A 56,930-nucleotide genomic window follows, 5' to 3' on the forward strand; every position below is an offset into this window, starting at 1 on the left:
GCTTGGTCATGATCTCTCCTGATGCGCGGCGATCATCGCCGCTGTCAGGCACAAAAGCCACTTATCGTCCTGTCCAGATTCTCCGGGCCAGCTCTCAACAGAGATTGTCTCGACGGTGGCGTCTTTGCCGACAAACCTGCTCATGGTCTTGTGGGTCGCCCTGAAGAAGACATGCCCGAATTTTTCGGGGGGCAGGTCCTCAATCAGGTCCATCAATGAATCGATTTCTTCGTCCGTCAGAGGCATGGTTAGATCGCCACTCCCTTCTTGCGCGCGTCGGCCAGAATCAGATCCATCGGGATGGCCTGGTTGTACCCCGGGCTCTCGCCCAGTCCGGTCTCGCGACCAGCATGATGCAGGGCGACAAAGCGCAGCGCCGCATCGAAGACCGGCGCGCCCGACGAACCCGGCAGGGTGTTGACGCTGTGGCGGATGCGAGAAACCCCGAGATCGGTCACTGCGCCAATGTCGATCTTCATGGGCTTGCCGCCAGGATGCTGCAAGATGACGAGTCCGCTGTTGACCTTAGGCGCCTCGTCGGGCGGCGCGATGCCGATGAACCCGCGCGGATCGCCGTTGGGCGTGATGGGCTTGCCTCCCAACGTGCTTTCAAGCCGCAGCAGGGCATAGTCGAGACAATCCAGGGCGCTGGTCATCGGGCCTGCATGTTCGTCCTCGGGCGAATGCGGGCTGCTCGCCTCGACCTTGCTAACCTTGACCTCGCAGGACGGCGTGCTAATTCCGGCGCCGATTTTGTCGTCGAAAACACATGTGACGCTCTTGGCCAACCCATGTCCGTCCGCAGCGAGAGCTGTCGCTATGACGTGACGATTGGTCACTACCAGGTCGGCGGCGATCAGCGCCCCGGTTCCGAGGAAGTCGGGGGTGGATACGCGGCAGACCTGAGCTTCCAGGGACGCGAGTTGACCGCGGAACGCGACCACATCCTTGAATGGCGTCTGCTTTCGCGCGAGCAAGGCTTCTAGCGCCGAGCGTCCCTGGTGTTCCGGACCATCGATTTGCGCGAACCCGAGTTCGTCAAGCGCGAGTGCGAAATCTGGAATTCTCGGCCTCGCATCACGGAGCACGACCAGCAACTCCTCGATGGTATTGTGATAGTCATAGTATTGATAAAGCGCGTCAACCTGAGTGGGCCAGAGCGCTGATTGATTGACGAGGCTGTGGTACGGCTGGCCCAGCTTTCGAAATGTGAGGCTCGCCATGCTCTGCGGGTCGAAACTGTCCTCCATGGCTTGGAGGACACGTTCGGCGACAGCGTGTTTAAGCCTCATGCGACCCTCTCCGACACATTTGCTTTTCGATCCGATCAGGCGGGCTGGAACGACCGTTGACGATGTTGTGAGGGCGCACTCCCGTTCCCGTCAGGGACCAATCAAATCGCCCATGGCGAGGCGTCGTCATAATGCGGCTTGTCCGCTCTTACGGAGATGTGAATGTGCTTGTCGTGCGGACTGGCTCCATTGTAAGGGCGCCAGGTCCAGGGCGAGGTCGTGGAGCTGAAAATGCGGCGGTTCCAGATCACGTATTTGACCCGAACGTCCCGCGCGGTCCGCAACGCTTCCGCGAGCTTGTCGGCGCTGAAGCCTCCAGAAGGGTCATTCGTCAGGTCGATGGCGCTGACCACACCGATCCCCCCGTCGACGATCCAGGGATTATGATCGGAATTGCGCGTCGCGTGAGCGGCGTCGCCGATCGCGCCGTCGCTTTTCTTCGAGCGCTGCTGCGCAAGAGCGTTCACCTGATCGCGCAGCTTCAACAACGCCTTGGCGATGCGCCACGGCATCAGCGCTTCAAGGACGTCCGGCGGAATCGCCGGCGACGGCTCGTCCGGATCGACATGGGCGTCTTCGTCGAGGTGGACCCTGGGTTCTTCGTCCACGCCGTAGAGGTCGAGGCCGCGCAAGCTGCCAAACGACGGCGACTCAAGGCCGTCTTGCTGCGCGAGCGCCAGTTTGCGCGCGGCCTTTGCGATCAGTCTTGCGCCATCTGTCTCGATCAGATCGCTGCTGGCGAGGCAAAGGTGGCGGAAGTTGGCGGCGGCCGTCTTCGCCTCGTCCAGTTTTCCCGCGCCGAGCGCTGTGGTGAGAGCATCCCATGCGGTCTTCAGCGCCGGAATCTCCATCCAGTCGTCCCGCTCCGTGAGCTTCTGGATCTCGAAGACGATATAGGGATGGCCGTCGAAGGTTTGGCCCGCGCCGTCGAGCAGCCGACCGTCCTGCGGATCGAGCCGGAAGCCGTCGGTCGGGCCGACTTCATCCGCCGTCGCGCCGATGCTGACCCAGACGCCGGGCTTGAGCGGTTCGAACCCCCGCACCACGCCGCATTCCAGGCTCGCGGCGTCGGAGGCCCCGAACAGCAGGTCCGACGCTTGTTTGAGAGGTCCGATGAACGGTTGCGCCGCCGTGACGAAACCCGATGTGACCGTTTGCGAGAGCTGGCTGATCAGCGACAGGTAGGGAGCGGCCAGATCGCTCGACTTCACCGAGAACAAGGCCACGGAAAGCCGCAAGTCGCCGCGGTAAGGCATGGGCCCGAACAGGGGCCTGTCCACCTGCAGCAGCTTGCCCTGTCCCTTCGGATCGATGTCGCGGAATCCGTCCGGCGCCAGCACGGACTGCCGCTCGATCCGGCTCTGCCCCACGCCTTCGTAAAGCATGCTGGACGTCGCATGGACCGCGCCGTGATAAAGACTCGTCCACCGCCTTCCATTGGCTATGCGGGCGGAGAGCACCCGCACGGCGACGTAGTTTTCGTCCTTGACGATGGGCCCCTCGTCCGGCTGGGGGCGAGGAAGCTGGAACATCAGGTGATTGCGCGTCGGCTCCTCGACAATGGGCTTCAGCCATCCGACCACCCAGGATGCAAGACCTTCCAGCGCCACGGGCGCAGCCGGCGCCATGGAGAAGGACTCCAGCGGCGCGGCGGCCACACGCCCCGCGCCCGACTTGAGTCCCCGCTCGAACAACTCGGCTTCCGCTTCACGTCGAAGCACCAGGCCGCGCAAGTTTGGCAGGCCCGCCCAAATACGCTTCATCGCGCGCAGTTCGCCGGGAATGAGATCGAAGCGCCGGTCGGCCATGTGGTCGCGAATGGCGCGCATTTCGCGATACCTGTCGCCCGGCTTGTTGAACGAAGCCCCGCGATTGTAGGTGAGGGACACCAGCGCGCCGAGGCTGTCCGGATGGAGTTGCGCCGTGTTCGCCAGGGCGCGCTCGGTATGCGCCACGAACTGCGGCAGGGAGACCTTGAAGAACACGCGGTCGGCGACCGCATAGGGCACGGTGATGTCGCGGAACTTTGCGAGGAAACCCGCGGCGGACGGTCCGAGGACCCCGCAACTTGTCGACAGGCGCTTCACCACATCCGCCGCAAGCTCGCCCGCCCAATCCGAAGCCAGAAGGATCGCGCTGACCGTGCCGACGTCATAACCGATGCCGATGGTCACGCCTGAATTTCCGCCCGGCCAGATCGGGTGGGTGTATTTGGCGTTGTAGGCGGCCTCGCTCGAAATCTCCGACGCGATGATGAATGCGGCGGCTTCCTTGGCGATCGGCGTGTTCGATCTCTGCGGCGCGCTCGGAAGTTCGAGCATGTCCGCGTCGTCGCTGTCCCGCTCGGAGGGCGTCGGGCCGGAGCGCAGGGTTTCACCCGCTATTTCATTGATAATTTCGGAGAAATCGCCGGTTGTTTCCGAAGAAGGGTCGCACGCTGCGGAAGACATTAAAGACCTCCAATTATTTGTTCATGGATGCCGATATCGAAAACGAGACTTGCTATCATGAATTGGATTTTGATTGAACATACAATGTATATTGTCAAAAATATTACAACCGTGCGTACGTATCACGATAATTTGAACGCTACGTGAGTTTTCAATTTTGAAAACGACGTCGATGAATCTCAAATTATGCGCTATTGTTGATGTATTGATCGAACTCATGCATCGGCATTCGTGAGCTAGTTACTTATAGTAAGCGCCCAGAGCGCGGATTTGGCGCGCTTTTTTCAATAGAAATTGGATATCTTTGGTGAGTCGATGAGCCCAGGGGTCGAGCCAACATTGCTTTCCGCACCCGAGCAACAGAAGCTCGTGAAGATGCTCTCGCAAGCGGTCGATCTCCATCAACTGGAAAGTTACGTGTTCCTCGCCACGGGCGACCGGCTGTTCGTCGCCTTCGTCGGTGAAGGACAGCCGCTGAAAGTCACGCTGGAAAAGCTGATCGAAGCCCTTGAGCTCGTTCCCATCACCAAGGAATTCCTGCGCGTTGTCTATCAGAACAAACCTTATCAGACCGCGTTGCGCGCCTATATCGTCTCGCTTTTCCCCGAGATCGCCGGCGGATCGATGCAGGTCGCGCCCACGCTCGAATTCCAGCAAGAGGGCGGACTTATTCGCGACAAGAGCGGCCAGCCCAGCCTGGAGCGCTTCGTCAAGCCGCGACTGAAGGCGATCGACGCCCAGGTCTGGCTGGCGAAATTCGAGACGATCAAGCGGCAGGTCTGCCGCGTGGAGGCGCTGGAGCAGCCGCTGGGAACCGGCTTCCTGATCGGTCCGCAAACGGTTCTGACGAACTGGCATGTCGCCGAGGCGGCCCGAAAGGCCGGCGTGGCCGGCAAATTGGCCTGCCGATTCGATTATGCGCGAATGAGCGACAACAGCATCGACGCCGGAATCGTGGTCCCCGTCGCCGAGATCGCCCTGGAGCGGCCTTGCAGCGACGCGGAGACCACGAGCCAGCCCGACGCGCCGCCGCCCCAGCCGCAACAGCTCGATTTCGCGGCGCTCAACCTTTCCACCTCGCAACGGGACCGCGGCTACCAAAAACTCGCGCCGCCGCCCCCGGTCGCGAAGGGCGATCCGCTGATCATCGTGCAGCATCCCGATGGCGAACCGCTGCGTTTCGCCATCGACACGGACGCGGTCATCGGACTGATGCACGACGGACTGCGTCTGCGCTACAGCACCAACACGGCGCCGGGGTCGTCGGGGTCCCCGTGTTTCAACATGGATTGGAATTTGCTCGCGCTGCATCACCTGGGCGATCCCCTGCACGGGCCGGCGAGCTACAACCAGGGCGTTCCCATCGGCTTGATCCGCGACGCGATCGTCGCGGGCGGTCTCGGCGCCTTGCTTGGAGGATAGCCTATGACTCCGTTCAACCTGGAAGCCGCGCAGATGGAGCAGTTGCGCAAACAGGTGTCGAGCTGCTGCGACGAGAGCGACGTCAAGGCGGTCATCGACCTGTATCCGGGCGCCCTGACGCAATCCGATGTCTGGGTTTCCGGCAAGCCGCTGGACGAACAGTTGAACGGGTGTCTGGAAAAAATCGGATTGGAGAACAAGGATTTCGCGGCTTCATTCCTGCTCCGCCTCATCGAGAGAAAATGGAGCGAGGAGAAATTGCGCCGCAGCGTCATGGACAAGGCGCCAAGCGTCTTCCATCCGCCTCGGGGCTTCGACGACGACATTGAGGCGCTGATGACGGCGCTGAGCGCAATGCTCGACCGTCTTGCTCCGCAGCCGCGTTTCGGCGATCTCGGCGACGACAACGTTTTCCGACAGTTCTGCAAGGCCCGGGACGCGCTCGAAGGCATCAGCAAAGCCTTGAACCAGCTCGCGGCGCTCAAGAATGTCCACGACGCCCTGCACATGATGCAGGTGGCGGGCGCGCCGGTGCTGGACCTCCTCAAGGTCGGCGCGGACGCGCCTGCCGATATCATGCCTCCTCTTTGCGGGCGGGTGCGGCGCGCCGCCAACGCCGCGTTGAGTGCGGAACTGTCCCCGGCGCAGGCCGAGCAATTGAATAGCCTGAAAGCCGCGCTGGACGATGCGGAGGATTGGCTCTCGCGGGCCGACGCCAATGAGCGCGCCTTTGGTCTGGCCAAGGCGCGCGCTCTGCTGTTGCGCGAGCTAAGATCCGCCGACGAGGCGATGTTTGCGGTCTCCCGCGATTTCAACGTGCGGCTGTTCAGTTCGACCTTCAACATGACTCCCGCGACCCCCGAAATCCAGGCGGCTTTGATCGCGGCGGTCGATCTCGCGGATACGCTGAGGCGGCGGCTGATGGAACATTCCTACTGGCAGCAAATCGATCTGCGCCTGACCGCCCTCGAACAGACGTTGGCGCAACCGCTCGGCGCGCCGCTCGACGAGTTGAAGGCGCTCGGCTTCCTGAAGGCCGAATTGCGGGGCCTCTCGAACGATCGGCTGATCGACGACGCCGCGTCGCAGATGAACATGGCGGTGCTGCGTCACCTTGGCGCCACCGCGCCGGACGTGCGCGCGGATGTCCAACGGCAGCAGGAAACCTATGCGGGGATGCGCGCGGCCTTTTGCACGCTGCGCAACGCCGCGCGCTCGGCCTTTCTGAAGGTCGATCAGTCCCTGAAATACGACTTCGCCCAACTGCTCGCGTTGAGAGCGCCGCTGGAAGACGTTCTCCAACGCGTGCCTCCGGAGTGCAATCTGATGGTGTCGCCATGAACCCGACTGCGGACGAGGACGCGGGGCTGGCCGAACTGGCCCGCCGCAACCAGGAGCTTCTCAGCCGGGCCGGGACCGACGACGTCCCGGATTCTGACCTTGAGCGTTTCATCGCGGACATCACCGGGGCCGGCGCGCGATGCGCCCCTGGTCCCGCACGGGATTCGCTCCGAAACATGCTCTATTTCTGGACGAGCGAGCTGACGGCGCGCAGCGGCGCCAGCGAGTCGTCGCTTCCCAAACTGGCGGCCTATCGCGAATCGTCGCCGCCGCATGCCCGTCCGAGCGGCGGCGAGGATGAGAACGCCACCCGCACCCGGCAAATTCTGCAGATCGCGGCCTTGGCGCGCCAGTGGAAGACGGCGCCCGACGACAAGCGCCGCGGTTATCTCCTGGCGGATGAAGCGCTCGAAACCGCGCGCGGATTCGTCGACGACGACCCGGATATTCGCGACCTCGTGCGGGCAAGCGACGATTCCGAGAAAAACAAAAGTTCACGTCGCAGGCTATACGTAAGTATCGTGGCCAGTGTCTTTATCGCATTGGCTATGTTTGCAATCTTTATCCACCGCGAAGCGCTGCACTCTAAACGAGAAGCGGAATATGCTTTTCAAGAGGCGCAAAATGCCATGTCTTATTACCTGAGATTAGAGAATGTAAAAAGGGAATTTAAAGCAGAAGTTGAGAGGGTGGTCGACGGCTTGTCGGAAGATAATATTGATCCACTCCGGAAATTTCTTGAGAAAAATGGTAGTGCAAACATCGAACTCATGAATCGCCTGACACTCGGGCCAGCGCCTGCTGCGTCGCCGAACTCGTCCACCGTTTCGCTCAAATTCGACACCAGCCTGGAGAAAGAGTTACGCGGCTTCGGCCAGTGCAACGGGTATATTTGGCTTGGCAGCGATAGCGACCCCCGCTTTGTCGGCGGGCAAAAGCCCAGCGAAGTCAAGCCCGGCCAATCCATCACCGTCGATGCCCGCGATTGGCTGGCTCTCCGCTCCGCTTTTCCGGACAACAAGACCTACGCGCTTAACTCGCAGATCGGAACCGTGCCCGCGGGAGCGACCGTGACGATCAATGGCGACCCAAAGGGATATATCCGAACGACAAAGGGTGGCGCGATGGTCAATCAGATCTGGGCGCCGGTGTCGGTTCCATCCATGTTCTGCGCGACAGTGTTTGTCCAATATTTCGGCGACGACCCCGCCAAGGCCGATGCGCTTGCCGCCGCGATCGGCGCGACCGGAGCGCAGGCGCCTCCCCGCGAGAAACTGGCGAGCGCGAAAGGCCTCTCGGAAATCCGTTATTTCTTCGACGCGGACCGGAAGCTGGCCGAGTTCATCGCCAAGCGGCTGAACCCGCCTGTCCAGGCGAGAACGATTTCCGTCAAGGACCTCACCGATTTTCCGAACAAGCCGAAGCCGGGAACGCTCGAACTCTGGATTGACCTGACCGGAAGCTGATCTGGTTCATCGAAAGCGGGGCAGGGGGGAGACGCCATGGACAAGGTCGAAAAAGCCAAACGTCTGAAGAACATGCTCTCGCAGGTTTCGCCGGGGGGCGCCCTCGAAAACCTGCGGCCGTCCGGCGGCGGGCTTGAGGGATTTGCCCGGCCCGACGATGCCCGCGCGAAGATCGACAGGGGTCTCGAAAAACTCGCGGAGGACCGTCACGAGGACCTGTCGAACGAGGAAATGTTCGGCCTCGAAGCCATAGTGATGAAGGAGAACCGGCCGGCCGTCTTCGTCCGGAACGGCACATATGATCCCTTGCCGGACGCCGCGTGGCTCGCGCTGAACGACCAGGCGGTGCGGGAGCGGATCGACCCGCTGCTGCCGCTGATCGGGCGGATCGAACTGCCGCCTCCGGCCGTCACCCCTTATGTCGGCACCGGCTTTGTTGTCGGACCCGGACTGATGATGACAAACCGGCACGTCGCGCGGGTGTTCGCCGACGGCGTCGGCCTCGATATCCGCTTCACGCCGGGCGACGCCTCCATCAATTTCGGACGCGAGGTCGATGAGACGCCCCAAACGCGGAAAATCGATCTCAAGGTCGCCGGCGTCGAAATGATCCATCCCTATTGGGACATGGCCCTTCTGAAAGTCGATGGGCTGCCAAGCGGGAATGGGTTGCCTCTCTCGATTGAAAAACCGGAGAACCTCTTCGACGAGGACGTCGTCGTCATCGGCTATCCCGCGCGGGACGACCGCAATGATCTCGCCGTGCAGGACAAGATCTTCGACGGCCAGTATTTCGTGAAGCGCCTCGCGCCGGGCAAGGTCCGGGAGCGCGCCTCGGTGCAGAGCTTCGCCAACAAGGTGAATGCGCTGATTCACAACGCTTCGACGCTCGGCGGCAATTCGGGCTCGGCGGTGGTTTGCGTCAAGACGGGCAAGGTGATCGCGCTGCATTTCGCCGGCGTCTATCTCGTCGCCAATTACGCCGTGCCCATGTACGAACTTGCGCGCGACCGGCGGCTGGAAAAACTCAATTTCGACGGCGTTGCGCCGAAGACGACCGACTGGGACTTCGCCTGGGGCTCGACCGAAAAGGTCGCAGCGCCCGTCGCGCATTCCACCCCTTCGCCAAACCTGCAAAGCGTCGCGCCCTCGTCGCAGGCGCGGGTTCCGGCGCCTGTCGCGCAAGGCGGGCCGGGGGAGGCGCGCTGGATCATTCCAATCCAAATCAGCATTTCGGTGGGCCAGCCCTCCCAAGCCTCCCCGGAAGCAGGACGTTTTTCACCCGCGCCCCTCGAATTGGAGACGGAGGAGGGCGTCGTCGTCGATCAGGATTACAGCAACCGTCCCGGCTACGACCCGGAGTTCCTCCAGAGCGTTTCGGTTCCTCTTCCCCGGCTCACGCCGGACATGGCGACCAACACCGCTCTGGTCTCCGAGCGCTACCGCGTCCACGACGATCCCCACGAACTCGCCTATTACCATTACAGCGTCTACATGAACAAACGCCGGCGGACGGCATGGTTTTCCGCGGCCAATGTCGACGGCGACCGCCGTCCGGCGATCGGCAAGCGCGAGGGCGACCGGTGGTATTCGGACACGCGCATCCACAAGACCGAGCAATTGAGCCAGGTCGCTTTCGAACACGGAATCGACCGCGGCCATCTCACGCGGCGCGAAGACACGGCCTGGGGCGACGACGTCGACAGCGCGCTCAGGGCCAATAACGACACGTTTCATTTCACGAATTGCTCGCTCCAGGCTTCGCCCTTCAACCGCGGCAAGGACCGCTGGCAAGGCCTGGAGCAGTTTCTGCTCGAAAAACACGCGAAGAAGGACTCGCGGCGCATGATCGTCATGACCGGGCCGATCTTCGCCGCCAACGACCCCGTCTACCAGAATGAAGACATGGACTATGCAGTGCTTTGTCCCCTCGAATTCTGGAAGGTCTGCGTGCTGGTGCGGGAAGACGGCTCGCCCTCGGCGACGGCCTTCGTGCTCGGACAAAGCGACATTCGCGACTTGCCCGGGTTCGAGGCGGTCTTCGACATCGCCGCCACCCAGATGACGATCGAGGCGCTCGAAGGCAAGACGGGCCTGGATTTCGGCGACCTCAAGCACCACGACCACTTCGCCGGGGGCGGAGCGCCCGGCACGCTCGAACTTCCTGCCGGCGCCGGAGGAAAGCCGCGCAAAGGCAAGATCATCCGCAGCGGCGCGGACATCGTCGTCTAGCCGCAGGAGACCGTTGCAAAACATATGTGTTCCTCTGGAGGTGCTTGCCATGACTGCGCCAGCCGAATGTCTGCAAACCAAGGAATTCAACCTGACCACCGCTGTCTTTCTGGCGGAGGCCTGCGCGGCGGCGTACGATCCAGCCAAGGCGAAAAGTTTCGCCGGCGGAACCGGCCTGGCGAATTTCACAGCCATCGATTCGTTCAACGTCCAGGGATTCTGGTGCGCCGACGAAAAGTCGGCGCTGCTCGCCTTTCGCGGAACAAGCAACATCGGCCAATGGATCAGGGATGTGCGCGTCCTTCCGGCGCCATACGACTGGGGCTGGGTGCATCTTGGTTTCGTGCGAGGGATCGAAGCCATCGAAGCACAACTGGAAGCATTCGACGCGCTGGCGAAGACGCGGGAATTCGTATGGATTACCGGCCACAGCCTCGGCGGCGCCCTCGCGGTGATCGCCGCCGCTCGCGCCAAAATCCGCAAGCTCTACGATGCCCGGCTCTACACTTACGGCCAACCGGCGGTCAGTTTCGCGGATTTCGCCAAGAGGTTCGACCAGGAATTGCCGGGCCGGCTGTGGCGCCTGATCAACCAGGTCGACATCGTGCCCCGCGTGCCGCCATTCTACCAGCATTGCGGGACGCCAAAACACATCACGAGCCCCGGAGTCCTCGAAGCCATTGCGGGGCTTGAGGCGTCACGGGCGGAATCCTTTCCGGCGCCGCGCCGCTACACCCGCGAGGAAACGCTCGACCACATTATCCGTTCGCCCGCGCAAACCGGGCTTGAAAGCGTCCAAGCGAACACGATTGTCCAGGAGAACGACCCGCCGCAGTTGAACGCCATCGAGTTTGGACGCCTGCAAGTCGCACTCGGCGCCGCGGAGCCGCCGGGGCTTGAGGGCGCGCCGCTCGAAGGCGCAATTCCCTTTTTCGCAGATCACCAGATCTCTGAATATATCCGCCTTTTGCAAGAGCTCCGTGACCGGCCATCAAGCTGACCTCCGATCATCTATTGAGATCAATTGGTGGCGACGGGACATTTACCCAAGTGTGGTGTCGGTGGTTGCGGGTCCCCGCAACCAAACACACAGCCCCGGACGCGAAAGCCTCCGGGGTTGTTTCATTTGGCGCAATGCTCAGACGCGAATGAAATCCTTGATCGCCGGATCGGCTGATAGCGCCTCAAGGTCTTCCGAGCTTGGCAATTGCGGTCGGTCTCGTTCGCGCGCGACCACGCAGAAGAAGCCGAGTGGCTCTGTCCCCGTCGCGCGGAACTGATGCCAGGTCTGCGGGGGAATGATGACGGCATCCAGTGGCGTGACGGCGGAAACTTCGCCGCCGACGAGGCAATGGCCGCCGCCGCGGCCGATCAAGACGAGGTGCGCGTGCTCGTGTCGCTCCAGCGTCGAATGGCCGCCAGGCGCGACCTCGAAATAACGCAGTTCCGCGAACAGACCGGGAAAAGCTTTGGACAGCACTTGCCGAGTGACCTGCTTGAAATGGGTTCCCTCTTCCTTGTAGGCGAGCCGATGAACGCCATCCCATTCGAAATGGCCGTTATGGCGGACAATTCCTGTCATGATGCAAGCTCCCTGGACACGCTGGCGACCTCAGCGACGAAGTCCTTGGCGCGCTGGACGACGTCGCCGGTTTCCAACAGGCTGCCGCCAACAAGAAGCATCGTATCGCTCCCGTAAAACGACAGGATCTCGCGCACCCGGTTTGTCCGGATCCCGCCCGCCGGTACGGGCAGTGCAGGCTTGAGGCCGTGCGCGGAGGACGTGAGCCGCCGCGCGAGCGAGGCGCAGGTTTCCCGGCTATAGCTGAAACGCCCGCCCAGATGCGGATAGATCGACGCATCCGCCCCGAACCATTTGAAAATGGCGCCGAAAAGGACGTCTGGGGCGATCCAGTCCCACCCGCCAAAGGCGGGATGGGCGATGATCGGCAGCGCCGCATCGCTGGCGAGTTCGTGGAGGAGGGCAGGGCCCACCAGCATGGGCGCCAGCAGGACGGCGCCGGCGCCTGCCTCGCGCGCGAAAGCGAATTGCCGCACGACGCTGGAGGGCGAACCGATCAGGTTCGGCGCGTAAATGCTCCGGCCGCCCGTCTCGGCATTGGCTCTTTCGACCGCGCGCTGGCAAAGCTCGACACGTTGTTCGAACCGGCAGAAATCGTGGTCTGCGAGGCCGTGATCGTCCTTGATGATGTCTATGCCCGCGACGGCGAAATCATGGGCCAGGGCCGCGAGTCCGTCCGGCGGCAGGCCCATGGGTTTCAGCGCGGTCGCCGTGAGGGCCCGGTTCTGGGCGCCGAGTTTTTGGCGCAAGGCGTCCGCGCCGAAACGCGGGCCCTTGAACGTCTCGAACAAGGCGGCGGGCGGCTCGATCTCGACGAGTTTGACGTCGGGTTGCAACGAGGAATTGCCGAAGGCGACGTTGAGAAATTGCGCGGGGGCCAGCGCCGTCGTCCGCAGAGGCTGGGCGATGGCCACGAGGAATCCGCCGTCGTCGTGCGGCTCAATCGACAGGACCTCGCCGATGATGTTTTGCCGAACCCAGGCGTTTGTCGCCGCGGCGCGCGGAAGCTCGACCGTCTGCTCCAGCAGCAGCGTCTCCGCGCGCGCGTCGATGTCCCCGGCGTCGGCGGCGACGTGGTAGTGGAAAACGACAGCGCTCATCACGGTCTCATTGGCTGATGCGTGGCGCGGATCGTGAGCAAAAGGGCACACCACGTCGCTATCGCAAAGACTATAATATTTGTCGACAAAAACGCATCAAGTCCTTTGACGTGTTGGAGCCGAGGCATCATTCCGATCTAAGTTCGTCGTTGTTTCCCGCCGCGTGGCGCATTGCATAGTGACCGGGCCTTGCCGAAACAGGGCGGAGCGGTCTGAGTTCGCGGGATCGTCGGGCTTCGGTTTGCCCGTCGCGGCCCGGATGGGCTCGACGATCGGGCCCGTGCGAATGCTGGGGAACGAAAGGCTTTTTGTTAAGCAGGAGAATTAGCGGCCTATTGAGATTTCCTGAGCATGATTTGGATCAATTCTTTCAAACATCGACGGACAATCGAAGAATGCCGGAAGTCTCGGACAAGGGGGCAAGCACGTCTCCGGACCTCGGAAAGGCGGCTGCGTCGGGGGTCGCGTGGACACTTGTGCTGAATATCGGCAGCCGCGTGGTGACGCTGCTGAGCCAGCTCGTCCTGGCGAAACTGCTCGCGCCCGCCGAGTTCGGCATTCTGGGGTTGGCCTATACGATCACCTTTTTCTTCAGCGGTCTGACCAGCTTCGGCATCGAAGACGTTTTTCAACAACGTCACACAAGAATGCGCTATTGGGCCACGCAGGCCTTTGCGCTCAGTCTCGGCGCGGCCACGCTGGGGGCGCTGGCGATGGCGGTCTACGCCCCGATCGGGGCGAAATTCTATCATGACGACAAAGTCGCGCTTCTCGTTTGGATCGTCGCGATCAGCCTTCCGATCACGGCGTTGTCCACCGTGCCGCAGGCCAATTTGAAGACGATGCTCAGGTTCAAGTTCCTGGCTGTCTATGGCTCGGCGGAAATGGTGGCGACGCAGCTCCTGATGATTGTCTTCGCCTTGTGCGGCCTGGGGGCCGTCAGCTTCGTGCTGCCCTTGCCGATCCTGGCGATCGTGCGCGCCGTGGTGATGTGGCGCACCGCGCCGATGGCCTTGCGTCCCTTTCGCGTGTCGAAAGGCGCACGCCGCATGCTCAGGCGTGGCGCGAGCGTGTTCGGCCTCACCATGGTCTATGTCTGCATCAGCCAGGGCGATTTCATTACGCTGGGATTGCTGGCGACGCCAGCCGTCGTCGGAACCTATTACTTCGCCTACCGAATCGTGTCGCAGCCCGTGCTGATGCTGGCCTCGAACTTCACCGGCGTCCTGCGCCCCGCCCTGGTCACATTGAACTTCGAACCGGCGAGGCAGCGGGACATCGCGTTCAAAATGGCGCAATTCCTGGGGCTGGTCACGGTCCCCGTGTGTGTCATGCAGGCTGCTGTGGCCGAGCCGGGGCTGCAACTCGTTCTGGGCGCGCGCTGGATGGAATCGGTTCCGCTCATCCAGATTCTCAGCATCGGTCTTCCTCTGGACGCCGCCTCATGGGCGGCGGGTTGTCTTCTCGAGGCGCGCGGAGGTTTTTCACGGCTTCTTGGATACCGTTGCGTCAGTGCGCCCTTCTTCTTCATCTTTGTCGGGCTTGGCGCGATCATGGGATCCGCCGTCGGCGTCGCCATCGGGGTCACTTTATACCATATCCTGAATTCGATTTATCTGACTTTGATCGTTTTCCTTAGAGAGGGGATCGGCGTCCGGCGCATTCTCGCCTGCTTCTATGTCCCGGTTGTTCTGGCCGGAACCACCATTGGCGCGGCCTATGCTTTGTCGCAGGCGCCGATCTTCAGCGGCAGGCTGATCCTGCAGATCGCTGTCGTCGTCGTGTTCGGCGGGAGCGGCTATCTTTTGGCGGTCCGACATTGGGCGCCGCAGATTTATGGCGATGTCCGCGACCGGCTCCTTCGCATGTTGCCGATCGAGCGCCTTGTTTCGCGCGGGTTGAGCTTCGGCCGCGCCAGAACCTGACGGGGGCGCTCAACGCAGAGGATCGATCGCGTCGAAGCAGTCTTGGAACGGGTGGAATCGTCGCATGATGTTTTTCTATGGGCTATCCCGTCTCAAGCTCTTCATCGCCTGCTTCGGCGCGCAACCGAACATCGTCGGGCGCGTCTGGTTTCGCGGCCTTGGCAGGTTGTCGATTGGGGAAAACTCTATGCTCGACGCGCGCCAATGCCCGATTGAGCTCTACGTGAAAGCCGAAGGGCGATTGCAGATCGGTGAGGACGTGACGATCGCCTCCGGTTCTTCGATCGAGGCCACCCATTCGGTGACTCTGGGGCGCGGCTGTCAGATTGGCATGTACTGCAAGATTCTCGACACGAACTGGCATTCGTTGCGCCAGCGCGATCAAGTTCCGCGCCCGGTTCCGATCGAGGTCGGCGAGAATGTCGTGCTGGAGGACCATGTCATCCTGCTGCCGGGCGCGCGCATTGGCGACAATGTCACGGTCCGCGCCCATTCCGTGGTGTCGCGCGCCATCCCCTGCGATGTCGTGGTTTCCGGATATCCGGCGCGCATTGTCGAGCGGAGGCGGGCGCCATGATGGTTTTCAAGCTCGTTCGCAGAATTTTCCATCGGTTGATCGACGCGCTTTATTATGAACCGCGCGCAATCCTGGTGCTGCGCGGCTGCGAGTTGGCGCGCGGCGTGCGGGTGGAGGGGGATGTGGTCGTGACTGCGAACGGCCGCATCAGCATCGGACGGCGCGCACATTTTCGTCGTGGCATCGCGCCGCAAGACCTTTCATGCGACGCGGGGGCCGAGATCGTCATCGGCCCGCGCACGATGTTCAATTATGGCGGAATCGTCAAAGCCCGACACGCCGTTCGGATCGGAGCCAATTGCAGGATCGGGTCTTTCGCGCGCCTCGATGATTCCGCGCCGGAGTTCGAGACGAGAGGGCCCATTGTGGTCGAGGACGACGTGTGGATCGCGCATGGGGCGGTTATCGCGCCCGGCGTCACCATCGGCCATGGCGCCGTGGTCGCCGCCGGCAGCGTGGTCGCGCGCGATGTGCCCGCCAACACTTTGGCCATGGGCAACCCCGCGCGCTGCTTTCCACTCGAACTCGTGGCGAGCGGCGAGGGTCAATCGGCGGGCGACGCTTCGAGCCGCCGTGGTCAAGAGCTGGCGGGTGGGCGAGAGCAAGCGCCCGGCCCAAACCAGGCAGGCGCCGCGCTCTAACCGCTACGCGTCGACCGTGAGCGGAGGGGCGCCGAGATAGGCGGCGACTTTTCGTTTGGCCGCAATATCCTTCCACACCGCCTCCACATCGGCGAGGCTGAGCCCGCAGGCCGCGGCCGCATCCGGCGCGGGAACTCCGTTCTCCAGCGCGTAGAGGCAGAGGTCCATCGTGCGGTGGTCGACCGAGAAATAATATTCCTCCTGGCTCTGCGGCATCGACCAGGTGTCGGTCGTCGGCGGCCGCTGGCGGATTTCCGCGGGGACGCCGAGATGTTCCGCGAGCTGGTAGACCTGCGTCTTGTAGAGATGCGCGATCGGCTTGACGTCAGCGGCGCCGTCGCCGTTCTTGACGAAGAAACCCTGGTCATATTCGAGTCGGTTCGGCGTGCCGGCGACCGCATAGTTCAGCCGGTCGGCGTGGTAATATTCCATCTGCTTGCGGGTGCGCTGCTTCATATTGGCCGCCGCGATGATCGCGAGATAGGCGTCGTGCGGCAGGCGCTTGCGTTGCTGCGTTCCGTCGGGCGCGCCCACCACCAGGGTGGAGAGATTGTAGCCCCTGGCGCGCATGTCTTCGTCGAGCACGACTTTGCAGGTCCAGCCCGGCCCGTATTCCGGGACCACCGAGCGGATCGCGGCGTCGCGGCGGGCGTAGCAGCCGCTGGCTGCGAGAACGCCATGAATGTCCTCGGTGACCGTCGAAATTCCCAGTTTTTCCGCGACCAGTTTTCCAAGCCGCAGGCTTTCCGGATCGGAGTCCTTCTCCGGCATGAAAATTCCGAGCACCCGCTTGGCGCCAAAAGCTTCGACGCAGAGGGCCGCGGTCGCCGAGCTGTCAATGCCGCCGGAGAGCCCGACGACGGCGCCGCGCTTGCGGAAGCGCTGCAGGACCTGTTCGCGCAGCGCGGCGGCGATGCGGCGCGTTTCGGCCTCCGCGTCGAGACGCAGGGCGGCCAGGGAAAAGGGGAGCGGCGCGACGACATTCATGACTGGGCCTCCAGAAGCGCGGTTTCGCGGCGGTTGATCTTGCCGCTGTCGGTTTTTGGCAATTCGGTGCGGAATTCGACGAATTTCGGAACCATGAAATCTTCAAGCGCGCGGGCGCAGTGGCGGATCACGTCGCGCTCGCTCAAGCTGACGCCGGGGGCGAGCACGATGACCGCCTTCACCGCCGCGCCGAGCACGGGATCGGGCACGCCGAACACCACGGCCTCCCTCACGCCTTCGAGCTGGAACAGCGCGCTCTCGACCTCCTTGGGGCTGACCTTTTCGCCGCGCGATTTGATGATGTCGTCCTTGCGGGCGACGAAATAGAGAAAGCCGTCGGCGTCCATGCGAAACAGATCGCCGGTATACAAAACCTTTTCCCATGGGTAGGGACCGGGACGCAGGGTCTTCTCGGTGGCCTCGGGATTGCGCCAATAGCCCTGCATCACATGCGGGCCGCGGATCACCAATTCGCCGACCTCATCCGGCCCGACCCTCTCGCCGTTCTCGTCGACCAGCCAGACTTCCGCGCCGGGGATGGCGATCCCCACCGAGGACGGCCGCGCCCTGATCTGGTCCGGCGGTAGATAGGCGCCGCGCTGGCATTCGGTCAGGCCGTACATCGAATAGATTTGCGTCGTCGGAAACAGGTCCTGCAATCGCTCGACATGGGACGGCGGCAGCGCCGCGGCGGCGTTGGTGATGTAGCGCAGCCCGGGATAGTCGCCCGGCCGCAGGTCGCGCATTTGCAGGATCAGCGCGGCCATGGTCGGGACGAGGGGAAAGCCGGTGACGCCCTCGTCGCGGATCAGGTCGAGGGCGCGCTGCGGAAAGGCGAAGGACTTCTCCAGCACCACGGTCGCGCCGACCTTGGCCGCCGTCAGGATCTGGTAAAGACCATAGCCGAACGAGATCGGCAGGACGTTGAGGAGGACGTCCTCGGCTGTATTGCCGAGATAGGCGACAATGGACTCGGCGATCGCCGTCATATTCTGATGCGTCATCATCACGCCCTTCGGGAAGCCCGTCGAGCCCGAGGTGAACAGCAGCATGGCCAGGTCGCAGGCGATGCCCGGGACCGGCAGGGGCCGGTCGAGAGGGCGGTCCCTTGGCGTCAGGGCGTCGGCGAAGGCGGTTTCCCCCGGCCGAAGCTCGGCCTTGGCGCCGACGACCAGCAGGGTCTTGACAAAGGTCTGCTCGCCGAGCGCCTCGCGCGTCATCGCCAGCAGGCGGCCCAGGGTGATCACCGCGGTTGGCCTGCAATCGTCAAGGATGAAGCGCAGTTTTTCCGCCTTGGTCGAGGGATGGACCATGCAGAACACCGCGCCGGCTTTCAGCGCGCCGAACAGGCCGACCACCGCCTCCCAGCAATTGTCGGCGAAGATGACGACGCGGTCGCCGCGCGCCACTCCGTTTCCGACCAGGGTGGCGGCGAGATTGCCGGCGGCCTCGTCGAGCGCGCGAAACGTCAGTCTTTTGTCGCCCTCGACCAGGGCGACTTTTTCGGGCCAGGCCCGCGCGCTGCATTCCAGAAAATGTTCGACGCGCATGGGTTCGCTCCTTCAGGCGGCCGCGGCCAGCCCCTTCTTCCGCGTGACGAAGGCGGCGAGGGCGTCGATCGTGTCGAGATTTTCTGGGACGACGTCGGCGTCGGCGACGGTGATGTCGAAATGGCTTTCGAGGAAGGCGACGAGTTCGAGCACGCCGGTCGAATCGATCATGCCGGCCTGAAGCATGGACTGATCGCCGGCCATATCGCTGATGTCGTCGACGAACAGCAGATCCTGGGCGATGAAGTTGCGAATGTCTTTTTCAATCATGTCTTTCTCCCATCAGGCCGCCGGGGCGCGCCGTTGCGCGGCCCCGCCGAAGAATTGCTCATTCCAAAGCTGTCCCGAGAGCACGCCAACCAGCGCGGTATTGTCGCGAAAACGCGGGGCGCCGCCGCCGGCGCATTTGCGCGCCAGTTTTGTCACCGCGCCCACGTCGAACAGGCCGGCCGACGCGATCGCGTCGGGCGACAGAAGCTCGGCGACATAAGCCGGCGCATCCGCTCCGAAGAAGGAGGCGCTGTCCGGGGCGCGATAGGGTTGTTTCGGCCGGCTGCCGATGGCGGCGGGCAGGCGATGCGCAAAACTCTCGCGCAAAATGTGTTTTTCGCGCAGCCCCTTGAGTTTCAGGCGCGAGGGGAGGCGGGCTCCGAATTCGACCACGCGGTGATCGAGGAAGGGGAAACGGCCCTCGACGCCATGGGCCATGGCGACCCGGTCGCCCTGCGCGGAGAGGATATAGCCCGGCAGCAGATAGGTCGTTTCGAGATATTGGGCGCGCGCCAGCGGCGTCCAGTTCATGAATTCGGCGGGCAGATCGGCGCGCAATTCGGCGAGCGCGTCATAGTTTTTCAGCGCCGCCTTGAGGTCGCCCGAAAAAAAGACTTTGGCCTTGGCCGTGTTGTCGAACCGCGGCAGATGCGAGAACAGCGGATCGTTGACGCGATCGAGCGCCATGCCGAAAAAGGCTTTTAGGTACGCCGGGCTCTGCGCCTGGAGGCCGGGCAGCCAGGGGTAGAGTTTTCCGAACAGCAGGGGTCGCCAAGCCGAATCCGGCTGGCGCGCACAAAAACCGCGCACCTTGGCTTCGCGGAAAATGTCGTAGCCGGCGAACACCTCGTCGGCGCCTTCGCCGGTGAGCACGACCTTGAAACCGCTCTGGTGGACGAAATCGGCGAGCTGGTGGAGCGGCGCCGGCGCGGTGCGCAACACGGGCTGCTCGATGGCGCCGATCACGTGGGGGAACATGGTCGCGATTGCGTTTTTTTCGCAGGCGATGGAGGCGTGCGCCGTTCCCAGCGCCTCCGCCATTTGCGCCTGGAACGCGCTCTCGTCGAACTCGCCGCTTTCAAAGGTCACGGAAAAGGTTTTGAGCCGCTGCGCGACGATGTCGGAGGCGAGCGTGGCGGTGATGGCGGAATCGAGGCCGCCGCTCAGATAGGCGCCGACGGGAACGTCGGAGCGCAGCCGGATGCGCGTGGCGTCGGCGAGGAGGGCGCGCAATTCCTCGGCGCGCGCCGCCTCGTCGACGCGCACTGTGGCGTCCTCGGCGGCGGTCGGAAAGGACAGGCGCCAGTAACGGCGGATTTCGACCGTGTCCGGCGTGGCGATCATCAGATGGCCGGGCGGAAGCTGCTGGATGTCCTTGAACAGGGTGCGCGGCGCAATCGCGCCCCACAGCGTGAACAATTGATCCAGGCCGATGGGGTCGGGGCGCGCCTCGACCGCGCCGGTGGCCAGCAGCGCCTTCACTTCGGAGGCGAAATAGAGGCGGTTTTTCGCGCGCGTCCAGTAGAGCGGCCGCACGCCCATGCGGTCGCGCGCCAGCATCAGTTTTTGCCGGCGCCGGTCCCAGAGCGCGAAGGCGAAATCGCCATTCAAATCTTCGACGCAGGCCTCGCCCTTGGCGCGATAAAGTTCGAGAATGACTTCCGTGTCGGACTTGGTGCGAAACCGCGCGCCCGCCGCGACGAGCGCGTCGCGGATTTCGACGTAGTTGAAAATTTCGCCGTTGAAGCTGATGGCGAGATCGCCGGTTTCGTCGCGCAGGGGCTGCTGGCCTCCGGCGAGATCGATGATACTGAGCCTGGTGTGGCCGAGCGCGACTCGGCCGTCGACATGCACGCCGCAGCCGTCCGGGCCGCGATGCGCGAGGGCGGACGCCATGCGCTGCGCCACTTCCATTGCGTCAGGATCAGAACTTTGCCCCAGCAGTCCGGCGATGCCACACATGCGCAATCCTAAATTATGGCAAGGGAACAAAGGTAATATGCTGCGATGATATGCCGCTTGGTTATGCCGGCAAGCAAATCCAAATATCGTAGTAAATTACCGATTCAATCGAATGAAATAGTCTTGCGGCGGCTTCTTATTTTTTTAGAACTGGCGGCATAAAACGATTGTTTCGTATCGCTAAATTTTTAAGATCGACGAATATTTTAAAGATTCGTCCCGCGGCGCCTGGCGCGCGCGCATGACCTTAGGGCTTGGGGAGCCGCGGGCGCCCCCGGGCCCTTGAGATCACGCCACCCATTTTTTTGATGCGGCGCGACGGGATTCTGGCTACGACTCGGGTCCAGTTCATTTCAGCACACATGAAGAGATGCATGAAGAAGAACTTCCTTCTCATCAGCGCGCATGACTATCGTTCACGACGCAAAGCCAATGTGCATTTCATTGCCGATGAATTGGCGAAACGTGGGACGATCCGATTCTTTTCTTTGAGATTTTCGGAAATAACGCGGTTCCGTCCTGATCCGCGACACGATCTCTACGACCGCGCCAACAAGGTCGAGACCATCAACGGCGTCGATTGTTATCTTTGGAAAACGCCGGTTCACGCGTTCAACACGCGCGTAAAGGCCTTGCGGCCGGTCGAAAATTTGCTTTTCCGCATCTACCAGAGCGCGGCGCCCGATATCTTCAAGACATGGATCCAGGAAGCGACGACGATCATCTTCGAAAGCGGATACGCCATTATCTTCTTCGATCTCGTCGAGCAGCTCAACCCGGAGGCCGAGACGATCTATCTCGCTTCCGATGCGATGAAGACGATCAATTCCGCGAGCTACCCCGACGCGATTCTGCAAAGGGTCGCGCCGGACCTCACCAGCGTCAGCGTGCCGTCGCGGCTGCTGCGCGATGAGTTTCCCATGAGCGCGCGCGTGTTCTACACGCCGCATGGGATCGACCCCGCGATCAAGGATCAGGCCGACCCAACTCCCTACACCGCCGAGCTGAATGCGGTTTCCGTGGGCTCGATGCTGTTCGATCGGGAGCTGATCCGGTCCGCCGCGGAGCTGAGGCCGGACATCACGTTCCATGTCATCGGGTCCGGCGACACATGGCTCTCCGAAAGGCCTGGCAATGTTCTCGTCTATGATGAGATGCCCCATCGCGAAACCTTGCGTTACATCAAACACGCGACCTTCGGCATCGCGCCCTATCGCGGCGAGGCGCCCTATTATCTCGCCGACACGTCGATGAAGCTGATGCAATATGAGCTGTTCGGTCTTCCCACGATTTGTCCGCAGAACGTTGTCGGAGGCAATGCTATGCGCATCGGCTACGATGCGGCGGATCGCGACTCCGTCAACAAAGCCATGCTGGCCGCGATCGCCATGCCGCACATCGCCAAGCGGCGGTTTCTCACCTGGGGCGACGTGACCGATCGCCTGCTCACGCCGGAGCATTATGAGGACACAGCCGTCGTCTGACCGCGCTGCGTTCCCAGGACGCCGCGCGGCCAGTCTTCAGATCAGCTCACGCGACGGTTGCGCGCGAAACTTGAGGACGGACCAGGCGAAGACCAAGATGTCGATGGTATAGCGGCGCAGCAGGCGTCTCGGCTCGTGCGCAAGTCTGAACGCCCATTCGAGCCGCGCGCGCCGCAGCCACACCGGAGCGCGAGGGGTCGCCTGCGAGACGTAATCGAACAGCGCGCCGACGCCGAAAACCAGGCGGCAGTTCAGGTCCTTTGCGTGCCGGTCCATGAACAGCTCCTGCCACGGGTTGCCCATGGCGACGAGCAGGACGTCCGGACGCAGGGCGGCGATTTCCGCGACGACGGCCTGTTCGTCGTGAGTGTCGAAATAGCCGTCGCGATAGCCGACGATTCTGTGCCTTGGAAATTGCGCCGCGAATGTCTTCGCCGCTTTTTCGACGACGTCCGGCTTTGCGCCAAGCAGGAAGATGCGCAGCGGCCGGCGTTGCGACTGCAGGAAGTGCGGGATGAAGTCGGTGCCGTTCAAATTGGCGGGAAAGCCGCGTCCGCTCGTCAATCGGGCCATCAGCTCGATGCCGATTCCGTCGTTGAGCACCAGCATCTTGGACAGAGCGGCGCGATAGGTGGGATTGGCATAGGCGTGGTTGGTGGAATTCGTGTTGCAAAACGCCACAAGACAGGGCTCGGCCTGGTTCATGCCCGCTTCGACCTTGTCGAGCGCTGCGTCCAAGGTCAAGCGCTGAACGCGCATCGGACCAAGGTCGAAGCTGTCGCCTTCGCTCTCGGACGGCTGCGCAACATAGCTTGCAACTCGATCGAACGTTGTCAGTCCGGCGGCATTCGCCATGGAAACACCCTGTTTGAGTTGTCGAGCGCTGTCTCGGGACGATCTGGGTCTTGGAGACCGAAGCTCTTGCCGCCAGGGTGCAAGCGGCGCCAAAGCCGCAGATGGATTGCTTTGGCGCAGTTCGGCGCCGATTTGGCGCAAGCATCCAGGAGCGCCCGCGCCCCCAAGTCATTTCAGGTCAGCTTGGGACGACCTCGCCAGCAGCCCGTTGGGACCGCTGCAAGGCGGCCGAATGGCGGGACACGCAGGCTGTTTTCAGGGATGCAGTTAGGAGAATCTAGATTTTCGTCTGTTTCACTTCCGGCAAAACCTTCTCATCCCGGCTGTGAAAAGCATGAAAATCATCCATGTGGTGCGACAGTACTGGCCGCTCGTCGGCGGGCTCGAGGAATTTGTCGCCCGCCTGGCGCGCGAGCAGCGCCTCGCCGGCGCCAGCGTTCGGGTGGTGACGCTCGACGAGAGTTTTTCGCGGCGCGGCCTGAAGCTTGCCCCGATGGAGACGCATGAGGGCGTCGAGATCGTTCGCATTCCGTTTTACGGATCAACGCGTTATCCCATTGCGCCGCAAGTGCTCGGCCAATTGGCCGGCGCCGATCTCATCCATGTCCATGCCGTGGATTTCTTCTTCGACTTCGTCGCGCTCACCCGGGGGCTGCGGCAATGCCCCATTGTGGCGACGACGCATGGCGGCTTCTTCCACACGGCGAAGCACACGCTGCTCAAACGCATCTGGTTCCACACGATCACACGCCTGACCGCATCGGCCTATCGCGCGGTCGTCGCCAGCAGCCTCAGCGACTTCGAGACGTTCAGCGCGATTGCGCCGCGCAATGCGCGGCTCATTGAAAACGGCGTCGATATTGAAAAATTCAAGGGCGCCGCCAGCCCGCTTCCCTCGCGATCGCTGCTGACCATCGGGCGCTTTTCACTCAACAAGAAACTCGATCTCCTGCTGGAGTCGTTCCGCCAGCTTGTTCGGGACGGGGAGGATTGGCGCCTCGATATTGTCGGGATGGAGTCCGACTGGACCCGCGAAGATTTGCGCCGCGAGATTGCCGCGCGCGGGCTCGAGCAGCGGGTGACGGTCCATGTCGGCGCCGACAATGCCGCCATCGCGCGTTTGATGTCGCGTGCGAGCCTTTTTGTCAGCGCATCGGACTACGAAGGTTTTGGCATCGTTCTCGTCGAGGCCTTGAGCGCAGGCCTGCTTCCCGTGGTTCACGGCAACGAAGCGTTTCGAAGTTTTGCCGCGCGGCGCGGCGGCGTCCGCATCTGCGACTACACCGATCCCATGGCGAGCGCCGAGGCGATCCGCGCCGCCTTCGTCGACCTGGCGGGGGCGCCACACATGCGCGACGATCTCATCAAAATTTCCGAGGGCTATGCCTGGCCTCAGGTCGCGCGGACCTATCTCGAGCTCTATCGCGAATGTGTCGAAGCCTCCTCTCGCGGCCTGCAGAAGCCGATCCCGATTTGAACCTTGCGAGGAGGCGCCCGCGCCCTGCTTTGGTCTGCCTGGTGTAGCCCGGACTGCCCGCTTTCGGCCGAGCCGCGCGCGGGCGTGGATCGGCCGCAGACGCGGGTGCTGCTGGCGCACAGGACAGACCAGGCGCTCTCCACGACTTCCTGCGCATCGCCCGGCGCCAAATGAAGGCGGCGCCGGGCGTTGAGCTGGTATGGTTAGAAAAATCTTAAGCAGTTCGTCGCACACTTGCTCCGAAATATCCGCCATTGTTCGCGCGCGAAAAAGGAGCGTGAGCGGAAGCCGATTGCACAAGGAGCCTTTCGGAGATGGGCGGACTCAGAACTCTGCCTTTCGGCGACACGGTTCAGGACCGGTTTGAGCTTTCCAGTCTCATCGCCTTTGTGAAGCGCAATGCCCGATGGATCATCGTTTCGGCGGGCGCCGCCCTGATCCTGGGGTTGACCTTCTATGCGCTCGCGCCGGCGCGTTATCGCTCCATGGCCGAATTGGTGGTCGACCCTCGCGGCATTCCCATTTCCAGGAGCGACGCGGCGGCGGCCCAGGGCAGCGACGGTCTGTTGCTCGATCTCGAAACCCAGCGCTATTTCCTGCTGTCGCGGACGGTGCTCGGCGCCGTGGTCGACAGCGAGCATCTCGACAGCGACCCACGCTTCCTGCCGCCGGGGCGCATCCGGGCGCTGTTCGGCCTGAAGCTGACGCCGGAGGAGCGCAGAGAGGCGGCGATCACTCAATTGAGCAACGCGGTCGAAGTCTCCCGGGGCGAACGCGCCTATATTCTCGACGTGATCGTGACCACGGGCAACCCCGAGCTTTCCGCGCGCATCGCCAACGCCATCGCGCGCACATTCCTAGAAAAGCAGAATATCTCGCGCAACCAGGCGGCGCAGCGCGCGAGCCAGGCGCTCGTCGAGCAGGCGGACCAGCTGGCCGAAAAAATCCGGAAAGCGGAAGCCCAGGTGACCCGCTTCAAAGCCGACCATGATCTTTCGACCTTCGATGGCCGACTGACCATCGAGCAACAGATCAGCGACGCCAATCACCAACTCGGCCTTGCCCGAACGCAAGCCGCCGATCGGCTGGCCTATTACGAGGAAGTGAAACGTGTCGAGAAGTCGTCGGGCGACGCCTATTCCTTGACGGGCGCCGCACTATCGCCGGTCTTGACCAGTTTGCGCACGCAATACGCCGCCTTGCTGCAGCGGAAAGACGCCTCCGACGCCCAATATGGACCGCGGCATCCCAGCGCCATCGAATTACGCCAGCAGATCAAGGGGATGCAAGTTCAAATCCAGCAGGAGATCGCCCACGTCGTGCAGAATGCCTCCAGCGCTTATCGCCAGGCCAAGAACAAGGAAGACGCCCTGCACGCGGTCCTCACCAAGCTGGAGGACAAGTCCTATGAAATGCGGGACGCCGTCGTCGAGTTGAACGCGCTCACGCGCAATCTTGATACGTACCGGACCCTCTACGAGTCGCTGGTTTCCCGCGCCAAGGAGCTCGACGAGAAACAAAAGGTCAATGATTCCACCTCGACCATCATCAGCGAGGCCGTGCCCAATCCCAAGACGTCGGGACCGTCCTTGCTGCTGATCCTGGGCGGCGCGCTGATTTTCGGCATTGGCGTCGGCTCCGCCCTGGGCTATGCGCGCGACCTCTACGGCGCCGGCGCCGGCGGCTCGGAAGCGGGCGTCGATCGATTGCTCAGCGTTCCCGTGCTCGCCGAACTGTCGCCGGCGATGCTGGAGGAGGGGGACGGGCCACCCGGCCAGAGGCTTGCGCGCCAGATGCGCCGCATCCTCGCGCCGCTGATCGACTCGCTGTCGCCGGAGCGGCCGCGCGTCATTCTGATCTGGGGGCTCGAGCACGATCCGCGCCGGACGCAGTTCGCCTTCGATCTCGCCGCGACGGCTTGCGTTGACGGCCAGCGCGTGACCTTGGTCGACGGCGATCTCGATTCCAGCGCGGCCATGGAAGATTGGCGGCTGAAAAAGGAACGCCTGACCGGCGACGCTCACGGCCCCGATCACGCCGACGCGCCCGACGGACTTGCGCTCGCGTCTCTTCGCATGACCAAGGGGCTGTTCCGCCGCGGGCCGAGCGCCCGGCAGATCCGCGCCGCGCTCGCGCCCCATCTCGAGGGCGATGCGCAGCTCGTCCTGATCAGCGCCGCCACGGCCTCCTTCGCCCTGCCTTATGCGGGCCTGGCCGACGCGATCGTGCTGCTGCTCGACGGCGCCACGGTGCAGCCGCGCTCCCTGGTCGATCTGTCCAGGGCGTTCAGCCCGGAGGTCGAGAAGATCGCGGGAACCGTGATCGTGCGGGAGGCCCTGCGCGCATGACCGTCGCGGCCGGCGAAGCTTCGCAACTGGCGGAGCCGGCGAAGGCGGCGCCCGCCGCTTTGTTCGCCGCCGCTCTGGTCGTCGCCTCGCTGTGCTTCAATTTCGTTCTGTGTTTCGTCAATACGAAGCTGTTCAGCGTCAACGCCGGGCTCGTCATGGGCGCCGAAGTCATGCTGATCGGCTCCGCATTGCTCCTGGTGTTGCGCGACAACCCGCCGCTCTATGCGGTGCTCGCCGCCTATTTGTCCTACTCTGTCTTTCTCGCCTCCATGCAGGGCGCTTTCGACATGAAGTCGGTTCGCGACGTGCTGATTCCGATCGTTTTCGTCTTTGTCGGACGGCGGCTTGGCGACCCCGCGATGGGCGACCGTCTGGTCGCGATCTGCGTCTGGATCGTGCTCCTGGTCGGCTTGTGCGAATTCTTCTTCCTCACCCAATATCTAAAATTCATCGACATTTTCGCCTATTATGTGTCGCGCGGCACCGTCAACGCGGCCGCCTCGGACACGACGGGAACCCATCTTTTCGCCAGCGGCATTCGTCCGGAGGGCCGCAGCCTGTTGCCGTTTCTCGGCGACCATCGCGTGTCCTCGGTGTTTCTTGAGCCGGTGTCCGTCGGAAATTTCGGGGCCATCGCCTTTTCCTGGACGGTCCTGCGCAATTTCAGGCGTCCGCTGGCGATGCTGGCGAAATTGCTGCCGGTGGTCGCGATCTTTGTGCTGGCCGACGCGCGCTTTGGCTTGATGGTGTCGCTGAGCTGCTTCGTGGTTTTTCCCGCCGCGAAATATATCGGGCGCGTTCCCATGCTGCTCGCGCCGTTTTTCGCGCTGTGGCTTCTGGCGATCGTCGGAATTCTCAACGAGAACACGCCCTGGGACAACGGTCTGGGCGGCCGCTTGCTGGTGTCCGGTCAGATGTTGTCGGGGCTCGACCTGTCGGAGGTCCTGGCCTTCGTGCCGGTGACGCGCTTCGTCTCGGATTCCGGCTATACTTATTTGCTGACGAAAACCGGCTTGATCGGGGTCGTCGGACTCTGGGGCCTGTTCGTCCTCTATCCCGCCAAAAATGACGAGGAATGGCGCTTTCGCGTCTTCGTCGCCGTCTACATCCTGGCGCTGCTGACCATCAGCAACTCGCTCTACTCGCTGAAGACGGCCGGGTTGCTCTGGTATCTCGTCGGATGCGTCGCGTCACAGCCGGCGTTGCGCGCCGCGGCCCCCGACGGCGCCGGCCGGCGCGCCGACGCGCCCGCGTCCTGGGGCGCGCATTTCAGTCATCAGGGCCGCTGACGGCGCGCGCCGGTTGCGTCTGGGGAGGCGCGGGGGCCTGATCGGCGTCGGCGTCCTGGATTCTCAGCAGGCGCTTGAGCAGATCGGTCAGATTCGCCACCGCCAGGAAGGTGGCGGGGACGAAAATCAGCGACAGCAGCGTCGAGAAGATCAAACCGCCGATCACAGCGATCGCCATGGGCGAGCGGAACTCGCCGCCGATGCCGAAGGCGAAGGCGCTGGGCAGCATGCCCGCCACCATCGCCACCGTGGTCATGATGATCGGCCGCACCCGCTTGAGGCTCGCCTGGGCGATCGCCTCGCGTCGGGGGACGCCGCTCTCGATCGCTTCCAGGGCGAACTGGACCACCATGATCGCATTTTTGGTGACAATGCCCATCAGCATCAGAATGCCGATCCACACCGGCGTCGTCAGCTGGTTGCCCGACAAGGCGAGCGCCAGCACCGCGCCGCCGATCGACAGCGGAAGCGAGAACAGGATCGTGATCGGCTGCAGGAAACTGCCGAACAACAGCACCAGCACCGCATAGACCACGATCAGCCCCGCGATCATGGCCTGCGAGAATCCGTCCGAGAGCTCGTTGAGGCTTTCCGCGTCGCCCGATTGCCCGACCGTCGTTCCCGGCGGCAGGCTCTTCATCACCGGCAATTTGTCAATTTCCGCGAGCACGTCGCCGAGCGCGGCATTGCCGGAGAGGTCCGCGGCGACCGTCGCTTCCCTTCGGCGGTCGGACCGGCTGATGTTCGACGGCCCCTGGCGGAAATTCAGGTCGGCGATGGCGCCGAGCGCGATGAAATCGTTGCGCCCTCCGGGAATTTGCAGGTTCTTCAGCGTCGTCAGATTGCTGCGGGACTGGTCGTCGAGCAGCACGCGGATCGGAACCGTGTCAGTCCCGTCGCTGAATCGGGCGAGGGCGGGCCCGACATCGCCGATGGTGGCGACGCGAATCGATTGGGCCAGGATTTCGGGGGCCACGCCGAGGCGCGCGGCGAGATCGAGGCGCGGCCGGATTTCGATCTCGGGCCGCTCCAGCGTCGTGCCCGAGATCACATTGGCGACGCCGGGAATTCGGCGCATCTGGCTGGCGAGCTCGTTGGCGACGTTCACCACATTGCGCGGATCATTGCCCCGCACCACCAGAGACACCGCGCGCAGGCCGTTTTCATCGACGAAGTAGTGGCGAATGTCCGGAACCTGGCGCAAGCGCCGGCTGATCTCCTGCTCCCGATTGCGCTGGGTGATCTTGCGGTCGGCTTTCGGCGTGTAGTTGATGATCAGCTGCGCGCGCCGATACTCGATGCCGCCGCCATTGACGAAGACGGTCCGCACCTCCGGCAGCTCCCGAATGACGCGGGTGATGTGGTTGGTGACGTCTTCTGTTTCCGACAATTGTGAGCCGGGCGGCAGTTCGACGGCCATCACGGAGCGCGACGTATCCTGAACCGGCAGGAACCCCTTGGAGAGCAGGCCGATGCTGGCCACCGAGGCGGCAAAGCAGAGCAGCCCGACGACGATGACCAGCGGATACATGCGGATCGATCCATAAACGAAACGCTTGTAGGCCCGCGCCACCGGCCCGCTCGCCTCCTCTTCGCGGCTCGGACGCGGCCGCATCAGATAGGCGGCGAGCATCGGGGTGACAAAGCGCGCCGCCAGCAGCGAGAAGAACACCTGGACGGCGACGGTGATGCCGAATTGCTTGAAGAACTGCCCGGCTATGCCCGACATGAAGCTCGCCGGCGTGAAAATGGCGATGATCGTCAGGCTGATCGCGATCACCGCGAGCCCGATCTCGTCGGCCGCTTCGCCCGCGGCGATCCGCGCGGACTTTCCGGCGCTCATGTGGCGCGCGATATTTTCGATTTCGACGATGGAATCGTCGACGATAATGCCGGTGCTGAGCGTGATCGCCAGGAAGCTGACGAGATTGAGCGAGAAGCCCAGCAGGTCCATCGCCCAGAACGCCGGAAAGATCGACAGGGGCAGAGAAAGCGCGACGATCAACGTGGCGCGGAGGTCGCGCAGGAACAGCCCGACGACCAGCACCGCGAGGGCGGCGCCTTCGAACAGCGTGTGGATCGCCGCGTCGTAATTGCCGCGTGTGAAATCGACCGAAGTGTCGATCTGGCGCAGATTGAAGTCCGGATGGTCCGCCCGCAGCGCGTCGACCCGCTTTTGCACCTCCTTGGTCACCACGACATCGCTGGCGCCGGCCGAGCGCTTGATGCCGAGCGCGACCACGGGGGCGCCGTCCAGTCGGGCGAAATTGCGGCGCTCGCCGATCGCTTCCGAGACATCGCCGAGATCGGCGAGCTGGACCATGCCGCCGCTCGGCAGCGCGAGCATGACGCCCCTGAGCTGTTCGACGGTCTGGGCGGAGGCGATGGTGCGCAGCGCCTGGTCGCGGCCGCCGACGTCGGCGCGCCCGCCGGCGACGGTGACATTCGTGCCGCGCAGCCTTCGGCTGACGTCGATCGCCGTGAGACCGAAGGCTTGCAGGCGATCGGGGTCCAGGGACACGCGGATTTCGCGCGAGACGTCGCCGATCAGCTCGATCTGCGCGACGCCCTTGATCTCCTGCAGAGACCGTTTGACGTCGCGCATGAAGGCCGAGATCTCGACATTGGTCTTGTTGGGCGAGGACGCCGCATAGGTGACGATCGGCAGGCCGACGACATCGACGCGCTGGATCAGCGGGTCTTGCGCGTTTTGCGGGAGTTCCGGCTTGACCCTGGTGACCGCGTCCTTGATGTCGTTGAGCGCCCGGTCGGATTGGGTTTCGAGGCGGAACTGGATGGTGGTGATCGACAGGCCGTCCGTGATCGACGACATGATGTGCCGGACGCCCTCGACACCGGACACCGCGTCTTCGATCGGCCGTGTGACCTGGGTTTCGATCTCGTTTGGAGAGGCGCCGAATTGCGAGACGACCACCGAAATCACGGGAATGTCGGCGTTGGGAAGCCTTGTGATCGGCAGCCGGTTGAAGCTCGTCCAGCCGAGGAACAGCAGGACCAGGGAAAAGACCAGCGACGGAAAGGGTTTGGCGATGGCGTAAGAGGAGACCTTGAAACCCATGGGCGAGCGTCCTCTGCAGTCCCAAAAATTGGACCGATGCTCTCCGCCTATTCGAACGCGACGACGCGATCGCCTGACCGAAGACCATCAAGAATTTCAATGCGGCCCCGGTCCGGCGCGGCGTAGCGCACTTGCCGTTCGACCGGCCCCGATCCGGTGATGACTTTCACAAAGGCTTTGTCGCGCTTGAACCGAACGGCTGACAGCGGCAGGATCAGGCCACAGCGATCGGCAAGCCGCACATCGGCGCTGACGAACTGCCCCGCCTTCAGTCCGTCGCCGCGCGGGATCGCGATGCGGGCGTGAGCCATTTGCGTTGCGGGATCGACCACGGACGCCGGCGCCTGCACGACGCCTGAAATCGGCGGCTGGTCCGGTCGCAGGATCTGGGCGGCGAGCCCCTTCTTGAACCGCAGCGCGTAAAGGCTCGGCACCTCGGCGAAGACGTCGAGATCGGGACCGAGCGCAATTCGGAATTGCACCGCGTCGGGCGACGGGGAGGGATTGCGGCCGACGATGTCCCCGACCCGGGCGTTGACGACGGTGACAATGCCCTTCACGGGCGAACGCAAGCTGGTCTGCGCCGGCGCGGCGGGCGGTGGGCCTTCGAGCCTTGCGCGCAAAAGCTCCTCGCCCGGTTCGACGCCGTCTCCGGCGTTCACCAGGACTTCGGTGACGCGATAGCCCGGGCTTTCCAGGCTCGCCCCCGTTTCCGCGCGCGCGACGACGAAGCCCGAAACGCGGATCGACACGTCATAACAGACGCGCTCGACGGTGATGACGCTCGGCCTGTCCGCCTCCAATTCGCCGGCGCGGCTCCCCGCCGGCGGCGCGAGAAGCGCAACGCTTGCGAGAAACAGCGCCGCCGCGCGCCTTTCACGATGGGCGCAGGATTGCGCGCCGCGATCCCCTGTCATCACCGCCCCGCGGTTTTCGACATGATGTTCACGACTTCGACCCGCCGGTTCTCCGCGGCCTCGGGTTGATCCTTGTTCTTCAGGCGCGTCTTGCCATAGCCGACGGTGATGAGATCGGCGGGATTAAGGGCGAAATGCTTGACCAGATAGGTTTTGACCGCCTGGGCGCGCCGCTCGGACAGCAACAGGTTCGATTGGTTCGAGCCCTTGGCGTCGGTGTGGCCGGCGATCAGGAAGGTGCTGCCCTTCATGTCCGGACTGCTCAGGGCGCGGCCAAGGGCGTCGGCGAGCTGCACCGAATCGCCCTTGATGACATCCGAATTGTAGCCGAACGCGATCAGGAGATCGCCGGAGGGCTTGTCGACGATCACCTCGGTCATCTTGTCGCGCTCGGAGGGCGACAGCGCCTGTTGCTTGGTGCGAACCGAGTTGATGAAGCTCTCCTCCCGCTCGACCGCCGCGGAGGACGAGGTCGACAGGCTGCGCGTCTTCACCGGCGTCAGCGCCTTGATGATGTCTTCCGTCGTCGTTTGCTGCGCAAAGGCCGGGGCGACGAAGGCGCCTGGCATTGACCAAACCGTTGCTGCAATTGCAACGCTCGCCAAGAGACCATGAAAACTCTTACGCATGGAACCCTCCATCTGCCAATTCAGCTTCATGAATGCGGGTCTCATCTCAGCCCGTAGCTGATGTACTCCTGTTCAATGTTCGGATCGATTGCGAGGGCGGCCTGAAAGTCCTTGTCGGCGCCGGCCTGTTCTCCGGAGCGCAGCTTTGCGATGCCGCGGCCATAGAGCGCGGAGGCAAAGCGATCCTTCATGCGTATGGCTTCGGAATAATCCTGGATCGCGAGCGTGTATTCGCCCAGCTTGAGATGGATCAGCGCCCGGCTGTCCAAGGTTTCCGCGAAGGTCTTCAGCAACGCGTCGCACGCCGCCGCGGCTTTTTGCAGCTCGTTGCGAATGGCCCGCAGCCAGCAACTGTTGTTCAGCGCCTTGGGATTGTCGGGTTCGAGCGCCACGACGCGATCGAAGTCGGCGAGCGCCTGCGCGTAATCGCCGTGCTGGGCGAGCAGGACGCCGCGATCGAACAGCGATTGCGCGTCGCGCGCATTGGCCGCGATCAGCGAGTCCAACTGGGCCTTGCGTTTCCCTTCCGCCTCGCTGTAGGGGCGAACCGCGTCCTCCTGGTTGGCCGGCGCCACGGCTTCGACCGGCTTGACGGCGACTGCGGTCGCGGCCGGTCCGTCCGCAATCGCGGCCTCGACAACCTGCTTTGACTTTTCCGGCTTTTTCTCGGGCGCGGTCTCGGCTGTCGCCGGAGTTTGGGCTGCGAACGTCGCATTGGGGTCGAAGCTGACCTTGACCCCGGTTCCGGCAAAAATCGCGGGCGTCGCATGGTTGTCGGACTTTTTCGCCAGCACATCGCGGGCGGCTTCGAAGGCCTGCACCACCGAGACATTCTGCTTGCGGATCGCCGCGGCGATTTCGGCGCCGAAGGCGTCGCCCTCGCCTGCGGCGCTCGACAGCACCGAACCCGGCCCGATGGAATAGACGAACACGTCCTTTTCGGCCGGATTGGCCGGCGCCAGCCCCGCCGAATAGCTGCGGAACCGGCGTTCGAACGGATTGCGTCGCGCCGCATCGAGCAGGACCATGCGCTCCCCGACGTGTTTCTCGCCGGCGCGCGCCAGAATGTCGGATATGGCCACGCCGTCGCGCGCCACATCCGATTCCTTCCAGATGCGGGCGTCCGTCGGAACGATATAGTTCTTGTGATCCACCTGCAGGCCGTAGCCGGCGAAGAAGACGAGCGCCGGCGCGCCCGGGCGGATCGCCGACACAAACCGGTCTATGCTCGCTTGCAGGGCGCTCTTGGTCGCGTTGTCGACCTCTTCGACGACATAATTGCGCGCGCGCAACGCATCGCCGATCCTCTTGGCTTCGCCGAGCGGCGCGGCGAGCGTGTCGTCGCTGTCCGGATAGGTCGAATTCGCCACCAGGAGGGCGACGCCGCGCGGGGCGGTCTCAACGGCCGATAAAGACGCGGGCGCGAACGACGTCGCCAAGGCGACGAGAGCTCCAAGCGGACGTAAGCTGCGCATTTTCGTTGCACCGAGGCGTGACCCACCGGCGTCAGCTTATTGCGCACAAAAGTAGTTGTCTAGAATATCTTTGTGACGCCTATTGCGGAAACGCTGGTTTAAGCTTCTGAATTGGCGGAAAAAATTTCATTTTATTGTCTCTGGCACCGCGAACCGGGCTTCATCTTTTGTCGGCGTTGATGACGCGGTAGTAACCGCGCTTTTCCGCGCGCCGATTTGGGTGTATTTTACCCACGCAATTGATTGAGCGCTTTCAGGCAGAAGCCGTCCGATGAACTTTGGCCGAAAAATTCTGCTGTTGATCTGCGTCGCCCTGTTCGGGGCGTTCGCGCATCCGGCTCTTGCCGACAAGCGCGTGGCCCTGGTGATCGGCAATTCCGCCTATGCGCATGTCGCGACGCTCGGCAATCCGGAAAACGACGCCCAGGACATAGCCGCGACCCTGCGCACGCTGCATTTCGACGTCATCTACCGGATCAACGCCGATGAGCGCGGCATGGCGGCCGCGCTCGAGGAATTCGAGAGGAAGGTGAGCGGCGCCGACACCGCGCTGTTCTTCTTTGCGGGACATGGGCTCCAGCACAAGGGACAGAATTATCTGCTGCCGATCGACGCCAATCTCGAGGACGAAGTCAGTCTTAAATACAATACTTTGGCGATCGAGCGGGTTCGCGACGCGCTCGACGCGGCGCCGGGGGTCAAGATCCTGGTGCTCGACGCCTGCCGCAACAATCCGCTGTCGGACAGACTGGTGCGCACCGCCGGATTGACCCGCTCGGCCACGGCCACGCGCGGCCTCGCGCGCCTCGATCGCGCCGAGGGCATGGTGGTCGCCTATGCGACCCAGGCCGACGCCGTCGCCCAGGACGGTTCGGGACGAAACAGTCCGTTCTCCGGGGCGTTGAACCGCCGGCTGGCCGAGCCGAATCTCGAAATCGCCACGCTGTTTCGCCGCGTCGCCCAGGACGTCTACGAGCAGACCGGCGGCAAGCAGAGGCCGGAATTGTCGATTTCGCTGCTCCAGGATTTCTACCTCAATCTGAGGGAAGACGATTCGCAGGCCTGGCGGCGCCTGGGCGGCGCCCCCTCCGAAGCCGAATTGCGGGATTTCATCGCCAGGTTCCCCGCCTCGCCTTTCGCGCGCGAGGCGCAGAACCGGCTCTATGTCATCGAAAGCGCCCGCGCCGACGAGCAGAAGCGCAAGGAAATCGATCGGCTCGAAGCCGAACTGAAGCAGTTGCGTCAGCGGGAGGCGGACCGCGTCGCCGCGGAGGAGGCGGAACGGCGGCGCCAGCAGCGGGAGCGCGACCAGACCGAACGCATGGCCGCCTTGCAGCGCGAAAAGGAGCGCCTGGACTCGGAACGGCGGGACCGCGAGCAAAAGGAGGCCGAAGCGCGCGAATTGGCGCGGCTGGACGCGCAGAAGCGCCAAGCTGAGCAGCTCGCCGCCGCCCGGGACGCCGAGGCGAAAGCGGCCGCCGAACGGCTCGAGCAGCAGCGGATCGCCGCGGAAAAGGCGGAAGTCGCGCGTCGCGCGGCCGAAGCGGCCCAGGCGGAGGCGGCCGAGAAAAAGCGGCTGGAGGCCGAGCGTCTCGACGCTGAGCGTCGGGCGAAGGAGCGGCAGGCGGCCGACGAGCGGGAGCGCAAGCGCATCGTGGCCGAGCGGCTGGAGGCCGAAGCGCGCGAAAAGGCCCGGATCGCGCAGGAAGAACGCGAGGTGGCGGCTTTGGCCGAGAAGCGCCGCGCCGAACAGATCGCCGAGCAGGCGCGCGTCGAGAAGGAGCGCGTCCGCATCGCCAAACTTGAAGAAGACAACCGCCGCCAGGCGGCGGAGGCGGCGGAGAAACAGCGTCAGGCCGAGCTTTGCCTGGGGGAAAGGGCGACGCTTGCGCGGCTCGCCGGCGACAAGAAAACCGAGGATTTGAGGAGCTTCCGCGCGCAGGCCCAGTGTCCCGGGCTGGCGGCGGCGATCGATTCCGCGCTCGAGTCGATCCTCAAGGCCCAGGAGCAGGCCTGCCGCGACGAGAATCGCGCCTTGCGCAAGATCTCGGAGAGCGACTTCAATGGCCTGAAGCTGTTCGCCGCCTCGGCGGCCTGCGGCGACGCCAAGGCCAAGGCGGCGGAGAAAATCGCGCGGCTCGAGGCGGAAAACGCCAGGATCGAGGCGGATTGCGCCGCCGACAACAAAGATTTCCAGCGCTTGCACGCGCGATTGCAGGCCAAGGAGGAGGTTTTTCGCGATCTGAAGGCGTTCCAGGCGCGGTTGCGCTGCGACCGGCTGCGCGACTCCGTCGCCGACGCCGTCCGGTTGGCGACGCCGCCGGTCAATACGCCCGAGCAGGTCAAGACCGCGCAGATCGAATTGCAGCGCATCGGCTGTTACAGCGGCGCTGTCGACGGCGCGTTCAACGGCAAGATCAAGAGCTCGCTCAAGCAATATTGGAGCGCCAAGGGCGCCAAGCCCGACGAAATCGCGGTGGATGACGGCGTGGTCGGCGCGCTCAAGGGCGAAGCGGCCATTGTCTGCCATTCGGACGCGCCGGCTGTGGTGGAAGAGCCGCAAAAGCCCCCGCGGCGCCATCCCGTGGTCGAGCGCGAAGAAGAGCGCCCAGCGCCCGTGCGGCGCAAGAGCCATGCGGTCCGCGAGGAGGCGCCCGAGCCTGCTCCCGTCCACCGCAAAAGGCCGGTGGTTTCAAGGCCCGAGCCCGTTCATCACGCCGCCCGTCCCGCCCATCAGGCCCGCCCGGCGTCCCGGCCGTCCGGTCCGAGCGCGTCCAGCGGTCGCCCTGCCGCGATCATGGGCGCCGGGTTCTAGACGAGCTGGCGCAGGCTGCGAAAAGCCGTGGGCCGCCCCCGCCCTTCGAGACGCCCGCCCAGGCGGGCTCCTCAAGGCGAGGGCTACTCAATTGTTTTATAGGGATAAAACCCTATTCCACCTGGATCGCGGTCACCAATTCTCCATCGCGGACGAAGGCGGCGGAGCGCAATACGACGAGCTCGCCTTCCTTTAGTCCCGAGGTCACTTCGACGTCGTCGCCGGAAATCATCCCCAGCGAAACCAGGCGGCCTTCGACGCGCTTGTTGGCGACCACGAAGACGATGGTTCCGTCGGCCTCGTAACTGACTGCCGAATAAGGGGTCCCCACGCCGCAGCGCTCGCCCGCGGCGATTTCCGCGCGCGCAAAAGTCCCGACGCGGGCGTCGCCCTCCGACAGGATCTTGATCAGAACCTGGCCTGATTGCCTGGCCGGATTCAGGTTTGGCAGGATCATCGCGAGCTTGCCGGATAGGGGAGGGCCGCCGACGGGATAGATGGTCGCGGTTTGGCCGAGCTTCAGCTTGGCCACGTCCTGGGCCGAAACGTCGGAGCGAAGTTCGAGTTCGCCGCGGACCGCGATCCGAAACAGCGGGCCCTGGCGGCTGCTGACCGGCGCGCCCGTCGCCGAGGGCGCGCTCATCACAAGGCCGGACGCCGGGCTGCGCACGTCTTCCGACGCGGGCGAGCCATCCAGGGGGGTGAGGCGCGCCAGGATCTGGTTCGCGGCGACGCGCTGCAAGGGTTCGACCAGCAGCTCCGTGAGCTTCATTCCTTCGCGGGACGCTCCGGCGTCAGCGGTCTGAGCCGCGCCGATGGTTCCGGTCGCGCGCACCATATCGGTGAAACACATCGGCTTTGCCGCGCGGACGCTCACCGACAGCGGCGTCGCCTCGCCGCCGCCTTCGGCCGCGGCTGGAGACATCGGCAGCGCCCATGCCAGCGCCAGGACAAGCGTCGCTCCGTTTTTCATCGCTCGCCTCTTTTCTCGTTCCTGTGTTGGCTCAGAAGTCCGCTGGGGGCTCGATGGTGGGGGCGAGGGCTGCGTCGATGGACAGGGATCGCAACCGCCCGCTCACTGCGAAGGCTGGGCGTCCCGCGATTTCAGACAGAAAAAGCGCGCCGGGCGCGAAAAGCGCGGAAAACAAAAGGCTCGTGATGCGTCGGCCCATTGGCCCGCTCTCGATCGCGACAATGGTTGAAAATTACGCGAACCGCCCGGGCCGGTCAATTGGCTCCCGTGTCGCGGCGTTGGGGTCACTGGCGGGGGAGGGTTTTCCGCTTTACCTTGTCGCTGGAGCGTGACCTCATGCCAAAGCTGCGAATGATCCGGCTTGCGATTGGCCTGCTGGCGGCAGGGGCGATTTTCACGCCGCCTGCCGCTGCGGCGGGCCGGGCGCTGGTGATCGGCGTCGATGATTACGCGCATGTTCCCAAACTCCGGGGCGCGGTCGCCGATGCGCGTGACATTGCGCAGGCCCTGCGCGCCACTGGCGTCGCCCATATTCGCGTGCTCACGGATCGGGAGGCGCGCCGGGACGTTGTCATCGACGCCTTTGAAAAGCTGGTGAGCGGCGCGCAGCGCGGCGAGACCGTCTTCATCGCCATCGCCGGCATGGGCGCCGCGGAGCCCGAGCGCTTCAAGGGATCGCAGGCGGATGGCCTCGACCCCGTTTTTCTCTTGCAGGCCTTCGATCCTCGCGATCCCGGTCTTGCCTCGGAGAAGATCGTCGAGGCCGAATTCAACCATTACATCCGCAGGATCGAGGCCGCGGGCGGCCGCGCCGTGTTTGTCGCCGACACTTGTTTCGGCGGCGAACTCGCCCGCCCCGTCGACCCGCGCGCCGGCGCGATCGCCTATCGCTGCATGAGCTATGCGCCGGTCGGCGACGCGATGCGGGTCGTCGCCGGCCATGACGACGCCTTTGCCGCACGGGCGAGCTTTGCCCGTTCGTTCGTTCTTGCGGCGGTCGACAAGCCGTTGCGGGCGCCGGAATTGAACATTCCCGGCGTCGGCCCCCGCGGCGCTCTGTCCTACGCCTTTGCGCGGGCGATCGAAGGGTCGGCCGGCGATGGTCGGCTCGGCATGAACGCGATCTTTCCCTATGTGCGCCAGGTCGTCCACCAATTGAGCGACCAGCGCCAGGTCGTGGAGCTTTCGCCGCGCGACGCGTCCGAGCGCGAGCCTGTCGTCACCCGCGGCGTGGCCGCGCCTGACGGGTCCGGATCGGCGCGCCCGGCGCCGCCGCCGGACGCCTCCCGATCGGCCAAACGCGCAGCCCCGCTGGTGGTCACGCTGGCGGCCCTTGACGGGCGCAACGATCCGTTGACCGACCTGCCGAAACTCGTCTCCGTCGCGCTGGTCGCGCCCAGCGACGACCCGGACCTCGTTTGGGACCCGGTCACGCGGGACGTGCTCGCGGGACCGGACATCATCGCTCGCGACATATCCGTGAGCGAACTCGCCGGGGTCGTGGAGCGCACCGTCCTGCTCAAGGCGCTGAAACGGGCGGCGGCGCTGCATGTGCAAGACATCCGCCTGCTGCCCGGCGACGACCTGCATCGCAAGGGATCGCGCGTCGAGGTCGAGATCGGCCAGCTCAGCGGGCGCTATCTGCTGTTGTTCGACCTCGCCGGCGCCGGTGCCGCGCAATTGCTCTATCCGCTCGGCTCTGATCCGCCGCGGCGCGACGACGGCCAATATTCCGTCTCCCTGTCGGTGCGCGAGCCCTATGGCGCCGATCTGATCGTCGCGATCTCGGCGAACCAGCGCCTCGATGAGTTGGAACGGCTGGTGAAACGATCCGGGCGCCGGCTCAACGCCAGCCGTTTCCTCGAGCTGCTGTCCCAGGCGGAGCGGCAGGATCTGCGCATCGGCTATGTCGGGCTGTTCACGTCGCCGTAGTTTTTGTTCTTTTTCCTTTTCTTCTCGAGCGCGGGTGTGATTTGCTGAAGAGCAATCCGAGTTCAGCATATTTGCGGAGATGTTGATGATTTTTTTCGCGATTTTGCTAGAATAATTCTTCGTGATGGGGCGTGGGGCATTTTTCAGGCGAAATCATTGTTCTTGCGAACAGGATGGACGGCATGAAATCGAATCTGGCTTTCGGGCTCGCGGTTTCTGCGGGTCTGAGTCTCGCCGGCGCCGCGGGGGCGGAGAGTTTGCCGGCCGATCCGGCGCTCGCCCTCGTGCCGAAGGCGCTTTCCGACGATCTCCAGCCGGTCGCGTCGAGTGAGATCAAGGCCGAGGCGCGCCCGTCCGCCGCGCAATGTCTCGGCCCGCAACGCCAGCTCCGCCGTGTCGCCTTGATGGCCGGACATGCCCGGGTCGAAGCCGATCGGCCGGCGGCGCCGGTGAGGCCGGTTCCGCCGATCTTTGTCATTGGGGTCGGTTATTGACGGGCGGGGCGCCGTTAACGTCACGTTAACCGACCTGTTAACGTGACCGCCCTTGTAACTTGCCACGCGATCGGGGATGATTTCGCCCGCTTCGGCGGAGGCTGAGGCGCGTCGGGCTGGGGTGGGACAACGTGGCGCGATGACGGTTAAACAAAAATTCACAGTTCTCCTGATCGACGATTCTCCGGAAATCCTGGATACGCTGGGCGCGCTGCTGAGCGAGGACTACAGGGTCCTCGCCGCCCGGGACGGACTGGCTGGGCTCGACATCGCCACACGGCGCCCGCAGCCGCATCTCATCCTGCTGGATGTCATGATGCCGGATGTCGATGGCTACGCCACTCTCGCGCGGTTGAAGGAAAATCCGCTGACCCGGGATATTCCCGTGGTGCTGCTGACCTCGCTCACCGATTCGGTCAACGAGGAGCATGCCTTTGAGCTCGGCGCCTCCGACTATATCGCCAAGCCGATCAAGCCCAATGTGCTCAAGGCGCGGGTGCGCGCGCAGATCGAGGCGTGGCAGGCCCGCGAATTCCTGCGGACGCAGAACGACCAGCTCAAGGCGAATCTTTTGCGCTTCGAGGCCGACAACGACCTGACGCACGCCTCCGCCATCCGCATTCTGGCGCATATGTCGGGAATGCGCGACAACGCCACGGGTCAGCATTGCGAACGCGTCCAGGACTTCGTCTGGCTGCTGGCCCGATTGCTTCGCGAGCACCATCGGTTCAAGGACACGCTCACCAACGACTATATCGACGTGCTGGTCCAGTCGGCGCCGCTCCACGATCTCGGCAAGGTCGGCATTCCCGATCGCATCCTGCTCAAGGCGGGTCCGCTCGAGGCCGAGGAATGCGAGGTGATGAAGAGCCATGCGCGGCTGGGCTGGGACGCGATCGAGCAGGTCGAGCGCGAACTCGGGCGTTCCGCGCCCTTTCTGTCCGTCACCAAGGAGATCGCCCGGTCGCATCACGAGCGATGGGACGGCGGCGGTTATCCCGACGGACTCGGCGGCGACGCCATTCCGGTTTCGGCGCGGCTGGTGGCGCTGGCTGACGTGTTCGACGCGCTGATTTCTCGGCGTCCCTACAAGGAGCCGTTTTCGCTCGACGAAGCCCGCGACATCATCGCCGCGGACCGCGGCCGGCGCTTCGATCCCGACGTGACCGACGCGTTCGTCGCCCATTTCGAGGAATTCGTCGAAGTCGTCGAAAAATATCCGGAACGGGGTTAAACAGGCTTCTGAAAAAGACGTGGAACGCCCCCGCCCTTCCCAGACGCGGGCTCATCTGTGGTTCTCTATGGGCATGGTTCTTCCGGATCGCTTGCGCGACACCGACACGCAAGGCGTCCGCGCCCGTCGCCGGGATCGGCGTCCATGGCTTTGAAGCGCCGAATCCTGCGCTTTTATCCGCGCTATTCCCCCGAACAGCTTTTTGGCCTCGCCTCCGACATCGAATCCTACCCGTCCTTCGTGCCGGGCTGCCGGGCGGCGCGGATCGTCGCGCGCGACGGCGGCAGGCTTCGCGTCGAAAATGTCTTTGGCTTCGGTCCGTTGCGCCATGTCTTCGAAACCCGCGCCGAGTTGAAACCTCCGGGCGAACTCGTCATAGTCTCGCGCGATGGCCCCTGGCGCTGCTTTTCCATGATCTGGCGTTTCCTCCCGGAGCGGGCGGGATGCCGCCTGTCCTGCGATGTGGCGCTGGATTTTGAATCGCACATGCTCAATCTCGTCGCCTCCGTGGGGGCGGCGGAAGTCGAGCGGCAGGTGCTTGCCGCCTTCGAGCAGCGCGCGGCAAAATTGTTCGGGCCGGCGGAGAGGTTTTGATCGATGACCGTCAGCACACCGGCCTCGGCGCCGACCCTGTCCACATGGATCGGCGCGATGCGTCCGCGCACGCTGACCATGGCGCTCGCCCCCGTCCTGGCCGGCGCCGCCCTTTCCTGGCGCGTGGAGCACAAGACCCATCTGGCCGCGGTGCTGGTCGCCGCTCTTTCGGCCGCCTTCATCCAGATCGCCACCAATCTGTTCAACGACGCCAAGGATTTTGAGCGCGGCGGCGACGGGCCGGACCGGCTGGGGCCGGTGCGCGCCGCCGCCAGCGGATTGCTGACGCCCGAGGCGATCAAGCGCGCCGCCTATGGTTTTTTCGCCTTGGCCGCGGTCGGCGGGCTTTTTCTCATCGGCGCCGGCGGCTGGCCGATCCTGTTGTTGGGGATCGCCTCGATTTTTTGTGGCTGGGCCTATACCGGCGGTCCCTGGCCGATCTCCTATTCGCCCTATGGCGAGCTTTTCGTCATCGCCTTTTTTGGGCTGGGCGCGGTGGGCGGAACCTATTGGTTGTGCGCCGGGACGCTGTCGCTGGTCGCCGTGCTCGCGGGCCTGGCTGTTGGCCTGTTCGCCGCCGGCGTGCTCATGGTCAACAATTTTCGCGATGCCGCTGGGGATGCGCGGGTCGGGCGGCGCACCCTGGCGATCGTCGCGGGGCCAAGACTGTCTCGCTGGCTGTTCGCCGCGATGATGTTTTCGCCCTTCGTCCTGCTAGCGCCTTTGGTCCGCGCCGCTGCGCACGCGCCGCTGCTGCTGGCGCTCGGCGCTTTGCCGCTCGCCTTTCTCCAGGTGAGGCGGCTGTTCCGGGAACAGCCGGGCCCCGGCCTCAACGCGGTGCTCGCGCGCACGGCGCAGACCCAGGCTTTGTTCTCGCTGCTGCTGTCGGTCGGCGCGCTCGTCTGATTATTTTTCGCCAATGTGCAGGGCGACGATGCCGAAGCTGAAGTTGCGATAGTTTACGCGCGCAAACCCGGCTTCGCGGAACAGGCTCGCCAGCTCCTCCTGATCGGGGAAACGGCGAATCGATTCCACCAGATAGGCGTAGGCTTCGGGCTGGTTGGCGACCAAGGCCCCGAGACGCGGAATGACCTGGAAGGAAAACAGATTATAGGCCGGGGCCAGCCAGAAGTGCGGCTTGGAGAATTCCAGACAGAACAGCTTGCCGCCGGGCTTCAAGACCCGGTGCATCTCGGTCAGCGCGTCGCGCAGCCGGGTGACGTTGCGGATGCCGAAGGAAATGGTGAGGCTGTCCAGGGAATTGTCGGCGAAGGGCAGGGCCTCGGCCTCGCCCGCCACCCAATCCACATAGGGCAGCACGCGGTCACGGCCGGCCAGCATCATGGCGGTGCTGGGATCGCAGACCGTGACGCAGCGGTCGGGGGCGGCGAGCGCGACCGCGACATCGCCGGTGCCGCCGGCGAGATCGACAATGGTCTGGCCCGGCTGCGGCGCGACCGCTTCGACCAGCCAGCGCTTCCACAGCCGGTGCAGGCCGAAGGACATCAGGTCGTTCATCAGGTCGTAGCGCGGGGCGACGCCGGTGAAGACGCGGCGAATCCGCGCCCGCCGCTCGTCGGGCTCGACGGCGCGAAAGCCAAAGCTGTTGTCGGGCGTTCCGGTCATCTGGGTCTCCATGCGCACTTCGGCGCAAACGCAGCTATGCGAGAATGGAAGCGGCGTCTTTGTCACCGATCAAGAAAGAAAGATCGAAATTGGCGCACAATTAGGCTATTCGATTTGGCATCGCAGGAGCGCCGGCTTGGGAATTGTCGCCCTTCGTTCGAAACCTGATCACCGGGCCGCGCCCGGCGATTGGCTCGACGCGGCTCTGTCGCCGTGGATGGAGCGCGTGGCGGCGGCGCCGGGCGGCAGCCTGCTGAGCCTGACCCTGGACCTGCCCGAACCGCTGTTCGATCTCGCCCGCAATGGCCGCGCCGACCGTCTGTGGATCGCGCCCGGCGACGAGATTCTGGGCGCTGGCGCGGTCGCGGGATTCGGCGACATGAGCGTCGACCGGTGGCGCGCCGCCAGCCGTCGCTGGACCCGCCTCGGCGATGGCGCCCGCCCGCTCGCCTTCTTCACCGCGCCTCCCGCCCCGGTTGGCGGGGCGGCGCGCCTCAGCCTTCCCGAACTTTTGTTGATGCGCCGCGATGGCGGCCGCTGCGCCCTGATTCTGACGGGTTTTCGCGATTCCCGGCCTGTGACCGCGCTTGCGGGCCAATGGGCCGAGCGTTTTCACGCCCTCACCGCGCCGGCCGGCAAGGAGGCGCACGGCAAGGTGGAGCGCGAGGAGGATTTGCCCGGCCGCGACGAATGGCGCGCCCGGGTCCGCGCCGCGACCCAGGCGATTCGGGCGAAGAAATTCGACAAGGTGGTGCTGGCGCGCAAGCGCATCGTCACCCTGCGCGCGCCGGTCGACACCGACGCGCTGGCGCGGCGCATGGCGCAAAACTGCGCCGAGGGCCGGGTCGTCAAACTGCCGAGCCACCGCGGCTGCGTGCTCGCCGCCACCCCGGAACTTCTGGCGGTCAAGCGCGGCGACGCCCTGGTCAGCCATGCGCTCGCGGGCACCGCGCCGCGTTTTCCGGGGCGGGCCGAAGACGACCGCGCCGCCGAGGGCCTGCGCGCCTCGGCCAAGGAGCGCCGCGAACATGCGGTGGTCGTTCAGTCGATCGCCGGCGCCCTGCGCGACATCTGCGACGAGGTTTTGCACGCGCCTGAGCCCGATCTGATGCGGCTGCGGCGGTTGCAGCATTTGTGGACGCCGGTGACCGGGCGCTTGCGGGACGGGTTTGATTTGCTCGACGCCGTGGCGGCGCTGCATCCCACCCCCGCCGTGCTCGGCTGGCCCAAGGCGCCCGCGCGCGCCTTTCTGCGCGAGACCGAGGAGCGCCGGGACGGGTTTTATACCGGCCTCGCCGGCTGGATCGACGCCGAGGGCGACGGCGAAGCGGCCGTCGTGCTGCGCTGCGCCGAAATCGAGGGCCGCGAGGCGCGGCTCTGGGCCGGCGGCGGCATCATGGCCGAATCCGATCCCGACGCCGAATGGGCCGAGACCGAACTCAAGCTCACCACTTTCCTGGACATATTGGGCGACGGCGGCCCATGAGCGATCCGGCCCGGCTGGGATTCGAGTGGGCGCAGGCCTTGCTCGACGGTTTTGCGCGCGCCGGTCTCAGGCGCGTGGTGGCGTCGCCGGGGTCGCGCTCGACGCCGCTGACGCTGGCCGCTTTGCGCCATCCCGATCTTGCCGTCGACCTGGTGGTGGACGAGCGCTCCGCGGGGTTTTTCGCGCTCGGCCTCGCCAAGGCCGAAAATTGTCCGGTGGCGCTGATAGCCACCTCCGGCTCGGCCATCGCCAATTGGGCGCCGGCCGTGGTCGAAGCCGATATGGGGCGCGCGCCCTTGATCCTGCTGTCGGCCGATCGGCCTCCGGAATTGCTGGAGTGTGGCGCGAACCAGACCATGGATCAGAACGCTTTGTTCGGCGTCCACGTCCGCGCCTTTCGCGCGCTGCCGCCGCCGGAGCCGCGACTCGACTGGCTGCCCGCTTTCGCCGCGCGGATTTTTGAGGCCAGCCGCTTTCCCCTGGCCGGGCCGGTCCATGTCAATGTTCCGCTGCGCGAGCCGCTGACGCCGATGGGCGAGACGCCCTTGCCGGTCGCCGCGGGGCCGCTGGTCTGCGCCGGGCGTCTCGCGCCCGATCCGGGGCTGATCGAACGTCTCGACGCGCTGCTGGTCGGCAAAGGGGTGATCGTCTGCGGTCCCGACGCGCTGGACGCCGAGGCGCGCGCCGCGATTTTGGACCTGTCGCGCCGGCTCGATGCGCCCGTGTTCGCCGACCTGCTTTCGGGCCTGCGCTTTGGCGCGGGCGAGGAGGCCGGCGTGCTCGCCCATCCCGACGCCGTCGCCCGCCGCGCCCCGCCCTTCGACTGGGCGCTGCGCTTCGGCGGAACCCCCGTCTGCCGCGCCACCGCTGACTGGTTGCGCCAGCGGCGCGGCGTCCCCCAGATCGTGGTTTCCCCGCACGGGCGCTTCGCCGATCCCGACCGCGTCGCGACGCATTTTGTGCAGGCGGATGTGGCGGCGGTTTGCGCCAGTCTTCGCGGCCACCCGTCGCCCCCGGAATGGGGCGTGTCCCTGGCCGAGGCCGATGCGCTCGCCGCGACCGCCGCCGACGCCGCCTGCTCCGACACCATCGCCTTCGAGGGCGGGGTTTTGCGGCTGCTGCTGCAATTGCTGCCGGAGGGCGCGCCGGTGTTTCTGGCGAATTCCCTTGCCATTCGCTCGGCCGAATGGTTTTCGGGGCGCGGCGCCCATGGCTTGAGAATTTTCGGCAATCGCGGGCTTTCCGGCATTGACGGCAATCTTTCGACCGCGCTGGGCATCGCCAGCGCGCTCGGGCCCGCCGTCGCCGTGGTCGGCGACCTCGCCTTTCTGCACGACGTCAATGCGCTGTCGCTGATGCGCGGCCGGCGCCTGACCGTGCTGCTGCTCGACAATGGCGGCGGCGGCATTTTCGATCATCTTCCCCAGGCCGCGCTGCCGGAGTTCGAGCAGGCCTGGACCGCGGCGCAGGCTTACAAGCCGGCGGCGCTGGCCGCCGGGTTCGGTCTGCGCTACATCAGGGCGGACACCACCAATGCGGCGGTGGCGGCGGTTCTGGAAAATCTCGCTGTCGGCGGCCTGATTGTCCATGTCGCCATCGACCGCGCTTTCAGCCTCGCCCGCTGCCGCTCCTTCTTCGCATCCTGCCAACCGGAGTTTTGTTCGTGACTTCTTCGCCCATCGACTGGCGCCCTGCTTCCGATCAGCGTTTTGAGGACATTCTTTACGACAAGGCCGAGGGCGTCGCGCGGATCACCATCAACCGCCCGGAGCGGCACAATGCGTTCCGTCCTGAAACCCTGGACGAGATGATGACGGCGCTGCATCTGGCGCGGCTCGACCCCGAGGTTGGCGTGATCATCCTCACCGGCGCCGGCGACAAAGCGTTTTGCTCGGGCGGCGACCAGAAAATTCGTGGCGAGGATGGCGGCTATCGCGATTCCCATGGCGTCAACCATTTGAACGCGCTCGACCTGCAGCGCATGATCCGCACGCTGCCCAAGCCGGTGGTGGCCATGGTCGCCGGCTGGGCCATTGGCGGCGGCCATGTGCTGCATCTCGTCTGCGACCTCACCATCGCCGCCGAAAACGCCCGCTTCGGCCAGACCGGGCCGAAAGTCGGCAGTTTTGACGCCGGGTTCGGCGCGGGCCTGATGTCGCGCGCCGTTGGCTTGAAAAAGGCCAAGGAAATCTGGTTTTTGTGCCGGCAGTACGATGCTCAGGAAGCGCTGGAGATGGGCCTCGTCAACACCGTCGTGCCGCTGGAGCGGCTGGAGGAAGAGACCATGCAATGGTGCCGCGAAATGCTGCGCCATTCTCCGACTGCCCTGCGCGTGCTCAAAGCCGGGTTCAACGCCGACAGCGACGGACTCGCTGGCGTGCAGGAGCTGGCGGGCAACGCCACCGCGCTGTTCTACATGACCCAGGAGGGGCAGGAGGGCCGCAACGCTTTTGTGGAAAAGCGTCCGCCTGATTTTTCCAAATACACGCGGCGTCCGTGAGGCTCGACCGCGTCGTTCTTCGTCCCTATGCGCTGCCGCTGAAGCGGGTTTGGCGCGCCGCCAGCGCCAGTTTGGCGGAGCGCCGGGGGATGCTGATCGGCGTGTTGTCCCAGGGTTTTGTCGGCTGGGGCGATTGCGCGCCGCTGCCGAGTTCGGGCGAGGCCGGTTTTTCGCGGGCGTTTGCGGCTTTGGAGGCGGCCGCGGATGGTTTGGGTGGCGCGACCTTGGACGCCGCTTTTGCCGGGATTTCGGCGATCGATAACGCGCAGGCGCGCTGGGCGGTGGAAACCGCTCTGCTCGACCTTTTGGCGCGCCAGCGCGGGTTGCCGATTCATCAAGCTTTGGGGGCGAAGCCCCTGCGGCGCGTCGCCGTCAATGCGGCGGTGGGCGCGCTTGACGATGGTTGCGCCGGCCGGGTTGCGGCGGCGCTCTCTGACGGATTTTCTGTTTTAAAAATCAAGGTGGGCGTCGGCGACTGGCGGGAGGAGGCGCGGCGGTTGCGTGCGCTGGGGGCTGGCGCGCGGTTTCGCCTTGACGCGAACCGCGCCTGGGCCGCGGCGGAGGCCCAAGCTTTTCTTGATGCCGTCGCGGATTTGCCCATCGACGGCGTCGAAGAGCCGATTTCGGACCCCACGCTCGAAAAGTTGCGGGGGTTGCAGGATCGCTACGCCTTTGCGCTTGCCGTGGACGAATCCCTGTTCGAGCTCGGACCGGAACAATTGTTCGCCGCGCGCGCCGTGCGTCGGCTGGTGATGAAACCGGCGCGCTTCGGCGGTTTTCGCGCGGCCTTGGGTCTGGCCGAAGCCGCCGCCGCCGCTGGTTTTGAGGTGGTGATCACCTCCGTGGTCGATTCGGCCATCGGCGTGGCCGCCGCCGCGCAACTTGCCGCCGTCGTCGCGCCCGGGCAGGTCCATGGTCTGGCGACGGGTTCATGGCTCGCGCGCGATGTCGCGACGCCGCTTTGCTTGCGCGAAGGGGTTTTGGAGCTAGCCGATCAGCCCGGTCTCGGGCTCGCGCCTTCGGGCGAGTTCGCGCAGTTTTAGCCGGTCGGGCTTGCCGTTGGCGAGCAGGGGTGGGGAGTCCAGCCGCACCGCCGCGCGGGGGCGAAACGGGCTGGCGACATGGTCGCGGCACCAGGCCAGCATGTCTTCGGTCGAGGCTGGGCCACAAAACACCGCCGTGACGATTTCGCCCCAGACCGGATCGGGCCGGCCGGCGACCACGACCGTCTCGATCCCCGGACATTGCGCCAGCAAAAATTCCACCGCCGCCGGATGAATTTTCTTGCCGCCGCTGACGATGGTTTCGTCGGCGCGGCCGAGGATCGTCAGTTCGCCCTCGGGCGAAATTTTCGCGAGATCACTTGTGGTGAACCAGCCGTCCACAAGCCCGTCGCCGGGCGAAAAGTTTGCATTCGCATAGCCGTGCATGAGCATGGGGCCGCGCACTTTCAGCCGGCCGTCTTCGGCAAGGGCGATTTCGGCGCCGTCGAGCGGGCGTCCGACCCGGCCCGTGCGCCAGTCGGGCGGCAGGTTTGGGAGGGTGGCGATCTGGGCGCAGGTCTCGCTCATGCCGTAGGTCGGCTGGATCGGCCAGCCCGCCTCGGCGGCGCGATGCGCCAGTTCGGTCGGCAGGGCCGCGCCGCCGAGGAGCGCGTGGCGCAGGGTGGTCGGCGCGGGTTTTTGCAGGGCCAGCACTTGCGCGAGCATGGTCGGCGTGAGCGACACATGGGTGATGCGCTCGTTGACCAGGGCGTGGTGAACCCGCTCGGGGTCAAAACCCTGGTGCAGCGCCGCTGTGGCGCCGGCGCGGGCGCAGCGCGTCAGGATGGAAAAGCCGCCGATGTGGAACAGCGGCAGGCAGGCCAGCCAGCTTTCGCCGGGGCCAAGCGGCGTGTTTTTGGCGGAGGCCGCCGCCGAGGCGGCGAGCGCCGCGCCGGTGAGCACGACGATCTTGGGGCTGCCCGAGGAGCCGCTGGTGGCGATCAGCAGGGCGGGGCCGCGCGGGGGCGAAAATTCTGGCGCGGCGCCGGGTTCGGCGGCCAGGATCGCTTCGGTCGAAATGTCTTGCCCCTCGCCGATGACCAGACAGTCGCCGATCTGGTCGAGGAGGTTTTTGGTGATGGCTTCGGGCAGTTTGGGGTCGAGCGGGAAGAATGGCGCGTCAAGAGCAAAGGCCGCGCAAGCCGCCGTGGCCAAGGCTTCCGACGAGGCCGTGACCGCGACCACGGGGCGGCCGGGTCGCGTGTTTTCCCGCAGCAGGCGCGCGAGGCCGGCGGCGCGCTGGCGAAACCCGGGCTCAGCCATGCGCGCCGGCTTGCAGTTCGGCGATCCGCTTGCGTAAGGAGCGGGTCTCCTCGAATTTTTGCGTGACGTCGCGCAGGATCGCCGCCATGCCGTCGCGCGCGCCTTTCGAATCGTGCAGCATCATGATGGTGAACTCGACGGAAATGCGCCGGCCGCTGCGGGTCATGGCGGGCACGGCGAGCAGGTCGCCCGAGCCGTAGCGCGTGTGTCCTGTGACCATCACCTTGGCAAAACCCTCGTTGTGGCGGGCGCGCAGATTTTCCGGGATGATCAGGTCGAGCGGCGCGCCCACCGCCTCCGCTTGCGAGAAACCGAAGATTCGGACCGCGCCCGGATTCCAGATTCGTATCACACCATCGCGGTCGACCGCGAGCATGGCGTCGCCTTCGCTCGCCAGCAGGCCGCGCGCAAGAGCGTCCGTGTCCACGGCAAAACCTCCAAAAGGGTTGCGCCCTTTTAAAGCGCCGTTCGGCCCCGTTGGTTGCGCGCGCGCAACGAAGCCGGCGGGGTCTCGGGCGACAAAGCCGCAACACAGGGAGCGGGACCATGGCGGATGTGGATGTGCGGTCGAATTTTGCGGAAACCCCGATCGGGGAGATCGCCGTCACCCTGCCGGGCGCGACGGCCGTGTTCCGCAAGCTGAAGCTCGACTATTGCTGCGGCGGGTCGATTTCGCTCGCGGCGGCTGCGGCCAAGCGCGGGCTCAATGTCGCGGAGATCGAGCAAAACCTTTCGGCGCTCGTCGCTCAGCCGGCCGATCTGCCGGAAGAGACGGGCGCGCTGATCGATCATATCCTTGCGCGTTATCACCAGGCGCATCGCCGGGAGCTGCCGGAGCTGATCCAATTGGCGAAGCGCGTCGAGCGGGTCCACGCCGATCATCCCGAGGCGCCGGCGGGACTGGCCGATCTGCTCGAAGGCATGCTCCGCGAACTGACCGTGCATATGCAGAAGGAGGAAAATATCCTGTTTCCGACGATGCGCGAGGGTTCGTCGCTGCTGTTCGGCCCCATCGACGTGATGCGCGCCGAGCACGACGAACATGGGGAGACCCTGGCGGCGCTCGCGGCGCTGACGTCGGATTTCGCGCCGCCGATCGGAAGCTGCGGCTCCTGGCGGGCCCTCTATAACGGCTGCCGAAAGCTGTCCGACGATGTGATGGAGCACATCCACATCGAGAACAATATTTTGTTCCCGCGTTTCGCCGCAGGCTGCTGAAGCCCGTGGACCGCCCCGCCCTTCGAGACGCCCGCCGCGGCGGGCTCCTCAGGGCGAGGGCTCCTTTGGAACTGCTGGAGCAGGTTCATCGGACCAGCTCTGGCGGCGAACGGGCGCGCCGCCGCGTCTCCTCCTCCGCTGCGGCGCGCCCTCTTAGCTCTGACGGAACCGCGCCAAGGCGTCGTCGAGCGCGGCGCCGGTGAAATGAAAGGCCAGCACCGCCTCGTCGCCGGTCTTTTGGATGATGTCGGCGTCGAGGAAGCCGAGCAGGCAGGCCATGCTTTCCGAGGCCTCGCCGAAACGCAGCCGGTCGCCGGTTTCGAACGCGCTGGCTGGGCTGAGGCGCGCGCGCCAGCTGTGGTCGTCGATCCGGGCGATCAGGGAAACGGCGATTCGCACGGGTTCGCCCTGGCGAAAGCGCAGGCCGCACAGGCGCAAGGTTTGGGTCATGGCGTTCTCGGGTCGTGATCGAAGGCGCGATTTTCAAATATTTGCGGTTGCGCTCTTTGCGCCTTCGCAAGCAGATAATGCAGGTGATTCCTCAGAAGGCGTTCCCACCATGAAAAAATGTGTTGTTTTGCTCGCCGCCGCCGCCCTGTGCGCGGGGATTTTCCCGGCCAGCGCCCAGGAATTGGGCCAGAAGCGGGTGGTTGTCGCCCAGGCCGCCGCGCAGAAAATTTTTCATGGCAAAGGCAAGATCACCCGGCTGAACGCCGACGCCGGTTTCGTCACCATCGCCCATGAGGACATTCCCGGGCTGATGGACGCCATGGAAATGCAATTCGAAGCCAAGCCGGCCGCCCTGCTCAAGGGGTTGAAGGTCGGCGACAAGGTCGACTTCGCCCTCGAGGGCAAGACCTACAAGCTGCTGGAGATCGCGCCGGCGAAATAGGCGTGAAAAGCGCGTTCGGTGAAGGCCGCTTCAGCGAACGCGCATGTCTTGATTTTTACGAATGTCTTTTACCCCGGACGGGGGTCGCCGCGCATAAAGACGCTTGAGGCGGGTCCGCCATCAGTCCCTTGAGCGTGAGGTCGATATGGGCGGCGACATAGGCTTCTTCGTCGACGGGCGGCGCATCGCCGAAAATCAGCCTGACCACGCCGAGGAACAGCGTCGGCGCGACCACGATCCGCACGGTTTCGAGCGAGAGGTCGGCGCGGAATTTCCCGGTCGCCATCCCTTCGTCCAGCATCGTCGAGACCAGGCCGAGCAGGGGGACGACGAAATCGCGGTAATGCTCGGCGACCAGCTGGGGAAAATGCTTGCCCTCGGCGATCATGAACCGCAGCATCTCGCGCCCGCGCTTGTCCTCGACGCAGCGGCCGTAGAGAAAATGCAGCAGCGCCCGCAATTTCTCGTCGGTCTCGCCCTTGATCCCCGCGACGAAACTGTCGGCGTCGGCGAGCAGGCCGGCGGAATGGCTGCGCACCATGTCTTCGAACAGTTTTTCCTTGGTGGGGAAATAGACGTAGATCGTGCCCTTGGTCACGCCGGCGCGCGCCGCCACGTCCTCCAGGCGGGTCGCGGCATAGCCGCCCTGCGCGAAGGCCTCGAATGCGGCGTCCAGAATCTCTCCGGGACGCTCCGCCTTTCGCCGGCGGCGGAACCCCTCACATTTGAACACGCGACGCCCTCATGAATTATTGACTTTCCGGTCAGTCAATAATATTGCATTGAGCGACGAAAATCTCCAGCTCTTTTTCACGGGGTGCTGATGACCTCTGGCCCGCGTAAACCTCCTTTGCGTTCCGGCCCCTATGCCGCCGCAGGCGCCCTCGCGCTGATGATCGCGCTTTCGGGCTGCGGCGAGGGCGCGAAGTCCAAAACCCATCCGCCGCTCAATGTGGTGGCGCAAAAGGTCCAGCTCGAAACCCGCGAGCGCGATCTCGTCCTGTCCGGCGCCGTGCGGGCGCGCGTGCAGACCGAGCTCTCGTTCCGCATCTCCGGCCGCGTCATCGAACGCACCGGCGACGTCGGGCAGCATGTCGAGGCCGACGCCGTGCTGGCGCGGCTCGATCCTTCCGAACAGCAGGCCGATCTCAATTCCGCCCAGGCCGGGCTCGCCGGCGCCGAGGCGAGCTGGCGCCAGGCCAAGGCCACTTATGACCGGCAAAAGAGCCTGCTCGCCAGCGGGTTCACCACCCAGGCCGCCTATGAGCTCGCCGACCAGACCCTGCGCGGCGCGCAGGGCTCGCTCGACGCCGCCAAGGCGCAGGTGGCGACAGCCCAGGATGCGCTGTCCTACACAAATCTGGTCGCCGGCCATGCCGGGATCATCACGGCGCGCAACATCGAGGTCGGTCAGGTGGCGCAGTCGGCGCAGTCGGCGTTCTCCTTTGCCGAGGACGGCCCGCGCGACGCCGTCTTCGCGCTCTACGAAACGCCCTTTTCCCATCCGCCGGACAGCAATCGCGTCGATCTCGCGCTGATCGCCGATCCCGAGGTCACCGCATCAGGCCATATTCGCGAGGTCTCTCCGGTGATCGACGCCAAGACCGGCACGATCCAGGCGAAAGTCCAGATCGACGCGGATCAGAACAAATTCCCCTTGGGCGCCGCCATCACCGGCCGCGCGCGCTGGGTCATGCCCAATGTCGTGGTGCTGCCGTGGACGGCGCTCACCAGCAGCGCCGGCAAGCCGGCCGTCTGGGTCGTCGATCCCGCCAGCGGACGCACCTCCCTGCGCCCGGTGACGGTCGCCGTCTATGAAAGCGAGCATGTGGTGCTGAAGGACGGGGTCAAGCCCGGCGAATTCGTCGTCACCGAGGGCGGCAAGTTCTTGCGCGAGGATCAGCTGGTGCGCATCCAGAACGAGGAGGCGCTGAAATGAAGCCTTTCCCCATCGCCGCCTTGCTCGGCTTGAGCCTGCTCGCCGGATGCGGCAAGCCCGAGGCGCAGAAGGCCGAGCCGCCGCGCCCGGCCATGACCGTGATCGCCAAGCCGGCGCCGGCCTTCGACACCGCCTTTTCCGGCGTGGTCCAGCCGCAGACCCAGAGCGCGCTGAGCTTCCGCGTGCTCGGCCGGATCATTTCGCGCCCGGTGAAAGCCGGCGACCGCGTCGAGGCCGGCCAGATCATCGCGGCGCTCGACCCCACCGCCTATGAGGCGGCGGCGCGCGCCGCCGCAGCGACCTTGGCGAGCGCCCGCGCCCAGTTCGACAACGCCGCCTCAACGGAAGCGCGGCAAAGCGCGCTGCTGGCGAAAAAAACCGCCTCGCAGGCCGCCTTCGACACCGCCGAACAGGCGCGCGCCTCGGCGCAGGCGGCGATGCAGCAGGCCGAAGCGTCCCTGGTCAAGGCCAAGGAGCAATTGTCCTATACGGTGCTCAAGGCCGAATATTCCGGCATTGTCACCGCGACCTCGGCCGAGATCGGCCAGACCGTGGCGCCGGGACAGGCGGTGGTCACGCTGGCGGAACCCACCCGCCGCGATGCGGTGATCGATGCGCCGGAAGCGGTGATCGACGCCTTTTCGCTCGGCGACAAGTTCAATGTCGCGCTGCAGATCGACCCCTCGGTCTCCGCCAAGGGGACCCTGCGCGAGATCGCGCCGGAATCCGACGCCGCCACGCGCTCGCGCCGCCTGAAGATCGCGTTGGAGTCGCCGCCCCCGGCCTTCCGGCTGGGATCGACCATTTCCGCGCGGGTCGCCTCCGACGGGAATCCGCTGATCCGTCTGCCCGCCTCGGCCTTGTTGCAGGAGGGGGACAGGACGCGGGTGTTCATCGTCGATCCCCAGACCATGAAAGTGTCGACGCAGGACATCGAGGTCGCGCCCGAGCGCGACGGCCGCTTTCTGGTGCGCGGCGGCCTCAAGGGCGGCGAACGCGTGGTCGTCGCCGGGGTGCATCGGCTGAGGGAAGGCCAGCAAGTGAGACTTTTTGGGAGCGTGCAGCCGTGAGCAAGTTCAATCTTTCGGACTGGGCGCTCGATCGGCGCTCGCTGATCTGGTATTTCATGATCGTCTTCGTGATCGCCGGGACCTTCGCCTATCTGAGCCTGGGCCGCGAGGAAGATCCGAACTTCACCATCAAGACCATGGTGATCCAGGCCAAATGGCCGGGCGCCACCGCCGAGGAGGTCGCCAATCAGGTGACCGAGCGCATCGAGCGCAAGATGGAAGAGCTGGAATCGCTCGACTACACCCGCTCGATCACCACGGCCGGCGACACCATCGTCTTCGTCAACCTGCTGCAGACCACCAAGGCCAAGGATGTCGAGCCGACCTGGGTGCGCGTGCGCAACATGATCGCCGACATCAAGAAGGATTTTCCCAGCGGGGTGCAGGGGCCGTTCTTCAACGACCGCTTCGGCGACGTCTATGGCAATATTTTCGCCTTCACCGCTGACGGCCTCACCCATCGGCAGTTGCGCGACCAGGTCGAGGACGCGCGGGCGAAAATCCTGACCACGCCCAATGTCGGCCGCGTCGACCTGATCGGCGCGCAGGATGAGGTGATCTTCCTCGAATTCTCGACCCGGCAGACCGCCGCCATGGGCGTCGACTTCCAGCAGGTGATGAACACGCTCGCCGCGCAAAACGCGGTGACGCCCTCCGGCGCGGTGCAGGCCGGGCCCGAACAGATTTTCGTCCGGGTCACCGGTCAGTTCACCTCGGAAGACGATCTGCGCGCCATCAACCTGCGCGTCAACGACCGTTATTTCCGTCTGAGCGACGTCGCCACCATTCGCCGCGGCTATGTCGATCCGCCCACAAATCTGTTCCGCTTCAATGGCCAGCCCGCCATTGGGCTGGCGATCGGCATGAAGGCGGGCGCCAATCTGCTCGAATTCGGCGCGGCGCTCGACAAGCAGCTCGACACGATCAAGGCGAACCTGCCGATCGGCGTCGATGTGTTTCGCGTCTCCGACCAGCCCCAGGTGGTGGAAGAGGCGGTGTCCGGGTTTACCCGCGGCCTGTTTGAAGCCGTGGTGATCGTGCTCGCCATTTCCTTCGTCAGCCTGGGATGGCGCGCCGGTCTGGTCGTCGCTATCGCCATTCCGCTGGTGCTGGCGATCACCTTCCTGTTCATGCGCGAGACCCATATTTCCTTGCAGCGCATTTCGCTGGGCGCGCTGATCATCGCCCTGGGCCTGCTGGTCGACGACGCCATGATCGCCGTCGAAATGATGGTGGCGCGGCTCGAACTGGGCGACAATCTGCGAAAAGCGGCGACCTACGTCTACACCAGCACGGCCTTCCCCATGCTCACGGGCACGCTGGTCACGGCCGCGGGCTTCATTCCCGTGGGCCTGAACGACAGCGCGGCGGGCGAATTCACCTTCACCCTCTTCGTCGTCATTTCGGTGGCGCTGATCGTCTCCTGGCTGGTGGCCGTGCTGTTCACCCCGCTGCTCGGCGTCACCCTCCTGCCCAAGACGATGAAAGGCCATCACGAGAC

At 64.7% G+C, this 56,930-nt stretch carries 47 protein-coding genes (1 of these 47 running past the window's edge); 27 read left to right on the plus strand and 20 right to left on the minus strand.

Going from position 1 to position 56,930, the window contains the following annotated elements:
• Nucleotides 1-6 precede the first annotated feature (6 nt).
• The 3 genes from M2320_RS18430 to M2320_RS18440 form a co-directional block, all read right to left on the minus strand.
• Nucleotides 7-246, minus strand: coding sequence for a hypothetical protein (locus M2320_RS18430; RefSeq protein WP_264598525.1), 240 nt, complete (start codon nt 244-246; stop codon nt 7-9).
• A gap of 2 nt (nt 247-248) precedes the next feature.
• Complete coding sequence (locus tag M2320_RS18435) at nt 249-1,292, minus strand: trypsin-like serine peptidase (RefSeq protein WP_264598526.1); 1,044 nt, start codon at nt 1,290-1,292, stop codon at nt 249-251.
• Between the two features lie 101 nt (nt 1,293-1,393).
• The gene (locus M2320_RS18440; RefSeq protein WP_264598527.1) at nt 1,394-3,742 is read right to left on the minus strand and encodes a hypothetical protein; all 2,349 of its coding nucleotides are present in this window, start codon (nt 3,740-3,742) and stop codon (nt 1,394-1,396) included.
• A 375-nt stretch (nt 3,743-4,117) separates the two neighbouring features.
• On the opposite strand from M2320_RS18440, the gene M2320_RS18445 reads away from it, so the two are divergent.
• The 5 genes from M2320_RS18445 to M2320_RS18465 are packed head-to-tail and all read left to right on the plus strand — an operon-like array spanning nt 4,118 to nt 11,203.
• On the plus strand, nt 4,118-5,164 hold the full coding sequence (locus M2320_RS18445) for a trypsin-like serine peptidase (protein WP_264598528.1): 1,047 nt from the start codon (nt 4,118-4,120) through the stop codon (nt 5,162-5,164).
• Between the two features lie 3 nt (nt 5,165-5,167).
• Nucleotides 5,168-6,505 (plus strand): hypothetical protein, encoded by a 1,338-nt coding sequence (locus M2320_RS18450; RefSeq protein WP_264598529.1) that lies wholly within the window; start codon nt 5,168-5,170, stop codon nt 6,503-6,505.
• Nucleotides 6,502-7,971, plus strand: coding sequence for a hypothetical protein (locus tag M2320_RS18455; protein ID WP_264598530.1), 1,470 nt, complete (start codon nt 6,502-6,504; stop codon nt 7,969-7,971). The genes M2320_RS18450 and M2320_RS18455 overlap by 4 nt, the downstream gene beginning before the upstream one ends.
• 36 nt (nt 7,972-8,007) lie before the next feature.
• Nucleotides 8,008-10,203, plus strand: a complete 2,196-nt coding sequence (locus M2320_RS18460) for a DNA/RNA non-specific endonuclease (RefSeq protein WP_264598531.1) — start codon at nt 8,008-8,010, stop codon at nt 10,201-10,203.
• Between the two features lie 49 nt (nt 10,204-10,252).
• A complete protein-coding gene (locus M2320_RS18465; RefSeq protein ID WP_264598532.1) occupies nt 10,253-11,203 on the plus strand; it encodes a lipase family protein in 951 nt (316 codons plus the stop codon).
• Between the two features lie 138 nt (nt 11,204-11,341).
• Here the strand turns inward: M2320_RS18465 and M2320_RS18470 are convergent, their stop codons facing one another.
• Both M2320_RS18470 and M2320_RS18475 read right to left on the minus strand, forming a co-directional pair.
• Nucleotides 11,342-11,785, minus strand: a complete 444-nt coding sequence (locus tag M2320_RS18470) for a cupin domain-containing protein (RefSeq protein WP_264598533.1) — start codon at nt 11,783-11,785, stop codon at nt 11,342-11,344.
• Entirely contained in the window at nt 11,782-12,885 is a 1,104-nt protein-coding gene (locus M2320_RS18475) for a RuBisCO large subunit C-terminal-like domain-containing protein (protein WP_264598534.1), read from the minus strand. Before M2320_RS18475 ends, M2320_RS18470 begins: the two co-directional genes overlap by 4 nt.
• A gap of 395 nt (nt 12,886-13,280) precedes the next feature.
• On the opposite strand from M2320_RS18475, the gene M2320_RS18480 reads away from it, so the two are divergent.
• The 3 genes from M2320_RS18480 to M2320_RS23265 all read left to right on the plus strand — a co-directional run bounded on the left by M2320_RS18480 (nt 13,281) and on the right by M2320_RS23265 (nt 16,028).
• Entirely contained in the window at nt 13,281-14,810 is a 1,530-nt protein-coding gene (locus M2320_RS18480) for an oligosaccharide flippase family protein (protein ID WP_264598535.1), read from the plus strand.
• 64 nt (nt 14,811-14,874) lie between these two features.
• The gene (locus M2320_RS18485) at nt 14,875-15,387 is read left to right on the plus strand and encodes an acyltransferase (protein ID WP_264598536.1); all 513 of its coding nucleotides are present in this window, start codon (nt 14,875-14,877) and stop codon (nt 15,385-15,387) included.
• A complete protein-coding gene (locus M2320_RS23265; RefSeq protein ID WP_319801451.1) occupies nt 15,384-16,028 on the plus strand; it encodes an acyltransferase in 645 nt (214 codons plus the stop codon). Before M2320_RS18485 ends, M2320_RS23265 begins: the two co-directional genes overlap by 4 nt.
• Nucleotides 16,029-16,031: 3 nt before the next feature.
• On the opposite strand, the gene nadE is transcribed toward M2320_RS23265, so the two are convergent.
• From nadE to asnB, 4 genes are read right to left on the minus strand one after another with little or no spacing between them, the layout of a single operon-like run.
• The gene (gene nadE, locus M2320_RS18495; RefSeq protein ID WP_264598537.1) at nt 16,032-17,015 is read right to left on the minus strand and encodes an NAD(+) synthase; all 984 of its coding nucleotides are present in this window, start codon (nt 17,013-17,015) and stop codon (nt 16,032-16,034) included.
• The gene (locus tag M2320_RS18500; protein ID WP_264598538.1) at nt 17,012-18,565 is read right to left on the minus strand and encodes a class I adenylate-forming enzyme family protein; all 1,554 of its coding nucleotides are present in this window, start codon (nt 18,563-18,565) and stop codon (nt 17,012-17,014) included. Before M2320_RS18500 ends, nadE begins: the two co-directional genes overlap by 4 nt.
• Nucleotides 18,566-18,577: 12 nt before the next feature.
• A complete protein-coding gene (locus M2320_RS18505) occupies nt 18,578-18,835 on the minus strand; it encodes an acyl carrier protein (protein WP_264598539.1) in 258 nt (85 codons plus the stop codon).
• 12 nt (nt 18,836-18,847) lie between these two features.
• Nucleotides 18,848-20,797, minus strand: coding sequence for an asparagine synthase (glutamine-hydrolyzing) (gene asnB, locus M2320_RS18510; RefSeq protein ID WP_264598540.1), 1,950 nt, complete (start codon nt 20,795-20,797; stop codon nt 18,848-18,850).
• Nucleotides 20,798-21,171: 374 nt separating this feature from the next.
• Between asnB and M2320_RS18515 the strand changes: the two genes are divergently transcribed.
• Nucleotides 21,172-22,281 (plus strand): hypothetical protein, encoded by a 1,110-nt coding sequence (locus tag M2320_RS18515; RefSeq protein ID WP_264598541.1) that lies wholly within the window; start codon nt 21,172-21,174, stop codon nt 22,279-22,281.
• A 36-nt stretch (nt 22,282-22,317) separates the two neighbouring features.
• On the opposite strand, the gene M2320_RS18520 is transcribed toward M2320_RS18515, so the two are convergent.
• Entirely contained in the window at nt 22,318-23,136 is an 819-nt protein-coding gene (locus tag M2320_RS18520; RefSeq protein WP_264598542.1) for a WecB/TagA/CpsF family glycosyltransferase, read from the minus strand.
• 334 nt (nt 23,137-23,470) lie between these two features.
• Between M2320_RS18520 and M2320_RS18525 the strand changes: the two genes are divergently transcribed.
• The 3 genes from M2320_RS18525 (at nt 23,471) to M2320_RS18535 (ending at nt 28,250) form a co-directional block, all read left to right on the plus strand.
• Nucleotides 23,471-24,613 carry a glycosyltransferase family 4 protein gene (locus tag M2320_RS18525; protein WP_264598543.1) on the plus strand — a complete coding sequence of 381 codons (1,143 nt, stop codon included), beginning with the start codon at nt 23,471-23,473 and terminating at the stop codon, nt 24,611-24,613.
• Between the two features lie 314 nt (nt 24,614-24,927).
• A complete protein-coding gene (locus M2320_RS18530) occupies nt 24,928-26,961 on the plus strand; it encodes a GumC family protein (RefSeq protein WP_264598544.1) in 2,034 nt (677 codons plus the stop codon).
• Nucleotides 26,958-28,250 (plus strand): surface polysaccharide polymerase, encoded by a 1,293-nt coding sequence (locus M2320_RS18535; protein ID WP_264598545.1) that lies wholly within the window; start codon nt 26,958-26,960, stop codon nt 28,248-28,250. Before M2320_RS18530 ends, M2320_RS18535 begins: the two co-directional genes overlap by 4 nt.
• Here M2320_RS18535 and M2320_RS18540 read toward each other — a convergent pair.
• From M2320_RS18540 to M2320_RS18555, 4 genes are all read right to left on the minus strand, one after another.
• Complete coding sequence (locus M2320_RS18540; RefSeq protein WP_264598546.1) at nt 28,231-31,329, minus strand: efflux RND transporter permease subunit; 3,099 nt, start codon at nt 31,327-31,329, stop codon at nt 28,231-28,233. The two genes, M2320_RS18535 and M2320_RS18540, sit on opposite strands and share 20 nt — an antisense overlap.
• 47 nt (nt 31,330-31,376) lie before the next feature.
• Nucleotides 31,377-32,246, minus strand: coding sequence for a hypothetical protein (locus tag M2320_RS18545; RefSeq protein ID WP_264598547.1), 870 nt, complete (start codon nt 32,244-32,246; stop codon nt 31,377-31,379).
• The gene (locus tag M2320_RS18550; RefSeq protein WP_264598548.1) at nt 32,246-32,815 is read right to left on the minus strand and encodes an OmpA family protein; all 570 of its coding nucleotides are present in this window, start codon (nt 32,813-32,815) and stop codon (nt 32,246-32,248) included. Before M2320_RS18550 ends, M2320_RS18545 begins: the two co-directional genes overlap by 1 nt.
• Nucleotides 32,816-32,916: 101 nt before the next feature.
• Nucleotides 32,917-34,314: a tetratricopeptide repeat protein gene (locus M2320_RS18555; RefSeq protein ID WP_264598549.1), complete on the minus strand. Its 1,398-nt coding sequence runs from the start codon at nt 34,312-34,314 to the stop codon at nt 32,917-32,919.
• 307 nt (nt 34,315-34,621) lie between these two features.
• Here M2320_RS18555 and M2320_RS18560 point away from each other — a divergent pair, with 307 nt between their 5' ends.
• Entirely contained in the window at nt 34,622-37,165 is a 2,544-nt protein-coding gene (locus M2320_RS18560) for a caspase family protein (protein WP_264598550.1), read from the plus strand.
• A 112-nt stretch (nt 37,166-37,277) separates the two neighbouring features.
• Here the strand turns inward: M2320_RS18560 and M2320_RS18565 are convergent, their stop codons facing one another.
• Nucleotides 37,278-38,138, minus strand: coding sequence for an efflux RND transporter periplasmic adaptor subunit (locus M2320_RS18565; protein ID WP_264598551.1), 861 nt, complete (start codon nt 38,136-38,138; stop codon nt 37,278-37,280).
• Between the two features lie 336 nt (nt 38,139-38,474).
• Between M2320_RS18565 and M2320_RS18570 the strand changes: the two genes are divergently transcribed.
• From M2320_RS18570 to menA, 5 genes are all read left to right on the plus strand, one after another.
• A complete protein-coding gene (locus tag M2320_RS18570; RefSeq protein WP_264598552.1) occupies nt 38,475-40,070 on the plus strand; it encodes a caspase family protein in 1,596 nt (531 codons plus the stop codon).
• Nucleotides 40,071-40,252: 182 nt separating this feature from the next.
• Nucleotides 40,253-40,564, plus strand: a complete 312-nt coding sequence (locus tag M2320_RS18575; protein ID WP_264598553.1) for a hypothetical protein — start codon at nt 40,253-40,255, stop codon at nt 40,562-40,564.
• A 139-nt stretch (nt 40,565-40,703) separates the two neighbouring features.
• Nucleotides 40,704-41,798, plus strand: a complete 1,095-nt coding sequence (locus M2320_RS18580) for an HD domain-containing phosphohydrolase (RefSeq protein WP_264598554.1) — start codon at nt 40,704-40,706, stop codon at nt 41,796-41,798.
• A gap of 144 nt (nt 41,799-41,942) precedes the next feature.
• Nucleotides 41,943-42,392: a type II toxin-antitoxin system RatA family toxin gene (locus M2320_RS18585; RefSeq protein WP_264598555.1), complete on the plus strand. Its 450-nt coding sequence runs from the start codon at nt 41,943-41,945 to the stop codon at nt 42,390-42,392.
• Between the two features lie 3 nt (nt 42,393-42,395).
• A complete protein-coding gene (gene menA / locus M2320_RS18590; RefSeq protein WP_264598556.1) occupies nt 42,396-43,298 on the plus strand; it encodes a 1,4-dihydroxy-2-naphthoate octaprenyltransferase in 903 nt (300 codons plus the stop codon).
• Here the strand turns inward: menA and ubiE are convergent, their stop codons facing one another.
• A complete protein-coding gene (gene ubiE / locus M2320_RS18595; protein WP_264598557.1) occupies nt 43,299-44,018 on the minus strand; it encodes a bifunctional demethylmenaquinone methyltransferase/2-methoxy-6-polyprenyl-1,4-benzoquinol methylase UbiE in 720 nt (239 codons plus the stop codon). It abuts the gene before it with no gap.
• Between the two features lie 136 nt (nt 44,019-44,154).
• Between ubiE and M2320_RS18600 the strand changes: the two genes are divergently transcribed.
• Genes M2320_RS18600 through M2320_RS18615 form a run of 4 tightly spaced genes read left to right on the plus strand, consistent with a single transcriptional unit; the run spans nt 44,155 to nt 49,047 of the window.
• Complete coding sequence (locus tag M2320_RS18600; protein ID WP_264598558.1) at nt 44,155-45,504, plus strand: isochorismate synthase; 1,350 nt, start codon at nt 44,155-44,157, stop codon at nt 45,502-45,504.
• Nucleotides 45,501-47,171, plus strand: a complete 1,671-nt coding sequence (gene menD / locus M2320_RS18605; protein WP_264598559.1) for a 2-succinyl-5-enolpyruvyl-6-hydroxy-3-cyclohexene-1-carboxylic-acid synthase — start codon at nt 45,501-45,503, stop codon at nt 47,169-47,171. Before M2320_RS18600 ends, menD begins: the two co-directional genes overlap by 4 nt.
• On the plus strand, nt 47,168-48,004 hold the full coding sequence (menB, locus tag M2320_RS18610) for a 1,4-dihydroxy-2-naphthoyl-CoA synthase (protein WP_425540692.1): 837 nt from the start codon (nt 47,168-47,170) through the stop codon (nt 48,002-48,004). Before menD ends, menB begins: the two co-directional genes overlap by 4 nt.
• A complete protein-coding gene (locus M2320_RS18615; RefSeq protein ID WP_264598560.1) occupies nt 48,001-49,047 on the plus strand; it encodes a mandelate racemase/muconate lactonizing enzyme family protein in 1,047 nt (348 codons plus the stop codon). Before menB ends, M2320_RS18615 begins: the two co-directional genes overlap by 4 nt.
• On the opposite strand, the gene M2320_RS18620 is transcribed toward M2320_RS18615, so the two are convergent.
• Together M2320_RS18620 and M2320_RS18625 are read right to left on the minus strand one after the other, a co-directional pair.
• A complete protein-coding gene (locus M2320_RS18620) occupies nt 48,991-50,310 on the minus strand; it encodes a class I adenylate-forming enzyme family protein (protein WP_264598561.1) in 1,320 nt (439 codons plus the stop codon). The two genes, M2320_RS18615 and M2320_RS18620, sit on opposite strands and share 57 nt — an antisense overlap.
• A complete protein-coding gene (locus M2320_RS18625) occupies nt 50,303-50,737 on the minus strand; it encodes a PAS domain S-box protein (RefSeq protein WP_264598562.1) in 435 nt (144 codons plus the stop codon). Before M2320_RS18625 ends, M2320_RS18620 begins: the two co-directional genes overlap by 8 nt.
• Before the next feature lie 119 nt (nt 50,738-50,856).
• On the opposite strand from M2320_RS18625, the gene ytfE reads away from it, so the two are divergent.
• Nucleotides 50,857-51,528, plus strand: a complete 672-nt coding sequence (gene ytfE, locus M2320_RS18630) for an iron-sulfur cluster repair protein YtfE (protein ID WP_264598563.1) — start codon at nt 50,857-50,859, stop codon at nt 51,526-51,528.
• Nucleotides 51,529-51,681: 153 nt separating this feature from the next.
• Here the strand turns inward: ytfE and M2320_RS18635 are convergent, their stop codons facing one another.
• Nucleotides 51,682-51,978 carry a hypothetical protein gene (locus M2320_RS18635; protein WP_264598564.1) on the minus strand — a complete coding sequence of 99 codons (297 nt, stop codon included), beginning with the start codon at nt 51,976-51,978 and terminating at the stop codon, nt 51,682-51,684.
• A 109-nt stretch (nt 51,979-52,087) separates the two neighbouring features.
• Between M2320_RS18635 and M2320_RS18640 the strand changes: the two genes are divergently transcribed.
• Complete coding sequence (locus tag M2320_RS18640; protein WP_264598565.1) at nt 52,088-52,420, plus strand: copper-binding protein; 333 nt, start codon at nt 52,088-52,090, stop codon at nt 52,418-52,420.
• Between the two features lie 55 nt (nt 52,421-52,475).
• Here M2320_RS18640 and M2320_RS18645 read toward each other — a convergent pair whose 3' ends face one another.
• Complete coding sequence (locus tag M2320_RS18645) at nt 52,476-53,153, minus strand: TetR/AcrR family transcriptional regulator (protein WP_264598566.1); 678 nt, start codon at nt 53,151-53,153, stop codon at nt 52,476-52,478.
• A gap of 90 nt (nt 53,154-53,243) precedes the next feature.
• Between M2320_RS18645 and M2320_RS18650 the strand changes: the two genes are divergently transcribed.
• The 3 genes in view from M2320_RS18650 to M2320_RS18660 are tightly spaced (each overlapping or abutting the next) and all read left to right on the plus strand, a layout consistent with a single transcriptional unit that may run on beyond the window.
• Entirely contained in the window at nt 53,244-54,359 is a 1,116-nt protein-coding gene (locus tag M2320_RS18650; RefSeq protein WP_264598567.1) for an efflux RND transporter periplasmic adaptor subunit, read from the plus strand.
• Nucleotides 54,356-55,429, plus strand: coding sequence for an efflux RND transporter periplasmic adaptor subunit (locus tag M2320_RS18655; protein WP_184430031.1), 1,074 nt, complete (start codon nt 54,356-54,358; stop codon nt 55,427-55,429). Before M2320_RS18650 ends, M2320_RS18655 begins: the two co-directional genes overlap by 4 nt.
• A protein-coding gene (locus tag M2320_RS18660) for an efflux RND transporter permease subunit (protein ID WP_264598568.1) crosses the window boundary here: on the plus strand, nt 55,426-56,930 show its 5' portion. The gene runs 1,603 nt beyond the window's last position; the window shows 1,505 of its 3,108 coding nt (coding positions 1-1,505); the start codon lies at nt 55,426-55,428; its stop codon lies off the right edge, out of view. The genes M2320_RS18655 and M2320_RS18660 overlap by 4 nt, the downstream gene beginning before the upstream one ends.

The sequence above is a fragment of the Rhodoblastus acidophilus genome (assembly GCF_025961575.1).
Lineage (GTDB): Bacteria > Pseudomonadota > Alphaproteobacteria > Rhizobiales > Beijerinckiaceae > Rhodoblastus > Rhodoblastus acidophilus_C.

Excerpts from the sequence above, each read along its gene's own strand:
- M2320_RS18430 (WP_264598525.1), bottom strand. The coding sequence starts at position 246 with ATGCCTCTGACGGACGAAGAAATCGATTCATTGATGGACCTGATTGAG.
- M2320_RS18435 (WP_264598526.1), bottom strand. The coding sequence starts at position 1,292 with ATGAGGCTTAAACACGCTGTCGCCGAACGTGTCCTCCAAGCCATGGAG.
- M2320_RS18440 (WP_264598527.1), bottom strand. The coding sequence starts at position 3,742 with ATGTCTTCCGCAGCGTGCGACCCTTCTTCGGAAACAACCGGCGATTTC.
- M2320_RS18445 (WP_264598528.1), top strand. The coding sequence starts at position 4,118 with ATGCTCTCGCAAGCGGTCGATCTCCATCAACTGGAAAGTTACGTGTTC.
- M2320_RS18450 (WP_264598529.1), top strand. The coding sequence starts at position 5,168 with ATGACTCCGTTCAACCTGGAAGCCGCGCAGATGGAGCAGTTGCGCAAA.
- M2320_RS18455 (WP_264598530.1), top strand. The coding sequence starts at position 6,502 with ATGAACCCGACTGCGGACGAGGACGCGGGGCTGGCCGAACTGGCCCGC.
- M2320_RS18460 (WP_264598531.1), top strand. The coding sequence starts at position 8,008 with ATGGACAAGGTCGAAAAAGCCAAACGTCTGAAGAACATGCTCTCGCAG.
- M2320_RS18465 (WP_264598532.1), top strand. The coding sequence starts at position 10,253 with ATGACTGCGCCAGCCGAATGTCTGCAAACCAAGGAATTCAACCTGACC.
- M2320_RS18470 (WP_264598533.1), bottom strand. The coding sequence starts at position 11,785 with ATGACAGGAATTGTCCGCCATAACGGCCATTTCGAATGGGATGGCGTT.
- M2320_RS18475 (WP_264598534.1), bottom strand. The coding sequence starts at position 12,885 with ATGAGCGCTGTCGTTTTCCACTACCACGTCGCCGCCGACGCCGGGGAC.
- M2320_RS18480 (WP_264598535.1), top strand. The coding sequence starts at position 13,281 with ATGCCGGAAGTCTCGGACAAGGGGGCAAGCACGTCTCCGGACCTCGGA.
- M2320_RS18485 (WP_264598536.1), top strand. The coding sequence starts at position 14,875 with ATGATGTTTTTCTATGGGCTATCCCGTCTCAAGCTCTTCATCGCCTGC.
- M2320_RS23265 (WP_319801451.1), top strand. The coding sequence starts at position 15,384 with ATGATGGTTTTCAAGCTCGTTCGCAGAATTTTCCATCGGTTGATCGAC.
- nadE (WP_264598537.1), bottom strand. The coding sequence starts at position 17,015 with ATGAATGTCGTCGCGCCGCTCCCCTTTTCCCTGGCCGCCCTGCGTCTC.
- M2320_RS18500 (WP_264598538.1), bottom strand. The coding sequence starts at position 18,565 with ATGCGCGTCGAACATTTTCTGGAATGCAGCGCGCGGGCCTGGCCCGAA.
- M2320_RS18505 (WP_264598539.1), bottom strand. The coding sequence starts at position 18,835 with ATGATTGAAAAAGACATTCGCAACTTCATCGCCCAGGATCTGCTGTTC.
- asnB (WP_264598540.1), bottom strand. The coding sequence starts at position 20,797 with ATGTGTGGCATCGCCGGACTGCTGGGGCAAAGTTCTGATCCTGACGCA.
- M2320_RS18515 (WP_264598541.1), top strand. The coding sequence starts at position 21,172 with ATGAAGAAGAACTTCCTTCTCATCAGCGCGCATGACTATCGTTCACGA.
- M2320_RS18520 (WP_264598542.1), bottom strand. The coding sequence starts at position 23,136 with ATGGCGAATGCCGCCGGACTGACAACGTTCGATCGAGTTGCAAGCTAT.
- M2320_RS18525 (WP_264598543.1), top strand. The coding sequence starts at position 23,471 with ATGAAAATCATCCATGTGGTGCGACAGTACTGGCCGCTCGTCGGCGGG.
- M2320_RS18530 (WP_264598544.1), top strand. The coding sequence starts at position 24,928 with ATGGGCGGACTCAGAACTCTGCCTTTCGGCGACACGGTTCAGGACCGG.
- M2320_RS18535 (WP_264598545.1), top strand. The coding sequence starts at position 26,958 with ATGACCGTCGCGGCCGGCGAAGCTTCGCAACTGGCGGAGCCGGCGAAG.
- M2320_RS18540 (WP_264598546.1), bottom strand. The coding sequence starts at position 31,329 with ATGGGTTTCAAGGTCTCCTCTTACGCCATCGCCAAACCCTTTCCGTCG.
- M2320_RS18545 (WP_264598547.1), bottom strand. The coding sequence starts at position 32,246 with ATGACAGGGGATCGCGGCGCGCAATCCTGCGCCCATCGTGAAAGGCGC.
- M2320_RS18550 (WP_264598548.1), bottom strand. The coding sequence starts at position 32,815 with ATGCCAGGCGCCTTCGTCGCCCCGGCCTTTGCGCAGCAAACGACGACG.
- M2320_RS18560 (WP_264598550.1), top strand. The coding sequence starts at position 34,622 with ATGAACTTTGGCCGAAAAATTCTGCTGTTGATCTGCGTCGCCCTGTTC.
- M2320_RS18565 (WP_264598551.1), bottom strand. The coding sequence starts at position 38,138 with ATGAAAAACGGAGCGACGCTTGTCCTGGCGCTGGCATGGGCGCTGCCG.
- M2320_RS18570 (WP_264598552.1), top strand. The coding sequence starts at position 38,475 with ATGCCAAAGCTGCGAATGATCCGGCTTGCGATTGGCCTGCTGGCGGCA.
- M2320_RS18575 (WP_264598553.1), top strand. The coding sequence starts at position 40,253 with ATGAAATCGAATCTGGCTTTCGGGCTCGCGGTTTCTGCGGGTCTGAGT.
- M2320_RS18580 (WP_264598554.1), top strand. The coding sequence starts at position 40,704 with ATGACGGTTAAACAAAAATTCACAGTTCTCCTGATCGACGATTCTCCG.
- M2320_RS18585 (WP_264598555.1), top strand. The coding sequence starts at position 41,943 with ATGGCTTTGAAGCGCCGAATCCTGCGCTTTTATCCGCGCTATTCCCCC.
- menA (WP_264598556.1), top strand. The coding sequence starts at position 42,396 with ATGACCGTCAGCACACCGGCCTCGGCGCCGACCCTGTCCACATGGATC.
- ubiE (WP_264598557.1), bottom strand. The coding sequence starts at position 44,018 with ATGACCGGAACGCCCGACAACAGCTTTGGCTTTCGCGCCGTCGAGCCC.
- menD (WP_264598559.1), top strand. The coding sequence starts at position 45,501 with ATGAGCGATCCGGCCCGGCTGGGATTCGAGTGGGCGCAGGCCTTGCTC.
- M2320_RS18620 (WP_264598561.1), bottom strand. The coding sequence starts at position 50,310 with ATGGCTGAGCCCGGGTTTCGCCAGCGCGCCGCCGGCCTCGCGCGCCTG.
- ytfE (WP_264598563.1), top strand. The coding sequence starts at position 50,857 with ATGGCGGATGTGGATGTGCGGTCGAATTTTGCGGAAACCCCGATCGGG.
- M2320_RS18635 (WP_264598564.1), bottom strand. The coding sequence starts at position 51,978 with ATGACCCAAACCTTGCGCCTGTGCGGCCTGCGCTTTCGCCAGGGCGAA.
- M2320_RS18640 (WP_264598565.1), top strand. The coding sequence starts at position 52,088 with ATGAAAAAATGTGTTGTTTTGCTCGCCGCCGCCGCCCTGTGCGCGGGG.
- M2320_RS18650 (WP_264598567.1), top strand. The coding sequence starts at position 53,244 with ATGACCTCTGGCCCGCGTAAACCTCCTTTGCGTTCCGGCCCCTATGCC.
- M2320_RS18655 (WP_184430031.1), top strand. The coding sequence starts at position 54,356 with ATGAAGCCTTTCCCCATCGCCGCCTTGCTCGGCTTGAGCCTGCTCGCC.